This window comes from Ruegeria sp. AI3 (genome assembly GCF_056541245.1).
This window is the reverse complement of sequence record NZ_JBQFYA010000002.1, coordinates 57,206-113,600: the sequence shown is the minus strand read 5'-3', so window position 1 is coordinate 113,600 and position 56,395 is coordinate 57,206. Positions and strand designations below refer to the sequence as shown.

The following is a 56,395-nucleotide window of genomic DNA, read 5'->3' as shown; positions in this document are numbered from 1 at the left end:
CGGGTCTCGTCCGTCGGCAGCTCGGCTGCTTCGGCTTGACCGCTCAGGCTGGCGGCGGCGACAGCAGCGGGCGCTGCGGTTCCGGCCAGTTTGAGGAAGTCGCGGCGGGTTGCGCCTTCTTCCTTGGTCTTGCTCATGGGTGTCTCCTCTCCCATTTGCGATCTAGCGCCTTCTTGGCGCTGGTGAGTGGCGGGTTATGCCGCCGTCATTCGGAATGCCTCACGCTCGATCTCCATGAACACCCGACCGGCCGTCCCGACCGAGGCATAGAGAACCGAAGCTTCGGCAGCTTCCAAATCCGAATAGAAATGTGCGGCCCAAGGGCCGATATGTTTGTTCCAGAACGCTTTTTGATCGTCGAGCGACGCAGCGGTTCCGAACCGGCCCACGATCATGCCCGCCATAATCTCCATCAGCGAAGCGATGTTATCTTCGGGCTCGAACACATTCTTGGCACGGGTAATGCCGCGCACGGCCATATCATTGCGCAACTGAGCCAGAGGTTTTTCGTTCAGGAACCCGGTTAGGTAAAAGCTGGCATAGGGCAGCAGCTCACCACGGCCCAACCCGATGAACAATGCGTTGAACTCGCGTTCCGCGGCGGCGGGTTTGGTCACCTTGGCCACCCGTGCCATGGCTTGAATGGCCTGGCCCAGATCAGTGTCATCGCCGCTTAGCCCCGCCATCTGATCCAACAGCAATTGATCCGGCGGGCCAGCCAGCAGCAGGCCCAGAAAGTTGTAGAAATCCGCGCGCAGCCGATCCTCGGCTGAGATATCCATGTGTTGCGCGTTGCTTGCGGTCATCCGTTATCCTTCGAATTCAAATCTCATGCGGCGCGGGGCCGGGGTATATGGTTCGTCCTCGGGCTCTTCCGCATCAGCTAGAGCCATCGGTTCCGGCGCTGGTTCAGGTTCGGCGAGGGTGACAGGTTCTTCTTCCTCGACAGGCTCGGGGGTGTCGATTTCAGGCTCATCCTCTTCGGCTGCCAAAGCCTCAATATGCGCCAACATCCCTTTGCCGACCTGATAGGCGGTTTGGAGGTTTTCGATTACACAGGCGGCATCGGTATAGTCCTCGCCATAGTCAACCAGCCCATCCACGTTGGCCAGCACCGGGTTCAGCCGCCACAACCGACGCAGGGCGCGGCGGCGCAAGCGGTCGGGGACTGCCTTGGCCATGAAGCCCGACACATCATCGCCAACTTGCAACTGATCGGGGTCGGGCAAGTTGAACTCGGCCAGAATTTCGGCGTCGCTCTTTTCTTCCAACTCGGCCTGTTGCGCCGCAATGGTTTGTTGTTCCGCCGCGATTGCTTCGGCCTCGGTTTCGGCCTGAACTGCTGCCTTGCGGCGGGACCAGAAATCGCGGGGTTGGGTCATTGCAACACCTTCCTCGGTGCGCGGTACACGTCCGAGGTCTGCCGAATACGCGCATCCCCCTTGCCGTCCTCCACAAGGTCCGTGCGTTTCTTGTCACGACGGCGTTTGATGAAAACCTCATCCCGGTGGTGTTCGAAGGTGAAATCCCGAACCCAAGCGATCAGGCCTTCGGTCATGGGGATTTTCTCAACGATCTCTTCGCCGGTATCTGCATAATCCTGCCCCTCGAACGGAGAGGCGGTGATCAACGCCGCATCCATCGGGCGGTTGCCGTCCAGATCATTGCGAAGAACCAGATAGACGGAAGGCTGCCCATCGGAGAGATTGACCATGTAAGCTTCGGTCTCATCGGCCCAGAGGTTCAGGGGTAGAGTGGCGGCGTGGTATTCCACCGCATCGCCTTCGCGCCGAAGCTCGACCCAGTCGGCCGGGGCGGCACCGGGCAGCACGGCAACCGCGCGCCAGTTCCACTTCGCCCAGCGAGTCACCCCAGGTGTTTTGCGCACGATGACGCCAACAGGCATTTCAATACGGCTTGCGGCCTTGGCCACTGGCTCCTCCCCGTAAGGCTCTCCCCTGCCTTACCCTAAGTCTACTATGGTACACATAGGGCGGCTCTGCCAAGTCTCAATCGCGTGAAAAACCTCCTGTACGACTAAAGTTTAACAAGTGAAATTCCGAGCGTTTGTGTCAGGAAAAACAGGCGCTCCCAAAGAATTTAGTTTGCGATCCTTGGTGTTTGACAAAGACTGGATTGCCAGCCGAGCGATACCATCTAAGGTAACAAGTCAGGAAGCTGTCCGGGGGAGGGACATGGCCACCAAACTTATTCTTTGTAACTGCGAAGGCTCGCAGCAGGTGGATGCCGACCGTATCGGCGCGGCCACCGAGCTGGAGTGCAGCAAAACGCACACCGCCCTTTGCACGCGTGAACTGGGTGTTGTTGCTGACTTTATGAAGGGGGATGACCAACTGCTGATTGCCTGCGGGCAAGAGCAGGAGGTGTTTCGCGATCTGGCCGAGGATCTTGAGGTTGAGCCACCCGCCTTTGTTGATCTGAGGGACCGCGCAGGCTGGTCTGACCAATCTGGCGATGCGGCCCCGAAGATGGCAGCCCTGGCGGCTGAGGCGTTGGCGCCCATGCCCATCTCGCCCAGTGTTGATGTGATCAGCGAGGGGACCTGTTGCATCGTTGGCCCGGCCGAGGTCGCCTTTGATCTGGCCGAGCGTTTGGCAACCACGCTGGCGGTGACTGTTGTGACGGGAGATGAGACCTCGCCCATCAGCCGCACCTTTGATGTTGCACGTGGGCAAGTTCGCTTGGTTTCGGGCGCATTGGGCGGGTTTGCCCTGCGGATCGACGGGTTGCAGCAGATCGCGCCCGGTGGTCGTGGCGCATTTGGCTGGACCGATCCGCGCGACGGGGCGCAGTCGGCCTGTGACATCCTGATTGATGTGACCGGAGACACGCCACTGGTTCAAGCTCCGGCCAAGCGAGAGGGTTATCTGCGGGCTGACCCGCGCGACCCACTGGCCGTCTCCAAACTGGCGTTTGATGCAGCGCAGCTGGTTGGGACGTTCGAAAAACCCCTCTATGTACGGCTTGAGGAAACTCTGTGTGCCCATTCGCGGGCCGAGCAGGTGGCCTGTACCAATTGCCTCGATATCTGCCCGACCGGGGCCATCACGCCCGCCGGAGAGCATGTTGCCATAGATCCCATGATCTGTGCGGGCTGTGGGGCTTGCGCTGCACTGTGCCCCTCGACCGCGATCACCTATGAAGACCCGCCTGTGTCGGCGGTGCTGTCGCGCATGCATGTCCTGGCCCGGACTTATCGCCGGGCCGGAGGCTCTGCGCCGCGTCTGCTGGTGCATGACGCCCACGGCGCCGAGATGATCCGACTTGCCGCGCGGTTCGGACGTGGACTTCCCGCCGATGTCATTCCGATGGAGTTGAGTGTGATTTCCGGTTTCGGCCACGCCGAGATGCTGGCCGCTTTGGCCCACGGCTTTGCTAGGGTCGACATCCTGCTGGCCCCCACGACCGAGCGGGACGCGCTGGACCGCGAGCTGGAGCTTGCACAGGCGATCGCGCAGGATGCGGGTCTTGGTCTAATTGATGAGGCCGACCCGGATGCGATGAGTGATCTGCTTTATGCGCAAGACGTACCTGCGGCGCTGACCGATCCGGTTCTGCCGCTGGGCAACCGTCGACAAATCGCCCGGTTAGCGGCGCAGGCTTTGAACCCTAAGGCCGAGGAGCCTTTGGCTGTGCCACAGGGTGCACCCTATGGGGCCGTCGCGGTGGATACGGATGCGTGTACGCTTTGCCTCAGCTGTGTGTCGCTCTGCCCTTCGGGGGCCTTGATCGACAACCCGGATAAACCTCAGCTGAACTTCCAGCAGGACGCTTGTCTGCAATGCGGTCTGTGCCGAAACATCTGCCCCGAAGATGCCATCGCGCTGGTTCCCCAACTGGACCTGAGCGATGCCGCGTTGTCTCAGCAGGTGTTGAACGAGGAAGAGCCCTTTGAATGCGTCGAATGCGGTGCCCCGTTTGGCGTGAAGTCAACGGTGGAGCGGGTGATGGAGAAGCTGTCGGGGATACACCCGATGTTTGCCTCGTCCGAGCAGGCGCGGATGATCCAGATGTGCGACAATTGCCGGGTGGGCGCGCAGTTCAACATGCAGGACAATCCGTTCCAGTCCAAGCCGCGGCCCAAGGTTGTGACGACGGATGACTATTTCTCAAAAAGGAAGGATCATTGATGCTGCAGCGGCGCGCCCAGATCGGCTGCGCTGATGACCGAGACAAAAGCCAGAATGGCGTCCAGATCGTCCAGCGTCATCTCAACAGGGTGTATCGGCGACGGACGCGAGGGATCGAAGGGGGGCGTGAGGCCTTCGATCTGCGTAAAGGCCGGGTGAGGGTTCAAGGCGAAGAAGGCCTGAAACCTCTCATCCCAATCAGGCAGCGTTCGCAACACAGCGAAAGAGGGGGTCGAGCCCAGCCCATTCATGCGGTTCTTCGGGCCGACTACATGGCAGCGTCCGCAATGGGTCATCGAGAGCTCCTCACCCAATGCGGTATTGCCATCAATGACTTCGGAGGCCTCGGCGCTGGCAACCTCGAAACTGGCGCTAAAGGGCAGGCCTTGATCCGGAGCAAAGCTTTCGATCGTGCGTTTGCCGATATCCGAAAAAAGCCATTCGCGAAAGCGCTCCTGTTTCGGGTCGTCCTGAATGCGCAGGTGATAGACGATTTCGCCACGCGCAAAAACCGGATCGCCCTCGGCACCGGTATTCAACGACATAGCGCCCTCAGCATCGCTGATTACCCGTATCCCGGTCTTGAGTGAAAAGCGCGGAAGAATATGTTGCAAAAGGCCCGAGTTCGAAACTTCGGTCGGGCTGGCCAGGCCAATCGCGTCTTGCGCCCTGGAAGGGGTGGCGGAGAGCGTCAGGCTGAGGCACAAAAGGAAAAAGCGCATGCCCAAGCCTAATCGCCAAAAGGCAAATGCGTCAAATGAACGAAAAGAGACGGAGACACATGCAATGAAAAGCAACCATGCGATGGGGCAGGTTATAGGGATGATGGCATGAGTGTCCGTGACGCGGTTCTTGCAAACTTGAAAAAGATCACTGACCCGGTTTCCGGTCAGGATATCGTCAGCGCGGGCGTTGTGCGCGCCCTGAATGTCGAAGGCGATACCGTGCGCTTCGTACTTGAGATCGACCCCAAACAGGCCGAGCGGATGGAGCCGGTTCGCGCCGCCGCTGAGCAGGCCGCGCAGACGGTCGAGGGTGTTTCGAAAGTGTCGGCGATGATGACCGCGCATTCCGACAAGGCTCCACCGGATCTGAAGCCAAAACCAAAGCCCTCTCAGACTGGTCCGCAGGCTTTGCCTGGTGTGGATCGTATTATCGCCGTTGCCTCGGGCAAGGGTGGGGTCGGCAAGTCCACCGTATCCGCAAACCTCGCCTGTGCCTTGGCGGCGGAGGGGCGGCGTGTCGGGCTGTTGGACGCGGATGTCTACGGGCCGTCACAGCCTCGGATGCTCGGTGTCTCGGGGCGTCCGGCGAGCCCGGACGGCAAGACGATCCTGCCATTGCGCAATCACGGCGTGACCATGATGTCGATGGGTCTAATGACCAATGAAGGTCAGGCCGTCGTTTGGCGTGGCCCGATGCTGATGGGTGCGTTGCAGCAGATGATGAACCAGGTCCAATGGGGCGCGTTGGATGTGCTTATCGTTGACCTGCCGCCTGGCACTGGTGACGTGCAACTGACGCTCAGCCAGAAGTTCCAGGTGGATGGGGCAATCGTTGTCTCAACCCCGCAGGACGTGGCGCTGATCGATGCCCGCAAGGGGATCGACATGTTCAACCAGCTCAAGACGCCGATCTTCGGTATGATCGAAAACATGTCGACCCATATCTGTTCCAACTGCGGGCATGAGGAGCATATCTTTGGTCATGGCGGTGTCGCCTCCGAGGCCGAGGCTCTAGATGTGCCGCTCTTGGGTGAAATCCCGCTGCATCTGGATATCCGGTTGGCCGCGGACGGGGGTGCGCCCATCGTGGTCAGCAAGCCCGACAGCCCACAGGCCGACGCGTTCCGCAAGATCGCGCGCGACCTGATCGCCAAAGGCAACGCATGAGCGAACCGGTCTTTCCCCCTCTGTTGACAGGTCATCCCGCCAAGGGTGGGGAAGACCCGTTCGAAAAGGCCCAAGCCATGGCGGCGCTGGGCTGCGATTCCGGCTCGGTCGTGTACAATATTCAGGCCGATCGCCTGCGCGCGGCCATTGTTTTCGCGCCCGAGGTCGCCTTGCAGGACGCCATGGCGATGCTGCCGCTCTGCGCTGTCGGGTTTCAGAACGCGCTGGGCGCCTTGGCACCGCCAGAAGTGGCGGTGCATCTGGGCTGGGATGGCCTGATCTGCGTGAACGGTGCAAAATGCGGGCACTTCCATGTTGCCGCGTCGACCAGCGATCCCGATCAGATACCCGACTGGCTGGTCGTCGGGTGGGAATTGGTACTGCTGCAAACCAGCGACGCGCCCGGCCAAACGCCGGATGTCACCGCGCTCTATGATGAGGGCTGCGCCGACGTTTCGACAACCCAACTGGTGGAAAGCTGGTCACGGCATATGCTGACTTGGCTCAATCGCTGGTCAGAGGACGGCAACGCGCCGCTACACGGCGAATGGTTGGGTCTTCTGCGCGGCGTCGGAGAACCGATCGAGGGGCAGGGCGTGTTCCTTGGCACGGATGAGCGGTTCGGCATGTTGATCCGCGACGAGGATGAGACCCACCTGCGCCCACTCACAGACCTATTGGAGGCGACCTGATGAAACTGGCCCGCGCGATTCACTTCGACGAAAGCGACATGAACGTGTTCCACTCGCCTGCGCGCACGGGGGAATGGTGCATCTCGGGTGGGTTTGAGTTTTCGAACTGGGGGCAGGGCGATCTGGAAGGGAAAGCCCGACAGGCCTTCGCCAATGGCTGGCTAGGGTTGGAGACCTTTGGCCGTGTAACCTTTGTTGCCGTCACCCAGATCGAACCGGCGGAGAAGGACCAGATCGTTGAAAATCTGGCCGATCATTTCGTGAAATTCTACGGCGCACCATCGGTCGAAGCCGCGATGGGTGTGGCGCAATCGGAGATAGACCATATGTCCGAGCTATGCGACGAGCACGCCGCCAACACTATGCTAACCGTTGCGCGTGAATTGACCGAAAGCGGCGTGCATGAAGCATTCCGCGTGATCACGCCGCAAGAAACACAGCTTGACGCCCTAGCGGTTCACGGCTCGCTTGACGACTGAGGGCCGTCAGATCAGGTCGACAAATCCGCCGAACTGACCGCGCTTGAAGATTAGGCCTTGGCCTGTACGGTACATGACCTGATCCACATGGCCAACCATGATCAGGTGATCGCCCGCTTCGTGGCAGGCGTGCAAATGGCAGTCAAACCGTGCGAGGCAATCGGCGAGTTGAGGCCGGCCCATATTATCTGCGCTCCAGTCTGCATGAGAGAAGTCTTCTCCGTCGCGCGCGAACCGCAGGCTTTGGTCCTGCTGCTCTTGTGCCATGACATGGATGGAATAGTGCTGGCAGTCCGAAAACGCGCCGAACCGGTTGGAATCCTTGGCCAAACACCACAGAACCAGCGGTGGGTCCAGTGAAACCGAGGTGAAGGAGTTCACGGTGATCGCGCGCGGCCCAAGTGCCGTCTGCGTTGTGACGACCGTAACACCTGTCCCGAAACACCCAAGCGCTTCACGAAACGCGGTGCTTTGATCAGGGGTCGGGATAAAAGTCTTCTCGGTCATTGCGCATCTGTTCTCTGCCCGATCGTCAGGTGCCATGACCGTTCCGTATTGTCCATGGTAACTTTGGTTCATCACGTTGAAAAACTAGGTCAGTTCAGGTCCTCCAACAAGCGACCATGTTTGCGGGTCTCGGTGATGATTGCGCCGAAGGTGGTGATTTCCCGCGCTTTCAGCATGGGCAGCATCCGCACAAGCGCCTCAGCCGTGGCCACCGCATCCCCTAGCGCCGTGTGACGGAGCGCTTCGGGAATTTCTACGTCTAGACGGTCACATAGCGCGTCCAGTGTATGCGTCTCGCTGGCGCCAAACAGGACAGCAGACAGAAGCACAGTGTCCAGAATTGGGTGGTCCCATTCAACACCCATCCGCTTGGCGTGACGGCGCAGGAATGCCATGTCGAATGGCGCATTGTGGGCAACAATCACCGCGTCCCGAGCGAATTGGTGAAAGATGCGGCCAGCCTCGCCAATGTCGGGCGCGCCTTGTACCATCTGGTCGCTGACCTTGTGAACCTTGGTTGTGGCCGCTGGGATTGGGATACCGGGATTGACCAACATGTCGATCCGCTCGCCCTCGACGATGCGACCTTTCACGACCCGGACAGCGCCGATCTGGACGATCTCATCCTTGTGCGGCAACAGGCCGGTGGTTTCGGTGTCGAAGACCACAAAGCACAGATCTTCAATCGTTTGGTCCTCGAAGCTACCCGAGGCCGACATGTTCAACAGATCGAAATCATAGACTAGTGGGCGCGCCGCGTCCGGGGCGATCTGCGCCGCGCTGTCGTCGAAGATCAGCATGTATCCGGGCGCATCTCCCAGTGGTTTTACGCGCGCGGCGTAAGTCTGCGCTCCGTCGATGCTGGTCAACGTGCAGGTGACGTCCTGACCGGTTTTGACCAGTTTCGAATAGGCGGCATACAGCGCGTCTGGTTGTAGATAGTCCTCAAGCGCGGCGTTCAGGCGCGGATGTGCGATCTGGGCCAGAACCTCGGCCGCTTGCGCATCATAGAGGACGATCTTGTGGTTCGGGCTGGCAAGCAGCATCGCAACCGGGATTTCGGTCAACAGGGCAGTGAGCCTGTTCTTTTCGGCAGCTAGCTGGGCGGTCTCGGATGCGACAGCCTCGGCCACGCTGAGCGTCTTGTGCGATAGCTGATCCGCCAGCCCAGCCGCGGCCGGGGCAAGGTCGCCCAAGTATTTCGCCGTTTGGACATCCATGTTGCTGCTGACCCCGGCATGCGCGCGCGCGCGCAATTCGGCTGACAGACGCTCAATCGGTTTTGCCACGTTGTCGTCAAACAGCAACCAGACCCCGGCGATCAGGGCCAACAGCCCAAAGGCAATCGCGATCCCGGCAAAAAGGAACGGGTCGAAAAGGGCGGGGTTGCCCTCGCGGGCATAGCTGAACCAAAGCGCCAGAGCGCTGACCGCCAGCCCACCAGCCGCTAACAGGCAGAAGAACAGAAAGATTCTCAGACGCAGACTCAACTTGGTCAGCATGATCAGACTCCGCAGGTGGCCTCGATGATCGGATCGCCGGTCCCGGCTTTGATCCAGTCGGCATTCAGAACGCGGCCATCGTCGCCAAACTCGGCCCCGTCGGCCAGATTGGCCCGCAGGTTTTCGGCGCAGTTTACGACCACAGGGACTTTCGAGACCGGTGCCCAGCGGCCAAAGAAATAGAGCTCGACCAGCCGTTCATCCGGCACTTGTTCGTTCTTGCGCACCGAGTCGGTGTCGATGGCCGCGAATCTGTCCACGAAAGGCACGGCATAGGTCCAAGGGCGGTAAATCGCGCGGCTTTCGACCTCTTGGATGATGCTGACAGTGTCGGGCAGCGTTTCACGAGTGCGGTCGTACCACGAGTATTCGCTGGCGATCGTCATCCCGATCATACCCAGCCCTGCTGCAACCGGCGTGGCCCACCGGGGCAACCGTCCGCCGGTCAGCTTGTTTAGCACCAGCACGATCCCGGCAAAGGCAAAGCCCGCAAATATCGTACCGATCAATTCCAGAAACATTGGTCTTCTCCACCCTTCGGGCGTTCCTTGCCCAGTCTTTTCAATTCAAATACGGTCGCCGAGGGCGATCCTGTTCTCTCGTTTCTAACCCAGCATTCCCTTGCCATGACCAACAGCGGATTGCATGGTTTTCACAACCACAAACGCGTCCCTCAGGTGGCTGCGCTCAAAGTCCGACAGGTTTGTAGGTGGCAGGTAATTGTCGGGTTTTTCCCCGGATTTGACCAGTGCGACCTGATGTTCCAGCCGGGTTTCCGCAATCAGATCATAGGCATCCAGCAAATCACGCGCACCTGACGGGCTTAGGACTCCTGCGGCCTCGGCGGCTTTCAGGCGGGCGCGGGTATTGGCCTCGGGCAGTTTGCCCTGCAGGCTGTAAATTCGCGCCAGATCAACCACGGGTACTACGCCGTTGTGTTTCAGATCCAGCGTATTGCGATGCTCGCCCGAGCGGATGGTGGCAAACCCCCGCAACAGACCCAACGGCGGCGTGTGTTTCAGCGAGTTCGAAATCATGTGCGCGACAAAAATCGAATTCGCATTGGCGGCGTTCAGGGTGTCGGCCTGAAGATCGGCGAACAGCTCGAACGCGCCGCCGATAGGGCGTAGGTCAAACATGACCGAGGCCAGCATCTGCGCTTCGGGGTTCGGTTTTGCGATCCACCCGTTGAAATAGTCGCGCCAGACATGCAGCGGCTGACACCAGCGCGGATTGGTCGCCATCATGTCACCGGGGCAGTAGAAATAGCCGCAGGTATCCAGCCCGTCCGAGACATATTTGGCCAGTTGCGTGAAATAGGCCATGTCGTCTTCGGTCGCCGCATCGTCCAGTATTAGGCAGTTGTCCTGATCGGACACACCTGTCTGTTCCTGCCGTCCTTGCGAGCCGCACGCCAGCCACAGGTATGGCACCGGTGGCGGCCCCAGTTTGGCTTCGGCGAGGCTCAGCAGCCGACGTGTGGCCGTGTCTGCAATATCCGTTATCAGCCGTGTTACGATTTCATGCCGGTTGCCGCCGGCGACCAGCTGCACCAGCAGCTGAGGGATTTCTGCCGTGACCTTGGCCATTTCCTCGGCAGTGTCGGCATGGGCAATTCGGCGAACAAGTTCGGCCGAGTTCACGGCCTGATAATGGGTCAGGTCTGTCTGAGTGACGACCCCGACTAGACGGCCGCTCTCGCAAATCGGGATGTGGCCGATCCCGCGCTCCATCATGACGTGCAGCACATCGGACCCGATGTCAGATGGCGATAGGGTGGTTGGGTTCGGCGTCATAATCCGTGAGATTGGAGTATCCGTGGGCATCGCATCGGCAACAAACTTGCCTGAGATGTCACGCAAGGTGGCGATGCCTACCAGATCGTTGGCCTCTGTCACGCATAGCGATGAAATCCCTTTGTCGCGCATCAGGCGCGCGGCGTCGCGAACCGGCGTCGCGGGCGGGCAGGTGGCCGGATTGTGCGCCATTAGAACGTCAATGGCACTGGTCGCCAAACTCTGCGGACCGCTGCGGCCCCCGCGAGAGCGATCGAAGAACTTCGAGACCACATCATGGTTGTCGATCAACTCTCGCACCAGTTCAGGTGGCAGTACGATCAGCACAGATGGGGTATGGGCGCGTGCTTTGGTCGCGGCTTTGCCGTCTTTCAGAAGCCCGCGTTCACCAAAGGAATTGCGCAAGCCCAGATGCGAAACGACCTCGTCGTTCTCATCCGTGATTTCAACCTGTCCTTCATAGATCACGAATACGCCGGGCAGTTTATGGCCCAGATCGTAAACAGGGTAGTCCTCATCAACCTCCCAGACCTCGATCTGTTTGGCGACTTCATCCAGTACGTCGGCGGGCAGGGCGTCATAAGGATGTACGGATTCCAGAAACCGGGTGATCTGGTCATGGGACAGGGGCATCTAAATACTCCGTGGAACAAAAATCCCGCCCGGTGGTGTGCCGGACGGGAGTAGTGGATCGAAAGACGCGGCCAATGGCAAGAACCTCAGGCCGCATCAAGCTCATTTGTTCTGAGCTGCACCCGCACCACGGGGAATGCGTACGCTTTCGACCAGATCTTTGATCTCCTGCGGAGTCTCTTTGGTCATGCCGGCAACAACATACGCAACTGCGAAGTTGATCATTGCACCGATGGCGCCGAACGAGGTCGACTTGATCGGACCCAGAAGCGGATCAGCATCGGTGAACGAGTTGGTGCCAGGAATGAACAACCAGCCCTTGTGCAGGAAGATATAGACCAGAGTGACAACCAGACCAGCCAGCATACCAGCAACCGCGCCGGTGTTGTTGATGCGGGTCGAGAAGATCCCCATCATCAGCGCCGGGAAGATCGAGGCAGCTGCCAGACCGAAGGCCAAGGCCACAGTTTGTGCCGCAAAGCCCGGTGGGTTCAGACCCAGATAGGTTGCAACCAGGATGGCTACGGCCATTGCGATACGCGCAGCCAGCAGTTCACCTTTTTCCGAGATCTGCGGATTGATCGCACCTTTGACAAGGTCGTGGGACACCGCCGACGAGATCGCCAGCAACAGGCCCGCAGCGGTCGACAGAGCAGCCGCAAGACCACCGGCAGCGACCAGACCGATCACCCAACCCGGCAGGTTGGCGATTTCGGGGTTGGCCAGAACCAGGATGTCACGGTTGAACTTGGTCAGCTCGTTTCCGACCCAGCCTTTTTCTTCCGCGATTGCAGTCATCGCTTCGGACTTGTCGTTGTAGTACTGGATCTTGCCGTCGCCGTTCTTGTCTTCCCAATCCAGAAGACCAGTTTTCTGCCACGTCTGCATCCAGTCATAGCGCGGATCGTTGTCAATTTCCTCGACCGAAACTGCGCCACCTTCGATGCCACCATTGGGCCACATCATGTCGGTGATGTTCAGACGGGCCATTGCGCCAACCGCGGGGGCGGTCAGGTACAGCAGCGCGATGAAGACCAGCGTCCAACCAGCCGACCAACGTGCGTCAGACACTTTGGGAACGGTGAAGAAGCGCATGATGACGTGCGGCAGACCCGCAGTACCGATCATCAGCGACAGCGTGAACAGAACCATGTTCAGCGTGTTCGAGTGGTGGGCCGTGTATTCGTTGAAGCCCAGCTCGGTCACGATGGCGTCCAGTTTGGTCAGCAGAGGCTCACCGCTTGCGGTGTCACCGAACAGACCCAGTGCAGGGATCGGCGTGCCGGTCAGCTGCAGCGAGATGAAGATCGCCGGGATGGTGTAGGCTGTGATCAGCACGCAGTACTGAGCAACCTGGGTATAGGTCACACCCTTCATCCCGCCAAACACCGCGTATGCAAACACGACACAAGCACCGATCAGCAGACCGGATGTGTTCGAAACCTCAAGGAAGCGGCCAAAGGCCACGCCAACGCCGGTCATCTGACCGATCACGTAGGTCACCGACGCAACGATCAGACAGATCACGGCAACGACGCGTGCAGTCTGGCTGTAGAAACGGTCGCCGATGAATTCCGAGACGGTGTATTTGCCGAACTTACGCAGGTAAGGCGCAAGCAGCAGAGCCAGTAGCACGTAGCCACCGGTCCAACCCATCAGGAAGGTCGAGTTGTCATAGCCGGTAAAGGCGATGAGGCCCGCCATCGAGATGAACGAGGCCGCAGACATCCAGTCCGCGGCTGTCGCCATACCGTTGGTGACCGGGTGAACGCCGCGACCAGCAGCGTAGAATTCAGATGTGGAACCCGCACGGGCCCAGATCGCGATGCCGATGTATAGCGCGAAGGATGCGCCAACAAACAGCAGGTTGATGGTAAACTGATCCATTGTCCCCGCTCTCCCTTACTCTTCGTCTACGCCGTGTTCGGCGTCTAGCTTGTTCATGCGCCAGGCGTAGTTGAAGATCAGCACCAGAAAGACCAAGATTGATCCCTGCTGAGCGAACCAAAAGCCCAGATCGGTACCGCCAACAGAAATGCCGGACAGCAGCGGACGCAGCAGGATGCCGAATCCAAACGACACCAGCGCCCAGATCGCGAGGCTGATGTAGATGAGGCGCAGGTTGGCCTGCCAATAGCCCTTATCGGCTTCGGCAGTCTGCGCGGAGTTGGTAGATTGATCCGCCATTGCGGGTTCCTCCTTCGCTTCCTCGTTGGGCGGTCCTTTGCTTCGTTCCTCCAGCGCGCCGGACCGCTTCTCGAATGTGACAGATACCCCGTGGCATCTGACAAAACTCCTCTGTTCCGCCAAGGCGGTTCATCGAAGTATTCTGTTTAAGGATCAAGGCCTTACGGCCTGTCTCCCTCCCTTAGTTCACCGCGCTGGCGACGATGTCCTCCAGGTCGCGCGCGATGTCTTCAATCTTGCCCATGGCGTTCGTCCGCTTCAGAACGCTCTGACCGTCGTAGTAGGTGATCAGTGGGGCTGTCTGTGCGTGATAGGCGCTGAGGCGTGAGGCAACGGTTTCCGCGTTGTCATCGGCCCGGCGCTTGAATTCGGTCCCGCCGCAATTGTCGCAAGTGCCGTCGACCGACGGTTTCTTGAACGTGTCGTGGTAGCCTTCACCGCAACCGGCGCAGGTGTAACGGCCCGAGATCCGGATCACCATTTCGGCATCCTCCACCTCTAGGCTGATCGCGGCGCTGATCTTCTGGTCTTTTTCCGCCAGAAGACCATCCAGCGCCTCGGCCTGAACGGTGGTGCGGGGGAAGCCATCCAGAATGACCCCTTTGGCACAGTCGGGTTCCGCCATACGGTCACGCAGGATGTCGATGACGATCTGGTCGCTGACCAGTTCACCGGCCTCCATCACGGCTTTGGCCGCCTTTCCGGCATCGGTGCCTGCGGCAACAGCCGCACGCAGAAGGTCACCGGTGCTGAGTTGCACTAGACCGAACTTGTCTTCCAGCACGCGCGCCTGAGTGCCCTTCCCGGCGCCCGGAGGGCCGAGAAGGATGAGAACAGCAGGAGTTGTCATGGTCGCAGCGTCCATCATGCCCTCACTTATTCGCTCGGTTTGCGATCAGGTCGTCGACGACCGACGGATCGGCCAGAGTTGACGTATCGCCCAACGAGCCAAAGTCGTTTTCGGCGATCTTGCGCAGGATACGGCGCATGATCTTGCCCGAGCGTGTTTTGGGCAGACCTGGGGACCACTGAATGACGTCAGGCGAGGCGATCGGTCCGATCTCGGTCCGAACCCAGGTGCGCAGCTCTTTCAACAGCTCATCCGAAGGCTCACGGTCGTTCATCAGAGTGACATAGCAATAGATGCCTTGTCCTTTGATTTCATGGGGATAGCCCACCACGGCGGCCTCGGCCACTGCGGCATGCGCGACCAGCGCGCTTTCGACCTCGGCGGTGCCCATGCGGTGGCCCGAGACGTTGATCACGTCATCGACGCGGCCAGTGATCCAGTAGTCACCACCTTCGTCGCGACGGCAGCCGTCGCCGGTGAAGTAGTAGCCTTTGTAGTCCGAGAAATAGGTCTTCTCGAACCGCTCATGATCGCCCCAGACGGTGCGCATTTGACCGGGCCAGCTGTCCTTGATGCACAGAACACCTTCTACACCGTTTCCTTCAATCTCGACGCCGGATTGCGGGTCCAAAACCACCGGTTCGATGCCAAAGAACGGTTTCATCGCCGAGCCGGGCTTCATCGCATGCGCGCCGGGCAAGGGGGTCATCAAGTGACCACCGGTTTCTGTCTGCCACCACGTATCGACGATCGGGCATTTGCCCTTGCCGACAACCTCGTTGTACCAGTTCCAGGCTTCCGGGTTGATTGGCTCACCCACGGTACCCAAAACTTTGAGGTCGCTGAGATCGTGCTTTTCGACCCACTCACTTCCTTGTCCCATCAGGGCACGGATCGCGGTTGGGGCTGTATAGAACTGGTTGACCTTGTGCTTGGCACAAACTTCCCAGAAACGACCTGCATCCGGGTAGGTAGGCACGCCTTCGAACATCAGGGTTGTGGCACCATTGGCCAGCGGACCATAAACGATATAGCTGTGGCCAGTGACCCAACCCACGTCTGCCGTACACCAGTACACATCGCCTTCATGATAGTCGAAGGTGATCTCATGGGTCATTGCGGCATAGACCAGATAGCCGCCGGTAGTGTGAACCACACCTTTGGGCTGGCCGGTCGAACCCGATGTGTACAGAATGAACAGCGGGTCTTCCGCGCTCATCTCGGCTGGGGCGCAATAGTCATCGGCCTCAAGCGCCATTTCGTTGTAGTCGTAGTCACGACCATCGATCCAAGTGGTCTGACCACCCGTGCGTTTGACGACCAGGCATTTTACGCTGTCCTTGCAGTGCAGCAATGCCGCGTCAGCGTTCGATTTCAGCGGCGTTTTGCGGCCGCCGCGCGGGGCTTCATCTGCAGTGATGACGACTTTGGCGTCGCAACCGTTAACACGGGCCGCCAGAGCGTCAGGCGAGAAGCCTGCAAAAACGATCGAATGAATCGCACCGATGCGCGCGCAGGCCAACATGGCATAGGCGGCTTCGGGGATCATCGGAAGGTAGATGATGACGCGATCACCTTTACGAACGCCCATCGATTCCAGAATATTGGCCATGCGGCAGGTGCGGCGGTGCAACTCGGCATAGGTGATGTGCTGGGCCGCGTCATTTGGATCATCCGGTTCCCAGATGATTGCGGTCTGATCACCGCGAGTTTCCAGATGGCGATCCAGGCAGTTGGCCGAGACGTTCAGAGTGCCATCGGCGTACCAGTTGATCTTGACCGAGCCGAAATCGTAGTTGACATCCTTGACCTGCGTAAAGGGCTTGATCCAGTCGATCCGCTTGCCGTGTTCGCCCCAGAACGCGTCTGGGTCATTTACCGATGCAGAATACATCTCTTCATATTTCGCGGCATCGACATGCGCCCGCTCAACGGTCTCTGCGGTTGGCGGATAGGTCTTGGCATCTGCCTGGGCAGCGGTGGTCATGTTGAGGCTCCTCCCTCTAGGCTGGATAACTATGGGACGTGTCTTGCTCGTTATTTGGGCATTGTCGATCCCGTTCCTCCCCAATCGAAGTATGGCCGGGTTCAGAAAATAATGAAATAAATTGCCGTATTCCTTGGATTTGTTTGTAAAGAAATTTTTCCGAACGAAGTAAATTAGTCAAAAAATTTCGACTTTCTGAAAAATAACGTGAAAAAACAACAGTAAAGATGTAATTTTTTTGATCGGCCCAAGAGGGGCGTTTCCGTGGTGATCCGCAGCTATGTCGTCGAACAACAAGAGTCAAAAGATGTGCTTGAAAATCACCTATCAGGAAGCAGGGGTTGGCACATATACATGTTGGCGCTAGCATCTTTCCAAGCGCCTCGGGAGGGGGCGCATCAAAGGGAGAAGATATTATGAAAAAGATGCTGAGCGGTGCCGCCGTCGCCGCCCTTGGCGTTGCCTTCGTGTCCGAGGCCGCAGCCACCGAATGGAACGCCTCGGTCTGGGGCAAGCGCCGCGCCTTTACTGAACATGTCGAAAAACTGGCCGAGCTGGTCTCGGAAAAAACCGGTGGAGAGTTCACGATCAATGTCAGCTATGGCGGCCTGTCGAAGCCGCGCGAGAACCTGGATGGCATCGAGATCGGCGCATTCGAGATTGCGCAGTTCTGTGCGGGCTATCACCGCGACAAGAACCGCGCGATTACGGTGCTGGAGCTGCCGTTTCTGGGCGTGAACAATCTGGAAGAAGAGGTTGCCGTCAGCCATGCGGTCTATGATCACCCAGCGGTGGCTGATGAGATGGCGCAATGGAATGCGCGCATTCTGATGACCTCGCCCATGCCGCAGTACAATCTGGTCGGTACCGGCGATCCACGCGATAATCTGGCCGCGTTCGAAGGAATGCGCGTCCGCGCAACAGGTGGTCTGGGCAAAGCGTTTGAGGCCGTGGGCGGTGTCCCAACCTCTGTCCCTGCGACTGAGGCGTTTAACGCCATGGAATCCGGTGTGGTCGATACGGTCGCCTTCGCACAGCACGCGCACCTGTCCTTTGGCACGATCAATGAAGCGGATTGGTGGACGGCAAACCTCAACCCCGGCACCGTAAATTGCCCGGTGGTTGCGAATATCGACGCGTATGAAGCGCTGTCGCCTGAGCACCGCGAAGCGCTTGATAGCTCAATTGATGAGGCCATTGCGCACTATCTGGCCAACTATGCTGGACTTCTGGAGCAATGGGATAGCGTCCTGGAAGAAAAGGGTGTGCAGAAGGTAATGATCGACGACGCGGTCATTGAAGAGTTCCGCGCCAAGGCCGCCGATCCGATCCGCGAACAGTGGATTGCGGATATGAGCGCGCAAGGCCTGCCAGCGCAGGACCTCTACGATCTGGTTCAGACCACGCTGACGCAACAGCGCGGCGGCAACTGATCGCATTCGCCGGGCGCGTCCTAGCGCCCGGCCTTTCTTGACAAAGGGGATCACCGGAATGGCGGGACAGGCCACGGTGCTGGAAGATGGCAGTCGCCTCAGCCAGATAGATCAGCACTTGCTGAAGTTAGAGCGGGCTCTCGCCTTGATCAGCGGAATAGCCGTCTTTGGACTGATGGTCCTGGCCGTTGTCTCGGTCAGCGGCCGCAACGCAATGAACGCACCATTGCCGGGCTATGTGGACTGGATCGAACAGGCGATGCCACTGATCGCCTTTCTCGGCATCTCTTACGTGCAGCGCGATGGCGGCCATATCCGGATGGACATTGTGATCTCGCGTCTGCACGGACGGGCGCTGTGGTTGTTCGAGCTAATCTCGGTCATCCTGATCCTTGTCCTGATGCTGGCATTGGTCTGGGGCAGTTGGTCCCATTTTGACCGATCCTTTGATTTCGGCGCGCCGATGTGGAGCCGCGACAGCTCAATTGACATAGGCATTCCGCTTTGGCCCGCGAAACTGCTGGCCCCGGTGGCGTTCTCGGTCTTGTCACTTCGGCTGGTGTTGCAGATCTGGGGCTATGGCCGCGCGTTTGTTCTTGGGCTTGAGGCCCCCGTGGCTGTGCCCTTGATCCAAGACGCCGCCGCACAGGCTGCTGCAGAGGCAGAGCAGTTCGAAGGGCAGGACTAACAGATGGACACGATTGACATCGGCCTTTGGGTAACGGCTGGGCTGCTGGTCCTTGTGGTCACGGGCATGCGAGTGGCCTTTGCTGCAGGTCTGGCAGGGTTGTTCGGCTTGGTTTGGATTTTCTGGGCAAAGTTCGGGTACGATCCCGACCGGTTTGGCAAAGCGCTCACCGTCGCGGTCAAAACAGCAGGGCAGGTGCCCCATTCAAAGGTCGCCGCCCATACGCTTAGCCTGATCCCGACCTTCATTCTGATCGGCTACCTTGCCTACTACGCGGGCCTGACGCGCGCGCTATTCGAAGCGGCTAAACGATGGATCGCTTGGGTTCCCGGAGGCCTCGCGGTCTCCACCATATTCGCCACGGCAGGGTTTGCCGCCGTTTCTGGTGCCTCGGTCGCCACCTCGGCTGTGTTTGCCCGGATCGCGATTCCCGAGATGCTGAGCGTTGGCTACAACAAGCGCTTCGCCGCAGGCGTTGTCGCTGCTGGGGGGACGCTGGCCTCGCTGATCCCGCCGTCAGCCATCCTTGTGATCTATGCCATCATCGTTGAACAGGACGTCGGCAAGCTGCTGCTGGCGGGCTTCATTCCCGGAGCGTTTTCTGCCGTGATCTATGGCTTGCTCATTGTCGGTATCGCGGTTGTGTTCAAATCCGTTGGCCCTCCTGTCACCGGTTTCACTTGGAAACAGCGGTTCCAAGCGCTTCCTGGGGCGATCCCGATCGTTGCCGTCATCCTGATCATCATCTGTTTCGTCTACAACCCATTCGGCGAACAGGCTTGGGGCACCCCAACCGAAGGCGGGGCCATAGGCGCGTTCATCGTCTTCTGTTTCGCCCTGGTTCATGGCATGCGCTGGCCTGAATTCAAATCGGCTCTGTTAGAGACAGCGAAGCTGACGGCCATGATCTTCTCTATCATCTGGGGCGTACTGATCTACGTGCGGTTCCTGGGCTTTGCAGACCTTCCGGGTGCATTCTCGGATTGGATCACTTCGCTTGAGATGTCGCCGATGCTGATCCTGATCTGCATCCTTCTGGCCTATGCCGTGTTGGGGATGTTCATGGATGCCATCGGGATGTTGCTGCTGACATTACCCGTCGTCTATCCCGCTGTTATGGCCCTGAACGGAGGGGAAACCGTCAGCGCCGCAGACAGCGCTTTTGGCATGTCCGGCCCAATGTGCGCGATCTGGTTTGGGATATTGGTGGTGAAAATGGCTGAATTCTGCCTGATCACGCCACCCATTGGTCTGAACTGCTTTGTGGTCGCTGGGGTACGGCCAGACCTGAGCGTTCAGGATGTTTTCAAGGGGGTCACCCCGTTCTTCCTGGCAGACGCCGCCACGATCGCGCTTCTAGTGGCATTTCCGGGCATCGTTCTCTACTTGCCGTCTTTGGCTGGCTAGGAGTTTGCGAGGCTCTGCCTCGCGCTCCGGGATATTTTTAGCCAGATGAAGCAGGGATCCGCTCTCCAACGTCAACGTCAGAGAGCTTCACCTGGCGCGGTCATCGGCGTCCCCGCCTGTACCGCAAAAACAAGAGTACCGAGCCTAGGTTAACGATCCGTTTCTTCATCTGGCTATAAATATCCCGGGGGAGTCGCCCGGAACGGGCGGCGGGGGCAGAGCCCCCAATTCGACAGTGGCTCGGTGCGGGATCGGAAGGAAGTTAGCCCGCGCGCATGAGCATCCCAAACAGATCGCGGGGATCGTCAGGGTCGGCCAGCATGTCCAGCGGCTCGAAGAAGTCAGTCTCCGCGACTGCGCTCTTGATGACGCGCAGAGCCGAGAAGTCCTCAATAGCGAAGCCGACACTGTCGAACAGAGTAATCTGTTTGTCGTCTGTCCGACCGCGTGCCTGACCGGTCATCACTTGCCACAGTTCAGTGACGGGATGATCATCCTCCAAAGCCTGAATTTCGCCTTCGATCCGCGTCTGCTCGGGGTATTCCACGAATATCTCCGAGCGCAAAAGGATGTCGCGATGCAGTTCGGTTTTGCCGGGGCAATCGCCGCCAATCGCGTTGATGTGGACGCCCGGGCCGACCATGTTATCGGTCAGGATCGTGGCATATTTCTTGTCCGCGGTGCAGGTGGTGATGATCTGCGCGCCCTCAATCGCCTCTTCGGCGGTTTCGCAAGGCACTACGTTCAGGCCTTTGCCTTGCAGGTTGGCAGCGCATTTGGCGGTGGCGTTCGGGTCCGTATCGTAGAGCCGCACGGTGTCGATGCTGCACATGGCCTTGAAGGCCAGGCATTGGAATTCGGACTGCGCGCCATTGCCGATCATGGCCATGGTGGTGGCACCCTTGGGGGCCAGATACCGACCGACCAAAGCCGATGTCGCCGCCGTCCGCAGGGCGGTCAGGATGGTCATCTCGGTCAGAAGGGTCGGGTAGCCCGTGTAGACATCCGCGAGCAGTCCAAAGGCCGTTACTGTTTGCAGCCCTTCAGACGTGTTCTTTGGATGGCCATTGACGTATTTGAACCCGTAGGCCTCACCATCCGATGTCGGCATGAGTTCGATCACCCCATGCGGGGAATGCGCCGGAATCCGCGGGGTCTTGTCAAAGCTTTCCCAGCGTTTGAAATCGGCCTCGATCTGCTCAGCGATCCTTATGATCAATTTTTCAACGCCGACATGGTGAACCAGCCGCATCATGTTGTCGACGGAAACAAAGGGCACCAGGGCCTTGTCAGAAGGTGCAGTCATCAGAAACTCCGAGTGGGGCGGTCAAAGATCCGGCGTCCCATCAGGGATGCGGCCAAGTCGACCATGAGTTTTGCGGTGCGTCCGCGTTCATCCAGAAAGGGGTTCAACTCGACCAGATCGAGTGAGCAGACCAGCCCGCTTTCATGCAGAAGCTCCATGACCAGATGGGCTTCGCGTTCGGTGGCGCCTCCGGGCACGGTGGTTCCGACAGCGGGGGCGATCGCGGGGTCGAGGAAGTCGACATCTAGTGAGACATGAAGCATGCCGTTCTCAGCCCTCACGCGGTCCAGAAAGGCCATGAGAGGCGCCTTGATCCCGTGCTCGTCAATGCTGCGCATATCGGCCAGCATGGCGTGGTTCTTCTCAAGCGCGGCGCGTTCAGCGGGATCGACCGAACGCAATCCGATCATACCAACGCGATTGGTTGGAACCACCGCAGGCAAGGGTGGAAAATCCTCGAACCCGTGTTGACCGGTGAAATAGGCGACAGGTGTTCCATGCAGGTTGCCGCTGTCTGTACTGCCGGGGGTGTGAAAATCGCTATGGGCGTCCAGCCACAGAACGAACAGAGGCCGGTCGATGCGCTGTGCATGATCCGCCATTCCGGCCACGGTTCCCATCGACAAGGCATGATCGCCGCCCATGAAGATTGGCACACCTTGGGGCGAGACTTCGGCAGCGACTCGGGCCAAAGCCTGCGTCCACCCAATGCACTCGGGCAGGGCGAAAAGGTGGGAGTGGTCCGGGGTCTCCACCGCATCCGGGGCGGCATCTCCGTAGTCGATCACCTTATGACCAAGATCCGCAAGCGCGCGATCCAGCCCGGCCACACGGTAGGCATCCGGCCCCATTCGGCAACCCTGCCGACGCTTGCCCGCGTCCATGGGGGCGCCAACCAAAACTATGTTCTTCGTATCCATATGCTTCATGTAACGTGGCAGTCTGTCTTGCGTGAAGAGAGCAAATTGCTCAATAAGAAAGATGAGTATCCGAAAAGGAAGCTATTCATGGACGATTTGGATAACAGGCTGCTCAGCGCTCTACACCGGGATGCGAGGGCGTCGCTGTCTGAACTGGCCGAGACGCTTGGCGTCACGCGCACGACCGTTCGTAGTCGGCTGCAACGCCTCAAGCAATCGGGCGAGATCGTGGGCTTTACCGTTCAGACCAGGCGCGATGTGGCGCAAAGCCCGGTCCGGGGCCTGATGATGCTTGAGATCGAGGGGCGCGGGACCGAACGCACAATGGCCCGTATCGGAGCTCTACGGCAGGTGCGCGCCGTGCATTCGACAAATGGAAGCTGGGACCTGATCGCTGAAATCGGTACGGACACGCTGGCCGAACTCGACGAGGTCTTGTTCCAGATCCGCCGCATGGAAGGGATCACTCGGTCCGAGACAAACCTTCTGCTGTCCACGCGCAAGGGAAGGTTCTGAAAACGCTGCGTGAAACGGGCCGTTACGCTTTGTCGGCCAAGGAAATTGTGCCACAGTCGGCGGGGATACAGGCGGGATTTATCGAAGATGACCACTCAGCAGCACGAACCACGGGCCGTGCAATTGGCCGAAAAGATCACCGCATTCCTTGAGAAGCCATGGGTCCGCATCGCCATCCCGATCTTTGTGACTCTGATTGCATTGACGGTTCTGCATGAGCTGTCCTCGCATGTGAAATGGGCGGATGTGCAATCGGACATCTCGGATACGTCTTGGCGCGTGATGTTTTATGCTCTGTGTTGGACGGCGGTCAGTTTCTTTTCGCTGTCTCTATACGATGTCTTCGCCGTGCAAAGCGTGGCAGACGGAGAGGTCCCTCTGCCGGTTGCAGGAATGGCCGGAGCCAGTGGCTATGCGGTGTCCAACTGTTTGGGCTTTTCCTACATCACCGGAACGGCCATCCGATACCGGATATACGCGTCTCTGGGCCTTGATCTAAGCCGCGTTGCCGGGGTAATCGCCACGTCCTGGGTGGCATTCTGGACGGGGCTGGTTTTGGTCCTCGGCTTGCTTTTGACCTTTCATCCTGACGGTATCTCGAACGCGCTGCCTATCAGCGCGACGGTTGAGACCGCCATCGGGTTGGGTCTGCTAGGCGCGTTGATCGCGATTTTTGTCTGGCTCTCCACCGGTGGGCGTCGGTTAGAGGTTCTGGGGATCGGCTTCCAACTGCCGGGTGGCAAGCTGGCCTCATGCCTGACGCTGGCGGCGATTGGCGATCTGGTCGGGGCCTCCATGGTCCTTTACGTGCTGATGCCGGACGACCTTGGGGTTGGGTATCCGTATTTCTTTACCATCTTCATCGCCGCGATTGCCGTTGGGATTGTCAGCCATGCGCCGGGCGGTATCGGCGTGTTTGAAGCGACGCTGATCGCGGGGCTGGGGGCCTCGGGGCGATCAGATGTCATTGCGGCGCTGCTGCTTTATCGCGTCGTATACACGTTCCTTCCTTTCGCCATAGCCAGCCTGTCCATCGCCGTTGCCTCGGCGCTGACGCAGCGCCACAGGATCATCGGGGCGGGGACATGGGTGTATCGCGCCATTCGCCCTATCGTGCCGATGGTTGCGGCTGGGGTGACGGCTGTTGCCGGAATCATCCTGTTGGTCTCGGGCGCGTTGCCGACGGACAGCAAAAGCCTAGGTGCTTTGCGCGAGGTTTTGCCATTGTCCTTTGTCGAGGCCTCGCATCTGGCTGGCAGCGCCGTGGGTGTGCTGCTGCTGCTTGTGTCGCGCGGGTTGTTCCGCAAGCTCTACCGCGCGTGGGTGGTCGCGATGTTGCTGATGGTCGCGGGCTTTGCCGCGTCTCTGGCCAAGGGTTTGGATACGCATGAGGCGTTGGGCATGTTGGCCACGATCGCCGTTTTGGCGCTGTTCCGTGGTGCGTTCTACCGTGTTAGCGGCGCGTCGATCTTCCGGTTGAACATCCCTTGGCTGGTCAGCGTTATGGCGCTGCTCGCTGTCATCTTCTGGATTGGCCTGTTCGCCTATTCCCACGTACAATACCAGAACGCGCTGTGGTGGGAGTTCGCTTGGAATGGCGATGCCTCCCGTTTCCTGCGCTCCAGCCTTGTTGTAGCAGTCATCCTCGGGATTGTGGCCCTGACGTCGTTGTTCGGGCGCGAGATCCCGGCGCCTGTGCGGACGGAAATCCCAGAATGCGTCGAAAGACTGGTGATGGAAAGCGAAGATACCGAAGCCCAGATTTCCCTGACCGGTGACAAGCAATTCCTGATTGCACCCGATGAGTCCGCGTTCATCGCCTATGCCGACACCGGCAATGCCATCATCTCAAAGGGTGAGCCTGTGGGCGATGAAAAGGCCGGCAAGCAACTGGTCTGGCAACTGCGTGAAATGGCGGATCGAGAAGGAAAGCTGTGCGCCTTCTACAGCGTCTCGACCAAGTACCTGCCGACCTTTCTGGACCTTGGCTTGTCGATCCTAAAAATCGGAGAGGTTGCGCGCGTACCGTTGAAAGACTTCTCGCTGGACGGCAAATCCCGCAAGCGCTTCCGTCAGGCCAAGAACCGGGCCGAGCGGGAAGGTTATGTGTTCGAGATCATTCCAAAAGAAGACCTTGCGCCCAGTCTACCGGAGCTGAGGGCGATTTCCGATCACTGGCTGGAGCAAAAAGCAGGGGCCGAGAAAGGTTTCGCCTTAGGTGGTTTTGACGATGACTACTTGTCCTACTTCGACCACGCCGTGTTGCGGAACGAAGAAACCGGTCAGATCATGGCTTTCGCCAACCTGTTTCAAGGTGGCCAAAAGTCCGAGCTTTCTCTGGACCTGATGCGCTACGAACCGGACAGCCCCAGCTTCGTCATGGATGCCTTGTTTGCCGAGATGATGTCCTGGGGGGCCGAGCAAGGGTTCCATTGGTTCTCACTGGGTGCAGCGCCGTTTTCAGGGATTGAGAACCGTCAGCTTGCCTCCCTTTGGAACCGGATCGGCGGGTTCGTCTATGAACATGGTGAGCAATTCTATCACTTCGAAGGGCTGCGCGCGTTCAAACAGAAGTTCGATCCGGAATGGAGCCCGAACTATCTCGCCAGCCCCGGAGGGCTTGCTGCGCCGCGTATCCTGTATGAGGTGAACATCCTGATCTCGGGCGGTCTGCGGGGCCTAACTAAGTAGCGCGAGCGTTTCGGGTTTAGCTTGAGACGCCAATACCCTGCCATGCCTCCGGCATTCTCGGGACATTGGCGTCGCCCATTGATTAAAGTGAAACCCGAAACGCTCTAGTTCAGGCTAGCGCGGGTTGGCGTTTCCTGCAGCAGGTCGCCCCAATCGGTGCGATAAGCCATCTCGGCCAGAACGGTATCAGGCAGGAACTCTCTGTTCTCGCGAATCTGCCAACCGCCTCCGAGACCTTTGTAAACGGCGACGAGATTGCTGGAGACCTGTTGGCGCGCCTCGATCAGATTGGCCTGAGACCGCAGCAGGGCCGTCTGCGTGTTCAATATGCGGGAGTAGTCGGCGATCCCGTCGGTGTACTGATTGACGGCGATCTCTGCCGCCTTGCGCGAGGCATCGACGCTCTGCTGATAGAACCCGACCTGCTTTCGCGCCTGCGCATAGGCGACCATGGCGCTTTCGACCTCGGAATAGGCGGTCAGAACGGTGTTCTGGTAGTTGGCGATCAGCGCCTGATAGGCGGCATCCTGCGCCCGGACGTTGTTCTTGATGCGGCCATAGTTCAGGACGTTCCAAACGACGCCCGCGCTGGCAAGGCCCGTTGTGCTGTTCGAGCTGAACAGGTTCCGCCCGCCCGAGGCCTGCAACCCGACCGAGCCGGACAGAATGAACTGCGGATAGAGGTCCGCCATGGCAATGCCGACCTCGGCCGATTGCGTGGCTGCGGCCAGTTCCGCGGCCCTCACGTCCGGACGGCGGCGCAGCAACTCAGCCGGGACGCCAACGGCGACGTTGGACCGGGCCGAGGGGATGCGACCGGAATTGCCCAGAAGGCTGGACATGCGTGACGGGGTGGCCCCCAGCAACACGGCCAGAGCGTTCTTGGTTTGCTGAAGATCGCTCTCAAGCTCGGGCACGAGGGCCTTGGTGTTGTTCAGCAGAGCCGTCGATTCCTGCACGTCTAACTCGGTGGTGATCCCGTTGTTGAACCGCAATTGAGTCAGGTCTGCCGATTCCTGCTGTAACTTGATGTTCTCACGCGCGACGCCCAGCGACTCCTGCAAAGCGCGGATATTGACATAAAGCGCGGCGACATCACCCGTCAGCGTCACCAGCGCGTCGTCATAGTTCGCCACCTGCAACGCTAAATTCGATCGCGCCGCCTGAACACCACGCCGCTGCGCCCCCCAGACGTCCAATTCCCACTGCGCATCAAACCCGGCCTGAGAGGTCGAGAATTCGGTATCCAGCGGAATGATCCGGTTGATATCGGCAATGGGCCCGAGATTGTCGCTGATCTGTCGCCGATCTGTTGAGGCCCCGAGGACCTGCGATTGCGGATACAACTCGCCAAAGGCGATGCCCAACTGTGCCCGCGCTTGCAGGACCCGCGCGCCAGCGACCTGTAGTGACAGGTTCTGGGCATAGGCCTCGGCGATCAGTTTGTTGAGAGTGGGGTCATTGAACGTCTCCCACCATTTCACGACCGGCGCGCTGCGTGAGGTAAGGCCGCTTTGCCCGGTGCTGGGACTGTTCACCTCGATCCACTGTTTCACGACCGGAGAGTTCGGGCGCACGAAATCAGGACCAACTGGCGCGCAGGCTACCAGAAACGCGGCGCACAGGGCTGTTCCCATCAAGTGTCGAAAGGGGGTGGCCCGTGTCATGATGCGCGTCCTCAAATGTCTAGCGGTCGAATGAAATTGGCGAAGGAATACAGGCGGATATTGATGCGCCGCAGAAACTCGAAGCTTTTGCCCTGACCGGTGTAGATCGCCACGGCGGCGTGGCCGCCAGCGGGCAGGATGTGCTCTTCTGGCAGATCGACCGTGATCTGTACCGCAATTCGTCCGGGCAGCTTGGGCAGCTCAAAGCCGGGCAGGCGGCCTGAGGGCAGGTACTGACCCTGACGGGTGGCCCACCAGATCGCTTCGACCTTGCCGGTTAGGATTTCACCGGGATAGAGGTCCAAGGCGACTTCAACCTCTTGGCCTACTTCAACAAATTTCAGGTTCTGCTGGCGGAAGGTGGCCAAAAGATAGGGGCTGTCTTCGGTGACGAAACTGGCAATCGCACCCAGACGAATGTCACCCACCACCAAACCCGGACGGGCCTGTTGCGAGACGATCATGCCGTTTTCCGGCGCGTAGATCGTGGTGTTATCCAGAAAGTACTGGGCCTCGGACAGCTGCGCCTGTGCTTGCAGGATGCCCGTGTTTACGCCATCGATCTGCGAGGCCAGTGCCAGATTTGCCTTCTCAAGATTGGCTTCGGCCTGTTTGACCGAGGCGGTGTCCTCGGATACCTGTTCGTTCCAGCGATCCAGCTCATCCTGACGAGCACCGCCTGCGGGCACCAGATTTTCGTACCGCGCCTGTTCGGTCAACGCGTAGGCCAGTTGCGCATTGGCGCGCTCGACGGCTTCGGTTTTGGCAATGACATCCTGTTCCAGAATTTTGGCGTTCTGCTCGGCGGCAACCAGTTGTGCCTTGGCATTGTCGACGGCGAGCGAAAACACGGTATCGTCAAAGCGATAGAGCGGGTCACCTTTGGTGATTTGCGTGTTCGGCTCGACCAGAACCTCGGTGAGAATCGTCGGCTGGGTCAGTTTTGGCACGATCTGAATCGTAGATCGCACGACATGGCTGTCGACCGAGAAGGGCTGAAAGAAGCGCAGCGCGACGAGGAAGATCAGCAGCAAATGCGCACCGACCCAGAATGACACAATTCCCCAGGCGATGTTGAACTTGAGCCACTCCATCTTGAAGAAGATGAACCAGACGAAAATGATGTAAAACAGCGTAATGCCGAGGGCGACGAACATGTCTGAGTGTTTCCTTTGGCCTTAGCTTTTCTGCGTCTCGTCAGGCGCAGCCTGGTATTCTTCTTTGACCGTACCGCCAAGGCGTTCGATATCCTTGCGGATTGCGTCTTTCTCCTCGTCCGGACCGCGACGCATGTCGACCGTCACGCCGTCATGGAACGCCCACATGAAGGCATGAACCCACGGGACAACGGCCAAAAAACCCATCCATCCCATGATCTTGACGGCTTCGGCATGTGGATGATTGCGCTTGATCGCGATCCGTCCAGGCAGCCCCATAAGGAAGAGAAACAACGCCATAACCGCTGCCAGAAGCAGGATCAGTGCCACGAATGTCAGATAGTCGTAGTAGCCTAGCGGCTGCCCCAAAAGTCCCATGCTCGATGCCTCCTGTCGGGAAGGTTGTCTCATCCTCAGACGTAGGCCCCTGTCTCGTCAATGACTTTGTGATGGGACCTAGCGTTTCCGAACCCGAGGCAGTGCGGATCAGTCAGGACAGACGATCAGACCCGTGCCCCATTCTGCACATTTTGCCGAGAGGTCGAGCGTAAGCGGCTCATCGGTGTAGAAGCCATCAATCTCGGCCAGCGAGGTGATGCGGGCAGGGGCAAGCCGCTGGAATTTTGAGTGATCGGCCACCAGCAGCGTGCGCCGGGCCTGCGCGATGATCGTCTGGCTGACTTGGACTTCCTGAAAGTCGAAATCCAGCAGATCACCTTCGGGGTCCAGCGCCGAGCATCCGATCACCGCATAGTCGAACTTGAACTGAAGGATCGTTGAGACAGTAAGGTTGCCCACCAGCCCTCCGTCCGAGCGACGAAGGACACCACCCGCCAACACAATCTCGCAATCGGGGTTTTCGACGAGAATATTGGCGACGTTCGTATTGTTCGTAACCACCATCAGGTCCTTGTGGTTCAGCATCTGCCGCGCCACGGCCTCGGTCGAGGTGCCGATATTCATGAAGACCGACGCTCCGTCCGGAATGTCATTGGCACATGCCTTCGCCATTCGGGTCTTGGCGTCTGCATTCAGGGTGCGGCGATCCTCATACCCGATGTTGGAGACGCCGGAGCGCAAGACAGCCCCGCCATGTACGCGGTCCAGCTTCCCGACATCGGCCAGCTCGGACAGGTCCCGGCGGATTGTCTGGACCGTCACGCCAAACCGCTCGGCCAAACCGTCAACAGTAACGCGGCCCTCAGTGCTGGCGATCTCAAGAATGTCGGATTGGCGGAAAGAGAGCGACATGTGTGGACCCATTCAGATGATGTGCTTTCGTTTTTCTTCTTTTGGTCGAAATTAGCAAGCGGCCATGCGAAATTTTCATAGTTGTGTTGCAAAACGAAAATAAACGAACATAAACATTGATAACACGAATGCAGTGCTGATTAATGCGCGCAACCAGATTGGATAGGGAATCACAAGCCATGCAAGCGACAGACGATCAGATCAGCGACCTGTTCATCATCGGCGGTGGGATCAATGGATGTGGCATCGCACGGGATGCTGCGGGGCGGGGGCTGTCTGTTACCTTGGCCGAGATGAATGATCTTGCTTCAGCGACGTCATCAGCCTCGACCAAACTGTTTCATGGCGGTCTGCGCTATTTGGAGTATTTTGAGATCCGACTAGTGCGCGAGGCGCTGATCGAGCGTGAGACGCTGCTGCGCGCCATGCCTCATATCAGTTGGCCAATGCGCTTTGTGCTGCCCTATCACAAGGACATGCGCTTTGACTCCGAGACGCCTACATCGAAGCTGCTCAGCACTGTCATGCCTTGGATGCGCGGGCGTCGCCCCGCGTGGCTGATCCGTCTGGGTCTATTTATGTACGACAACCTTGGGGGGCGTAAAATTTTGCCGGGAACGAAGTCGCTGGATCTGCGAAGCGCTCCGGAAGGTGGTCCTTTGCAGGGCAAGTTCGAAACAGCCTATGAATACTCGGACTGCTGGATCGAAGATGCGCGGCTGGTGGTGCTCAACGCGCGCGACGCCGAATCTCGCGGTGCGCGGATCATGGTGCGGACCGAAGTTGTCTCGGCCGAGCGTGTTGATGACCTGTGGCATGTCACCATCCGCGATCGGGCGACCGGGGAAAGCCAAGTGGTCCGTGCGAGAATGCTGATCAATGCAGGCGGTCCGTGGGTAGGGGATATCATCCAAACCAAGATCCGGGTGAACTCGCGCGAGGGGGTTCGTCTGGTGCGCGGCAGTCATATCGTGACAAAGAAGCTGTACGATCACGACAAGTGTTACTTCTTCCAAGGCGAGGATGGCCGCATCATCTTTGCCATTCCCTATGAGCAGGATTTTACCCTGATCGGTACGACGGATCAGGACCATTCGGATCCCTCTGAGCCTCCGGTCTGCACCGAGGTCGAACAGACCTACTTGTGCGAGTTCGCAACCAAGTATTTCAAGAAACCGGTGACGCAGGACGATATCGTCTGGACCTATTCGGGCGTACGGCCGCTCTATGATGATGGGGCCAGCAGCGCGACGGCGGCGACGCGGGACTATACCTTGAAGGTCGATGCGCAGGGTGGGGCGCCTGTTTTGAACGTGTTCGGAGGCAAGATCACGACATACCGTCGTCTGGCGGAAAGCGCGCTTGAAAAAGTCGCCGAGCATTTCCCAAACCTGCCCGGACCCTGGACAGCAGGCGTGTCTTTGCCTGGTGGGAACTTTCCCGTCGATGGCGTGCAGGACCTCACGCAGACGTTGACCCAGGACTATCCGTTTCTTACTGAAAAATGGGCGGCTCGTTTGATCCGCGCATACGGGACAGAGGCGCGTGCCGTGTTGGGGGAGGCAAAAGACCTCGCTGATTTGGGTGAAGACTTCGGCGCAACCCTCACCGCGCGAGAACTCGAATGGCTGATGGACAAAGAATACGCCCGCAGCGCCGAGGACGTGGTCTGGCGTCGCAACAAGCTGGGGCTGCGGTTGAGTGCCGATCAGATCGCCCGCATTGACCAGTGGATGTCATAGCGGTTGAAAACGGACGACGAAGCCTGAAAACAAAAAGCCCCGCCGATTTGGCGGGGCTTTGTCTTAGGCGGTTTTCTCGGACGGGCCGGGATCATTCTTGCTGCCCTTGATCCATTCCCGCAGACCCTGCATCAAGGCGTAGAGGACTGGCACAAGGATCACGCCGACCAGCGTGGCGGCCAACATGCCGCCGAACACGGCGACCCCAATGGCCTTCTGGCTCGCCGCCCCCGCGCCATTGGCGGCCAGTAGCGGGACAACCCCCAAAAGGAAGGACAGCGCCGTCATCATCACGGCACGGAAACGCTGATAGGCGGCCTCGGCTGCGGCGTCCTTGATCGAAAGGCCTTTGGCGCGTTGCTCCATCGCGAACTCGACGATCAGAATGCCGTTCTTTGAGGCAAGCCCCACCAGCATGATCATCCCGATCTGCGTATAGAGGTTGATGTCACTGCCTACGATCGCGACGGCCGCGACCGCACCGAACAGGGCGACAATCACCGACAGTAGGATCGATACCGGCAAGGTCCAGCTTTCATATTGGCCTACCAAGAATAAGTAGCCAAACAGGATCGCCAGCCCAAGGATCACGATGACCAGACCGCCCGAGGCCAGCTGCTGCTGTGCCGTGCCGGTCCATTCGAACGCATAGCCGGGGGGCAGGGCGGTTGCGGATTCCTCGGTCATCACATTGATTGCGTCACCCGTGGACAGACCCGGAGCGGGCACCGCCGTCACCGTTGCCGACCGGAACAGGTTGTGCCGCTTCAGCAAGACCGGCCCCAACACGTTTTCCACGTCAATCAACGTGCCCAAAGGAACCATCTCACCCTGTTGCGAGCGGACATAAAGGTTCGAGATATCCTCGACATTATCGCGATAGGTACCATCAGCCTGAATCATCACGCGGTAGACACGACCGAACAGGTTGAAGTCGTTCACGTAGTAAGATCCCAGTTGCGCCTGCATCGTCTGGAAAATCTCGGCGACCGAGACCTGCAGGGTCTTGGCCTTTTCCCGATCCAGATCAACAAAAAGCTGCGGAACGTTGGCGCGGAAGGTTGTGTAGGACTGGCCGATCTCGGGCCGCTGGTTCGCCGCGTAAACGAACGAGCCAACAGCCGAAGCCAGATCCTGAGGTGTGCCGCCACCGGTCTGCTGCACCTCCATCTCGACACCGGCCGACATGCCGAGGCCCTGAATGGGCGGCGGGTTGAAGGCCACGATCGAAGCCGCGGATTCCCCGTTCGCAATTGCAAGCACCTTGGCGAGGATGGCGTCGGCGCTCAGGTCTTCTTCCTGACGGTCGGCCCAGTTTTCGAGGTTGACGAAGATCGCCGCGCCGTTGGTCGTGGTGCCGTTCAGCAGCGAGAAGCCGTTGATCAGAACGGTGCTGGCAACGCCCGGAATTTCGCGGATCTGGTCGTCCACACGGGCCGAGATCGTCTCGGTCCGTTCCAGCGTCGCCGCATCGGGCAGTTGGATATCCACAAACAGATAGCCATTGTCCTCAAGTGGGATAAACCCGCTGGAGGTGTTGGACATGATCGTCCCGGTTCCCATCCCCAAGGCGACTATAACACCCAGCGCGACAATCGGCAGGATCAGCAATTTGCGTACGATGGCGACATAGCCGTTTCGGACGGTTCCGATCAGACCTTCGAACAGCGCCAGCAGTCCTTTGGGCGGACCGGAGCGTGCGCGTAGAACCAGGCCACACAGGGCAGGCGACAAGGTCAGAGCGTTGATGGATGAGATCACAACAGCCGTCGAAATCGTCACGGCAAACTGCGAATACAGCCTGCCAGAGATGCCGGGCATGAAGGTCACCGGCACGAACACGGCCAGCAGAACCAACGTTGTCGCGATAACAGGGCCGGTGATCTGGCCCATTGCCTTACGGGTCGCTTCGGCGGGGGGCAGCCCCTCATCCGCGATGATCCGCTCGACGTTTTCGACGACCACGATGGCGTCATCTACTACGATCCCGATGGCCAGAACCAAAGCGAACAGCGAGATCGTGTTGAGCGACATTCCGAAGGCCAGCAAAAAAGCGAATGTCCCGATCAATGAGACCGGGATCGCCACCGCTGGAATGATTGTCGCTCGCCAACTGCCCAGGAACACGAACACCACCGAGATCACTAGAATGAAGGTCAGGATCAGCGTCGAGACCACATCGTTCAGCGAGGCTTCAACGAAGTCTGTGGTGTTGAAGGGGACACTGTATTCCACGTCTGTGGGGAAAGACCGGGACAGGCGGTCAAGCTCGGCCTGCACCCGCTCGGACACGGCAAGCGCGTTAGCGCCGGGGGCCTGGTAAATGCCGATCACGGTCGCCGGCACCGCATCGAAATAGCCGGAGGCCGCATAGTACTCGGCGCCCAATTCAACGCGTCCAATGTCACGTACGCGCACAATGGAACCGGCGTCACCCGTTCGAATTACGATGTCACCAAATTCTTCTGCCGATGTCAGGCGCCCTTTGGTTTTGATCGTGTATTGAAAGGTCTGTCCCTCGGGCACCGGAGGCGCACCGATTGAGCCTGCGGAGACTTCGATATTCTGTTCGCGAATGGCATTGATCACATCGCCGGGCGTGATCGACAGAGCGGCCATCTGGTCGGGATCCATCCAGATCCGCATGGCGTATTCCAGATTGGTCAGAACGTCCGCCTTACCTACACCCTGAACCCTCGCCAAAGCGTCTTTCAGGTTGATCGAGGCATAGTTGGACAGAAACACGCTGTCATATGTGCCATTGGGCGAGGTCAGCGTGACCAGCAGCAGCATGTTGGTTGATGCTTTCTGCGTCACCACGCCGGATGAGGTTACCTCGGACGGAAGTGACGACATAGCCTGCGCCACGCGGTTCTGCACGTTGACCGAGGCGATATCTGGGTCAGTGCCGACCTCAAAGGTAACGTTCAACGAATAGGAGCCGTTGTCGGATGAGGTCGACGTCATGTAGATCATGTCGTCCACACCATTGACCTGCGCCTCGATGGGCGCGGCGACGGTGTTTTCCACGGTCTCGGCATTGGCGCCGGTATAGGTGGTCGAGACGCTGACAACCGGAGGTGTGATGTCCGGGAACTGGGCGACCGGCAGAACCATATAGCCGATACTGCCCATGATCGTCAGGACGAGAGAAATGACAAGCGCCAGCTTGGGCCGGCTGATGAACAGGGCTGAGAACATGCCTTATTCTCCCGGCTGCTCGGACGCGACAACCGCGTCCACCGCCACGCCGGGGCGCACGCGTTGCAGGCCCTCGACAATCACGCTTTCACCTTCGCGCAGACCTTCCGAGACGATTATGGCCGTGCCCACGGAGTCGCCGGTCGTGATATAGCGCTGTTCGACCATCTGCTGGTCATTGACAACCAGTACGAACTCGCCGCGCTGGTCACGCTGTAATGCTGCCTGAGGGATCAGGACCTGAAGGGTCGGCTCCAGTGCCTCGATCTGCACATTCACGAACGCGCCGTCGATGATCAGGCGATCTGCGTTGTCAAACTCGGCCCGCACCGTAATGGCGCCGGTCAGCGGGTCGATACGGTTGTCTACAAAGACGATCTCACCGGTTTCATCCAGCTCGGTTCCGTTCGGCAGAATGACATGCACATTGGGGCTTTTGTTGCTTTCCGCCAGAGAGGCAGCACTTTCACCAACCTGTTGAAGAACCGAGGTAAACTGTTTCTCATTCAAGGAGAAATTCACGTAGATTGGCGCTTCGCTGACCAAGTTAACCAGCGGTGGGTTCGTGGGGCCAACCACATCGCCTACACTCGTGGTGACCCGGCCTAGGCGACCGGTAAAGGGCGCGTGGATCTCGGTATAGCTGAGGTCCAGCTCAGCTTGCTGAATAGCGGCGTTTGCGGCTTTGACCTCGGCCTCGGCGACCAGTTCGTTGGCACGCGCGATGTCACGTTCTGACTCTGGGGTTGCGTCGCGTCTAAAGAGTTCCTCTTTCCGCGCGAGATCGACCTTGGCCAGCTCCAAATTGGCTTCGGCGCGGTCAAGATCTGCTTTTCGCGCCTCAAGCGTCGCCTCATAGAGGTCCGGTTCGATCTTGAACAGCAGATCGCCCTCGGTCACCAGGGCGCCATCTTCGACCTCCTGACTATCAAGAAATCCGCTGACGCGCGCGACGATGTCGACCTTATTGATGGCTTCTGCACGGCCGATAAAGCTTGCCTCGTCGGTGATCTCTTCGGTGTAGGCTGCGGCGATCGACACTTTTGCGGCGGGCGCTTCACTTTCGTCTTGCGCAAGTGCCGGATAGCCAAAACCGATGCATGACAAAATGACTAGAGGGCGGCACAGAGCGGTGACAGCACCACGAGACCGGTTGCGGGGCTGCTTCAGAGCGACGGACATGTCAAAAGCCTCATACATTTCAAAAAACTGAGCCTATACGCAGCCTTAAAAAGCGACGAGTCGGCAGAACTTGAGGGCAGGATGGCCGTTTTGCAAACATATCTCAAGGTGATTGAAGGGTTGGGATGGTTGGTGGGTTGCGAAAATCCCGTGCAACCAGACCGGTTTACGGAGTGCGTGCTGTTTGAAGGGCCCAAAAGAAAGGGGGCCGTCGAGGCCCCCGTTTCAGAACTTCATGCAGCTTGTGTCAGTCGCGCGTACCCGCAAATTTCTCCTGCCACTCTTCACGGTCCTCGTCGGCGATCTTGGCGAACAGGACATCAGGTACCGAGAACGCATGACCTGCGGGCAGGGCGTTCAGCGCAGCCTCGACATCTTCGGGCCAGCTTGTATCCAGCGTATTCATTGCACTAAGCATCTTGGCTGAAGCGTCGGGAATAAAGGGCGCGCTCAGAACCGCGTAGAGGCGGATCAGGTTGAGGCCAAGGCGAACTTGCGCTGCCGCCTGTTCGGGGTCTTCCTTAAAGGTCGACCACGGGGCTGCGGATTGCAGATATTCGTTACCGGCCACCCAGATCGCCCGAAGCTCTTGCGCGGATTTGCGGACTTCCATGGCCTCCATGTGGCCTTCGTATGCGCGGACGCGGCGGGTGATGTCGGCGATCAGTTCTTGTTCACGCGCGCCAAAGGTGCCGCCTTCGGGCACGGCTTCGCCAAATTTCGAGCGGCAGAACTTGGTGATCCTGCTGACGAAGTTGCCCAGAACATCCGCAAGGTCTTTGTTCACCGATTGCTGGAAATTCTCCCAGGTGAACTCACTGTCGCTGCTTTCCGGCGCATGACTCAGCAGCCACCAGCGCCAATAGTCGGCGGGCAGAATGGCCAGAGCCTGATCCATGAACACGCCTCGGCCCTGAGAGGTCGAGAACTGACCACCGTCATAGTTCAGATAGTTGAAGGATTTCAGGTGGTCGACCATCTTCCACGGCTCGCCTGAACCCAAAATGGTGGCCGGGAAGCTAAGCGTGTGGAAGGGCACGTTGTCCTTGCCCATGAACTGCACGTAACGCACGTCGTCCGCACCTTTGTCGGTGCGCCACCAGCGTTCCCAATCCGCATCCGTCTTGCCATTCGCGTCGGCCCATTCCTTGGCGCATGCGATGTATTCGATTGGTGCATCGAACCAGACATAGAAGACTTTGCCCTCCATACCGGGCCAGTCCTGATCACCTTTCTTGACCGGAACACCCCAGTCCAGATCGCGGGTGATGCCGCGATCCTGCAGGCCGTCTCCGTCATGCAGCCATTTCTTGGCAATGGATGTGGTCAGGATCGGCCAGTCAGTCTTGCTGTCGATCCAGGCATCCAGCTGATCCTTCATCGCCGATTGGCGCAGATACAGGTGCTTGGTCTCGCGCACTTCAAGATCAGTCGAGCCGCTGATCGCGCTGCGAGGCTCGATCAGGTCTGTCGGGTCCAATTGCTTGGTGCAGTTCTCGCACTGGTCACCCCGCGCGCGGTCGTAGCCGCAATTGGGGCAGGTGCCTTCGATATAGCGGTCAGGCAGGAACCGGCCATCGGCATTCGAGTAGACCTGTTTTTCACTGACCTCACGGATCAGACCGGCCTCATCCAACTTGCCAGCGAAGTGCTGCGTCAGGTGGCGGTTCTGTTCGCTGGACGAGCGTCCAAAGTGATCGAAGCTCAGGCCAAAGCGTTTGGCGATATCGGCCTGCACGGCATACATATTGGCGCAATACTCGGCGACGGGCTTGCCCGCCTTGGCAGCGGCCAGCTCGGCCGGGGTGCCGTGTTCGTCAGTGGCGCACAGGAACATGACCTCGTTCCCACGGCCACGCTGGTAGCGTGCGTACAGGTCGGCAGGCAATTGCGAGCCGATCAGGTTGCCGAGGTGCTTGATCCCGTTGATGTAGGGGATCGCCGAGGTGATGAGAATTCGAGCCATTTTGCGTGTCCACGTAACTGTCTGCGCGCCCGTCTACCTTATGTGACCCGTTAGCAAAAGAGTGGGTTTGGCATGGAGGATACGAAAACCATGATTGCGGTCGAAAAAAACCGCGACTAAATTGTCGATTGTATTCCGGCACGGGCCGGCGCTACCGTTCAGGCGGCCAATTGATTTCCGGTCTTTTGATTTCACTGCACGACGTTCTGCGCTTGCTTCATGCAAAAGAACTGCGATTTCACGGTGTTTGTTTATGTTCGATTTTCTTCTCCAAAGCGCATTCACGCCCTTTACGATGGCGCTTGCGCTGCTGTTTGGCCTGTTGGCGGCCGAGGTCATCGCCGCGCTTTGTGGTGCAGTCTTCTGGCCAGCGAAGGTCTGACCGACCTGAAGGCCCCCGGTCTGAGTGTTGCGGATTTCGATCTTGATATCGAAGCAGGCATTGATCTGAGTGCGTTGGAACTGGCCGAGATCGAGTGCGAGGCTCCGGCGGCCTCTGCAACAGGAACTCTGACGCGGTTGGGGATTGACGATGTGCCGGTCATGATCTGGCTGGTGGTCTTGCTGGCCGGTTTTGCGATGTCTGGGGTTGGCGTTCAACTGATCGTCGAGGATCTGTTGGGCTCTGATTGGCCTGTTGGGTTGGCCACCATCCCGGCGGGTATTTTTAGCCTTTGGTTTGCGCGCGGTTTCGGCCCGGTTTTCACTCGTTTGTTGACAAAAACCAAAACGGACGGAATGCCTGAACGGGAGCTGGCACGGTGCAGGGGGGTAGTGACCCAAGGCTCTGCGTCGCGCGGACGACCGGCTGAGGTGCGTGTCATGGATCGGTTCGGCAATGCGCATTACGTGAAGGCAGAGCCGTTGCAGGACCGGGACACGCTTGAGCAAGGCACGGACGTTCCTGTTCTGCGGGACAGATTCCTTGACCGTTTCGTGCTGGTCGGACTGTCCGATAGAACAGATCTCCAATCCTTAGAACCATAGCACCAAGGGTGTCTCGTCGCTGCCTCTATTCCTCGCGCGAGCGTTTTAACAAGCGCCCAATCGTAAAGGATGTTCTGGGGGCATAGACATAGTTCGTCCGCTCCTCTGGGGTGGGGCGTGAACGCATACGGGCCAGACCAAAGACGATCAGACCCAAATGACCAACAGCGACAAAGGCAAACAGTGCGCCCGGGCCGAATTTTTCGATCAGTGTGGATGAGACGTAGGGTGAGGCAATCGCGCCCAGCGCGTACCAGAACATCAGCGCTGCAGACAGCTCGACCCGTTGTTCAGTGGTGGCAAAGTCGTTGGCATGGGCCGAGGAGACCGAGAAGATTGGGAAGGTGGTGAAGCCGAACACCCATGCCGCCAGCATCACCCCGAGCGTCCCTGTGTTGCTGGCCATCATGGTTATTCCACAACTCAAAACCGCAGCGGCAGACAACCAGATCAGCACCCAGCGCCGGTCATATTTATCCGCAAGCCATCCCATCGGGTACTGCGCCATCGCGCCACCCAAAACAAATGAGGCGAGGAAGAAGGCGATCTGATCTATGCCCAGCCCGACTTCTTGCCCGTAGACAGGGCCGACCATACGGAATGAGGCAGAGCTGAGCGCAGCAACGATGACTCCGGCAACCGCCAAAGGAGAGCTGCGCCAGGCCAGTTTGGGGCGCAGACGCGGTGCGTCAGGGGTTGCGGGTTGGCTGGCGCGTGTCAGGGTCAGCGGCAGCAAGGAGGCACAACACAGGATCGCCAGCAGATTGTACGAGACGTAAGAGGCAGGCGGCAGCACAGCGATGATCAACTGCGCACACAGTGATGCACCCATATCGGCGATGCGATAGGTGCCCATGGCGCGCCCCCGGGTCTCATTTGTGACTTTCGCGTTCAGCCATGCCTCGATCACCGTGTAACACCCGGCGACACAGGTGCCGGACGCTATCCTGAGGAAGGCCCAGACATAGGGGTTTTCGGTCAGGGTATGGCCAATCAGACCCATCGCGCCCAGCGCGGTGCAGACAGCAAAGGCACGGGAATGCCCGACGCTGCCCATCAGACGCGGAGCCCACCAACAGCCGACAAAGAAACCGATGAAATGCGCCGAGCCTAGCAGACCGATTTGTTCGGTCGTGAAATTCAGCGTGATGCCGGAAATGGCATCGAGCGGCCCAACGCCACCGGTCGACAGTTGCAGCAGAATGACAGAAAGGAATAGGGCGGCAAAGGAAATGATCGTGCGCATGATGGGTCCACCTTGGCGAGGCCTTCAAACAATGCGCGCAGCTATTCGACGTCAAGGAGTCGTTTTTGAACTTTCGCCTTTGGTCAGAGGCGGCTGATTTCGGCGCGAATGTCCAGTGTGACGGTGTCATTCACCAGATCGGGATAGCCCGAGGCGCCAAAGTCGTGCCGGTTCAGCGCGCCCTTCAGGCTGATCGACAGGCGATCCAGATCACCCGCCGCTGTGCCCTGCGGACGGTAGAGGCTGGCTTGCAATGTGATCGGACGCGTCACTCCCCGAACTGTCAGGTCCCCGGTGATACGGGCCCCGTCCGAGATGCGTCCATCCTGCCCAAGCTCGATCCCGGTTGAGACGAAGGTGATGGTCGGATGGCTTTCGGCGTCCAGTACACTGGGACTGAGCATGGGCGCGCGCGCAAAGGGCAGACGGGTTTTGGCTTTGCTCACGTCCAATGCCACCTGCACCCGGCTGTTTTGCAGGCGTGTCGTATCCACTTGAACATCCGCTGTCCGGATCGGCATGGTGCCGTTTTGCGAAACGCCGGACAGATCGAAGCTAAAGCCAACCTTCGTGCCACTATCCGACAGCGCATAGGGTCTGAGCGCTGCATGCAGCGCTTGGGCGAAGGGTAGGGTCGCCAGCCCCGTAAGAACGGCACGTCGGGTCAAATCTCTCATGACCGGACGCTAGGGCGCGCGGCCCCTTGGACCAACAAAAAAATGCGTGATTAGGTGTGTTCAGTCCACGGCGGCGATCTGGTCAAGCTGCAGCCCGGCGCGCGGTTTGATCTGCGTGGCGATCCAACTGACCGGAGGCAGGGCGCGGGCGCGGCGGCGGGTCAGGGTCCAGCGGCGCGCCTCGCCCTGATGTGCGGCGGCCATGTGCCAGCGGGTCTCGATCCCTTGCGCACCTCCATCACCGGGCGTCAGCAGCAGGCCTAGCGGGGCCCGCCCCATGGTGCCGCCCTGTTCGGCGGCCAGATGCATCCGGCGCACGGGCGTCAGCCCCGGCGCGCCGGGCAGATCCCCAACGATCAGCGGGATGGCCCCGCTGCGCAACGCTTCTTCCATGCACCACAGCAGGTCCTCGGCGCGGGTGGGGCGGACAAAGATGAACCGGGCGGGATCGGCAAAAGGCATCATCCCGTCGGGGTTCAACTGCCCGGACTCCCATGCGGGGGAAATCCATAGGACCGGCCCCTGCATCTGACCGGCCAGCCACATGGCAAAGCTGCGCCGCGCGGGGCCGCAGCCTTCATGCACGCGCCCCAGTTGCAGGGTGATCCCATCCTGTAGCGTAACCCCCGGCGCGGCGCGCGCGGGCTTTTGACCAAGAAGCTGAACAGACATGAGTAACTCATATCATGTTCTTATTTTGTTCTCAAGCGTCACACGTGCCTAGCGCGACAGGATCATACGCCCGTCGGTGAACTGGATGTTCGAAAAACGATGCAGGTAGTCCATGCCCAGCAGCGACTTGTGTAAATCACCTTCGTTGATCCAGGCCGAGACATTCTGGTCGGTGATTGGCCCCACCGTCAGCGTGTCCAGCCGTACCGGAGCGGTCCGAACCTCTCCATTGGCGGTAAGGGCACGGCCAAAGTAGTTCAGCTGGTTCGGGTCAATCCCCGCGCGCCTGGCGTCTTTGTCGCTGAGAACAATTTGGCTGGCTCCGGTATCGACCAGAAAGGTGATCGGCTCTCCGTTCACTTGAACCGACAGATAGTAATGCCCGTCGGCTGATCGGGGCACCTCGATCGACTCACCCGTCACCGTCATCTGCGGAGCAGGGCCCACCGTTGTGCGGATATCTTCCCACAGGCCAACCACGGCCACGACACCCACGAAGATGAACACCCAGGCCATAACCTGCTGCAGGGTTTTGTTCAGCGATTGGCGGTTCTGCGCCAGGAACCAGAACACAACGGCTGTGCCCAGCACGCTGAGGTAGACCAAACGCATTACATTGTCGGTGTCCATGCCCAATTCCTTACTCGCTACACAGCAGTATATGGGGGGTCAGGACGCGAATCCAAAGGCCTTGAGGCCATCCAGAATGAACTGAACCGACAAAGCCGCCAGCAACATACCCAACAGCCGGGTCAGGACGTTCAACCCGGTCTTGCCCAGAATGCGGCCGATCAACCCGCCAGCCAGAAAGAAGATCAGGACAACAGACATCACCGCAAGCATGACGATACAAGCCTCGACAATGCCCAGCACGCCGGGATGCTGGCCGGCCAGCAGGATGATCGTCGCGATTGAACCCGGCCCCGCGATCAGCGGAATGGCCAGAGGGAACACGGACGGGTCGGGATGTTCCTCTTCCTCGGCCCGGTCTTCGCGGCGTTTGGTGCGGCGGTCGAACAGCATGTCCAGCGCGGTGAGGAACAGCAACGCCCCGCCCGCAACGCGGAAGGCGGCCATCGAGATCCCGACAAAGCCCAACAGCGCCTCGCCAAAGGCGGCAAAGGCGATCAGGATGAAGACGGCGGTCAGGCAGCTGCGAATGGCTGTTTTGCGCCGGGTCCTGGCATCCATGTCCTGCGTCAGTGCTACGAAGATCGGCGTGGTGCCGAACGGGTCGATCACCACGAACAAGGTGGTGAAGGCGGTAATGAAAAAGGCCAGATCCATCATGCGGCATTCTCGGCTTGTTCAAGGCGTTCCGCTGCGGCCACCCATAGGGTCTCGGCTTTTTGCATGGCTTCCGAGACCTCGGCGAATTTGCGGTTCCAGGTCTCAAGATCGTTGATCCTGTCATCCTCATACAGCGCCGGATCCGCCAGCTTGGCCGAGAGTTTCTCGTGCATATCCGTCAGCTTTTCAATCCGGTCCTCGCATTTACGTAGATCGGCGCGCAGGGCGAGCATCGCCTCGCGAGACGGGCGTTTGGGCTTTGCAGCCTGCGGCTTTGTTTTGACTGGCTTGTCCCGGGCCAACAGCATCGCGCGATAGGCCTCGAGGTCGTCGTCGAACGGCTTGACCGTCCCGTCCGAGACCAGCCACAACCGATCCGCCACCAGCGACAGCAGGTGCATATCGTGGCTGACCAGCACAACCGCACCGGAATAGGCGGTCAGCGCCTCGACCAGAGCCTCTCGGCTTTCGATATCGAGGTGGTTGGTCGGCTCGTCGAGGATCAGCATATGCGGCGCGTCGATTGTGGCGAGCAGCAGAGACAGACGGGCTTTTTGCCCGCCGGACAGGCGCACAACCTCTGTCTCGGCTTGATCGGAGTTCAGGCCAAACCCGGCCAGACGCGAGCGCCATTTGCCCGGCGCCTCGTCCGGGCGCAGACGGCGCAGGTGGTCCAGAGGGGTTTCATCCACATACAGCTCATCTACCTGATGCTGCGCAAAGTAACCGATCCGCAGCTTGTTGCTGCGGGCCATTTTGCCAGCCATCAGGGGCAGCCGGTCCGACAGCAGCTTGGACAGGGTCGACTTACCCTGACCGTTCTTGCCCAGCAGCGCGATCCGGTCGTCCTGATCAATGCGAAGGTTCAGACGGCGCAGCACTTCGACCTCGCCATAGCCGGTTACACCACCTTCGATTTGAATAATCGGGGGCGACAGTTCCTCGGGCTCGGGGAAGGAAAACGCGCGCAGGGCGGCCTCTTGCGGTGTTGAGACCAGCTGGATGCGTTCAATCATTTTCAGGCGGGATTGGGCCTGAACAGCTTTGGACGCCTTGTAGCGGAAGCGGTCCACGAAGCTTTGAAGATGAGCGATGCGGGCCTTAGCCTTGGCGTTCTCCGACTCCGCTTGTGCCAGACGTTCGGCACGGCGCTCGGCGAACTTGTTGTAGGGGACTGCGTAGTAGGTGAGCTTGCGATCTTCCAGATGCAGGATCGAACCTACGGCCCGGTTCAAAAGACCGCGGTCGTGGCTGATGATGATGACCGTATGCGGATATTTCGCCAGATAGCTCTCCAGCCACAACGCGCCTTCGAGGTCGAGATAGTTGGTCGGTTCGTCCAGCAGCAGCAGGTCGGGCTGCGAGAACAGCACCGCCGCCAGCGCCACGCGCATCCGCCAACCGCCCGAGAAATCGGAACACGGGCGCAGCTGGTCGTCGTCATCAAAGCCCAGACCTTTGAGGATCGAGGCCGCGCGCGCCTCGGCCGACCAGGCGTCGATATCCGCCAGTCGGGTCTGGATCTCGGCGATGCGAGCGGGGTCTTCGGCGCTTTCAGCCTCAACCATCAGCGCGCTGCGTTCGGTGTCGGCGGCCAGAACTGTATTGATAAGCGACACGTCGGACGAGGGCACCTCTTGCGCCACGCCACCAATCCGGGCGCGTTTCGGGATCGAGATATTGCCTGATTCCAGTGCCAACTCCCCCCGGATCAGGCGGAAGAGGGTGGTCTTGCCGGTGCCATTGCGGCCCACAAGGCCAACCTTGTGGCCATCTGGGATGGTTGCGCTGGCCCCGTCGAAAAGAGGGCGGCCCTCAACGGCGTAGATGATGTCTTCGATCCGTAACATGACGCGCTCTTAGCAGAGCCGTGATGCCGCCGCCAGCGGCTAAGCATGTTCAACCGACCAGCGATGTGTTAGCGCTTTCTCGTTTGCCAATTTGAAACGGTTTTGACCATGCGCGCGGCCCAGACGCCTCCAACTTTGATCACGCTGATCTTTGCTACGGCGCTGTCGGTTCTTTCGCTGAATATGTTCCTACCTTCGCTGGCGCATATGAGTGAGGATTTCGCGGTCGACTATGGCCTCGTGAACCTGTCAGTCGCGGGGTATCTCGCGGTTTCAGCCATACTTCAGTTGATCTTGGGGCCGCTGTCGGATCGCTACGGACGCAGACCTGTCCTGTTGATCTGCATGACGATCTTTGTTTGCGCTTCAATCGGTTGCGCCCTCGCCGAGTCGATCTGGCTATTCCTTGGCTTCCGTCTGTTGCAAGCCGTTGTGGTGGCGGGCTCAGTCTTGTCCAGCGCGTCGATCCGGGATCAATACCCGCCGAATGAGGCCGCCAGCAGACTTGGCTATGTCGCTATGGCAATGGCCTTGGCGCCGATGCTCGGGCCGATGCTGGGCGGGGCGCTTGATATGCTCTTCGGTTGGCGGGCAGGCTTCGTTTTGTATTCGCTGTTGGGGGCGGGACTGTTGACCTTGCTTTGGTTCGATATGGGTGAGACCAATACCAACCGCTCCTCGACTTTCGCTGCACAGCTGAGAGAATACCCGCACCTGTTCCGTGCCCGCAGGTTCTGGGGCTATGCCCTTTGCGCTGCGTTTTCGATTGGGGGGTTCTACAGCTTTATCACTGGCGCGCCATTGGTGGCCGCAGCGTGGTTCGATCTAAGCCCCGCGATGCTGGGCCTAGGCATTGGCATCATCACCGGTGGCTTCATGGTGGGAAATTTCATCACCGGACGCATCGCTGCTCGGACCCGGCTGACCACGATGATCCTGATTGGGCGGATCGTAGCCTCGACCGGCCCCTTCCTTGGGTTGCTTTTGTTTCTGGGCCAGTTGGGCTCGGTTTGGGTATTCTTCGGCTCGGCTGTCTGCGTAGGGTTTGGCAACGGCTTGACCAACGCCAACGCCTCCGCTGGCGTCATGTCAGTGCGCCCGAAACTGGCGGGTAGCGCCGCTGGGCTTTCGGGAGCGATGATCGTGGCACTAGGGGCTGTGCTGACCTCTATCACCGGAGCATTCGTCAACGCCGAAAACGGCCCGTATCTGGTTCTGGGCATGATGAGTGGCAGCAGTTTCATTGGCCTGCTTGCGGTGCTCTACGTTCGCCGTGTCGACCGTCTAGAGCCTTTGCCTGACACAATCTGAACCGCAAAGCGCGGGGCAAGGCATCATAAGACTTTCCATGAGCCACAGACCATGTTAGGCGGCGCGCGATGGATTTCGGCGCACACCCCGCGCCACATTGTAAGGAGAGGCCGACATGGCACTGGAACGCACATTCTCGATCATCAAACCCGATGCAACCCGCCGCAACCTGACTGGCAAAATCAACGCCAAGTTCGAAGAGGCGGGCCTGCGCATCGTTGCGCAAAAGCGCATCCACATGACCAAAGAGCAAGCTGGCAAGTTCTACGAAGTTCACGCCGAGCGTCCGTTCTATGACGAACTGTGCGAATTCATGTCGTCGGCTCCGGTCGTTGTTCAGGTTCTGGAAGGCGAAGGCGCCATTGCAAAGAACCGTGAAGTCATGGGCGCGACTAACCCCGCAGACGCAGCAGCCGGCACCATCCGCGCCGAGTTCGCGGAATCGGTTGGCGAAAATTCGGTCCACGGTTCGGACGCACCTGAGACAGCAGCGGTTGAGATCGCCTATTTCTTCTCGGGCATCGAACTGGTCGGCTAAGCCGTCACTTTGGTGAACAGATTGGGCCGCTCCTGCTGGGGGCGGCCTTTTTCGTTTCAGATCTGCTTCAGATCGTGCGCTGCAACCCGCACCCCGATGGCATCCAGGTCTGAGACCATTTGGCTTTCCGGGGCCGCCTTGGTGCCGGATTTGATCGTGTCAAACCGTTGTCTTAACGCCTTTTTCTCCTCGCCCTTGCAGTCGTTCCAAGGGCGGCCTTGCAGCCCCATCACCAACACATAGTAGCCGATGAAATGCGGCTTTGTACCTGCTGCCAACAGCTTGGCATAGGCGGCGTCGGCACCCAGTTCTCGCAGCTCCTGCGCCGAATGAATACCCGCGCGGGTGCAAGCCTGTTCGAAGGCGGGGCCGAGGTTGCGGATGGAGGAGACCGGATCAGACATGCCTTGGTTTTAGCCGGACGGTTTTGACCTGTCACCCGCACAAAACCCCGGTTTGGTTGATCTTGTTCTTGATGCAGCGCGCGATTCACGGTCTCATGACGATATGTAGAAGGATCGGGCAGGGGTAAGGCGTGTCGCAGGGAACAAACGGATTCTTCATCCTCCCCGGCGGGCTTGATCAGGCCGCGTTCGAGCGCGGTTTGCCCAATCACACTGTCGATATCGAGATGGGCACCGCCGCGCCGGTCCTTATGCTCGATTGTCACGATCAGTCGTTGCGCAGCTCTGGCCGGGTATTGCTCGAGAACAGAGGGAGCTTGCGGCTTGTCTCGATGCAAGGGCAGGTCTCAGAGCAGCACGCCAACGGCAAGGGGCAATTCGTACAGAACCTCCCTGAAGGTCCGGTGAAGGCGGCGCTGAGCGGCTTTCCTACTTTGCGCGCCCTGACGCCGATTGGCGCGGGTGAGTTCGATGAAGGCACGCTCGCGATTCTCGACGATCTGCAAAAGACGCAGGTTCGGGGGCATACCCTGTCGCTGCGCACGGATCGCGGGCAGGTGGCGTTTGTCTGGCTGCAAAAACTGCGCGGTTATGATCGCGCTTTTGCTGCGGCCTGTGACAGTCTTGAGAGGATGTCTTCGGGCGGTATTGACGACTTGTTCGACGTTTTGTTCCCAGACATGATGCGTTACCGTGCCAAACCGGAGGTCGCGCTTGGCACGCAAGAACCCTCTTTGGAGGTTGCGACCGACCTGATCCGGACCTATCTGGGCGTCGCGCGTCAGAACGAAGCTGGCATAGTGGCGGATATCGATACCGAATTTCTGCATGACTACCGGGTGTCTTTGCGGCGCATTCGCTCAGTCTTGAGCTTGTTCAAAGGGGTGTTTTCAGACCAGCAGACGGCAGAATTGAAACGCGTCTTCTCGGACCTTATGGCTCCAACCGGGCGATTGCGGGATCTGGATGTTTATCTTCTGGAAAAAGATATGTATCTCAGTCTTGTACCGGAAAATCTTCATGCTGGTGTTCAGGGCATGTTCGACCGGTTCGAACAAGCGCGTGCCAAGGAACTGTCCCGTCTGACCCGTCATTTGCGCGGCGCGCCCTATGAAACTGCGATGACCGATCTGGCGCAGAAATTCTCAAGTCCTGAAAACCTGCTAACCGGGCCGAGCGCGGAACGAGGTGCCTATAGCTATGCCTGCGCGCTGATCTGGAAACGCTATCGCAAGACTTGCAAACTCGCCCGCAGTATTAGTGACGAGACGCCGGATCAAACCGTTCACGACCTTCGGATCGACTGCAAGAAACTGCGCTATCTGATGGAGTTCTTCGGGCCTCTGTTCGACGCGAAGGATTTCAAAACGATCCTCAAGCCTCTGAAAAAGCTGCAGGATAACTTGGGTCTGTTCAACGATTACTCCGTCCAGCAAGAGGCGCTTCTGGCGTTTGTTGCCGACCAAAGCACCGCTCAAGGCCGCGTGGACGCGCAGCTTGGTTTGGCCGCTGGCGGGCTGATCGCTGTTCTGGACCAACGCCAAAAGGCCGAGCGTGCCCGTGTGATTTCAAACTTTCAGCATTTCGACAGCCCGGAGACTCGGCATCTTTTCCGCAGCCTGTTTCACCACACAAAGGAGTGAGGAATGAAGATCATTGCCTGCTACAGTAACAAGGGCGGGGTCGGGAAGACCGCGACCTCGGTGAACCTTGCCTATGCCTACGCGCAGGCGGGTCAGCAGGTGCTTTTATGCGATCTTGACCCGCAGGGGGCCTCGGGGTTTTACTTCCGGGTTAAGCCTTCGAAAAAACTGACAGACGCGCGTTTTTTTGAGGATGTTGAACGGTTTACCAAGGCCATCCGGGCCAGTGACTTCGAAGGTTTGGATGTGTTGCCCGCCAATCTGACATACCGCGATTTCGACGTGTTCTTGTCCCGGATGCGTAACAAGCGCTCGCGTTTGAAGAAGGCTCTGGTCGCGGCAGGCAGCGATTATGACGTGATTATTCTGGATTGCCCGCCGAACTTCTCGACCCTGTCCGAGAACATCTTCCGCGCCGCTGATGAGATCGTTGTGCCGGTGATCCCGACGACACTTTCGGAACGCACATTCGATCAGCTGGTTAGCTTTTTCGAAGAACACAAGTTGCGGAAAAAAAAGCTGAGGGCGTTCTTCTCGATGGTGCAGAAGCGCAAGATTTTGCATCAGGACACAATGGAGAAGATGCGCGGGCTATACCGCAAACGGTTTCTGCAGACCTCGATTCCCTTCACCGCGGATATCGAGAAAATGGGTCAGCACCGCGCTCCGGTCAGCACTTATGCTGCACGTAGTGCGGCCAGTGAAGCCTATAAGGCGCTCTATGATGAATTGGAAAATGGGGTGATTGCATCCAAATGAGCATTGAAATCGAACGCAAATTTCTGGTCGCTGAACTGCCCGATTTGGCTGGAACCAAAAAGGCCGTGGTGCGGCAAGGTTATCTGACGGCCAGTGAGGACTCGGTGGAGATGCGACTGCGGCAGAAGAATGACAGCTTTTTTCTGACCCTCAAAGGAGCGGGCGGTCTGGTTCGTGTCGAGCGGGAGGCCGAGATTTCAGCCGATCAGTTCGAAACCTTCTGGCCCGAGACCGACGGACAGCGGGTTGAGAAAGTGCGATACACGGGCACGTTGCCGGATGGGCGTGTGTTTGAATTGGATGTGTTCGAAGGCGATCTGGCGCCGCTGTGTCTGGTAGAGGTCGAATTCACCTCGGAGCTAGATGCGAAAGGCTACACGCCGCCTGCGTGGTTCGGTGCGGATGTGACCGAGGATAAGCGCTATAAAAACAAGAACATGGCGATCAACGGACGCCCGAGTTAGCGCGCCAGTTTCAGCGTCGTTTCGAGGCCGGGATCGCAGTTGCGCGCCTCGAACGCGCCGCCATGCATCCGTGAGATTGCAGCCACCAAAGCAAGGCCCAGCCCGGCGTTACGCTCTGTCCGCGCGGGGTCGAGCGTTACGAAAGGCTGTTGCAAGCGAGGAAGGTCCTGTTCCGGAACGCCGGGCCCTTCATCGCGCACGCTGACGCGGGTGCAGGCGGTGTCCTCTGCAAGAGATACGGTGATGGTCGAGTTCTCTGGCGCATAGCGCAACGCGTTGTCCAGCAGGTTGGACAAGGCTTGCGACAGAAGAGGGCGGTGGCCCTGAATGGGCTTGGCCTGTCCTGTCACCTCAAGTCGGACATTCTGATCCGCCGCGACAGGCTCATAAAGGTCCACGACATCCGCAACCAGTTGGTGCAGATCGACATCCTCAAACTGTTCGCGCCCCAGCCCGGCCTCGGCGCGTGAGATTTCGGTCAGTTGCCCCAGCACGCGCAAGACATGATCGACCTCGGTGGTGGCCCGGGCGATGTCGATCTCGCGATCCAGATCGCTCTTGTCCGGGTCAGACAGCGCCTCGACCCTTTGTTTCAACCGAGAAAGGGGGGATCGCAGATCATGTGCGATCGAGTTGGAGGTCGTACGCAGGTTGCTGATCAGCTCTTCAATCCGGTCGAGCATGGTGTTCAGGGTTCCGGCAACCTGATCGAATTCATCTCCGGTGCCGCGTATAGGCATCCGGCGGGACAGATCACCCGAAACGATATTCTCCGCCGTGCTGGCGATGTCGGACAGGCGCGAAAACACCAGCCGCGTGAACAGCCACCCAGTCAACAGGCTGAGGAGAAGCGCAATTCCAAGCGCCAGCGCAACCGAGCGCAGCAGGACGCGGTCAAACTGCTGACGGGCAACAGCATCACGGCCAACAATAAGGCGCTCGCCACCGGGCAGGCGGATCGAAGCGGCAGAGACGGGCACCAGCTCGTCATTGTCGGCGCGACGCACCTCAAGATCGACCCAGCCACTGCCCGCCGTGATGTCCTCGGGCCAATGCTTGAGATTGCCCGCCAATTTGTTCCCAAACCGGTCGGTCAAAAGATAAAGCGCGTCGCGCTCCGAGGCACTGGGCAGGCGGCGTTCGATCGCGGTGATAAGACCAATGAGACCGCGCCGCTCATATTCATCGGCAAGTCCGGTCAGTTCCGCCGAGACGACCGAGCGTGTTTCGGATTCGATGCTGCGATTGGCCGTCACATAGACCAAAGCCAGCACCGTCGCCGTCAGAATGGTGCTGAGAACCATGCTGGCGACGACAAGTCTTGTTCTGGAATTATTTACCGAAAGCCGAAGGTTATCCATCAGACATCATGTAACCCGCGCCCCGGACGGTTTCAATCAGCGGTAAATCTCCGCCTTCGTCCAGTTGACGCCGCAGTTTCGAGATGTGGACGTCCACTACGTTTGTGTTCGGGTCGAAATGATAGTCCCAAACGCCCTCAAGCAACATGGTGCGCGACACAACTCGGTTCTTACGACGCAGGAAGAATTCAAGGATCTGGAACTCGCGCGGGGTCAATGAGATCTCGTGCCCGTCACGCGTGACCTTGCGGGTCAGCAAATCCATCTCAAGGTCCTTGCAGGTCAGGGTCGGAGTTTCTTCGGCGTCCTGCGGGCGGCGCAGCAGCGCCTCGATCCGTGCATGAAGTTCCTGGAACGAGAAGGGTTTGACCAGATAATCATCCGCGCCCGAGCGCAACCCTTTGACACGTTCATCAACGGCGCTCATGGCGGTCAGCATCAGAACCGGCGTTTTTAGCCCGGCCGCGCGCATGGATTTGATCAGGGACAAGCCATCCAATCCGGGCAGCATCCGGTCCAGAATAATGGCGTCAAAACCTCCGTCAGTGGCGTGGTACAGACCTTCGCGGCCATCTGCGGCAACCTCGACCACATAGCCTTCTTCGCTGAATCCCTTTGCGATGAAGTCCCGTGTATCCGCGTCATCTTCGACAATCAGCAGGCGTCTGCTCATGAGGGAGGTTCCTTTCTTTACGAATTTAAACACAATTTTTGGCCAAAGCACATGGTCTGAGGAAAACACGAGCCGGGTGCGTCCTTGCGCACCCGGCACGCCCGGCGAATTGCGGACAAACCAATCCGCCAGGAGGCGCGCACCATATCTCCCCATCATGTGGCGCGCGCGGGCCTGAGGTCAGACGATTTCAACCGCCACGAAGATCTGGTTGCCACCGCGGTTGATCAACACGAGGGCAGGGTCCGTCTTCTCGCTGTCCAAAGCCGCCTTGAGGGCATCCGGCGAAGCGGTTTCCTGGCTGCCCAGCTTGACGATCACATCGCCGCGCTGCAAACCGGCCTTGGCGGCAGGGCTTTCGGGCTTCAGATCGGTCACGACAACCCCATCGATCCCTTCGCCTACACCCATTTCGGCACGTGCGGCCTCGGTCAGAGGGGCAACGGTAACGCCGAGCGATGTGCCCGAGACCTCGGCCTCGACGGGCGCGTCGTTCTGCGCGGATGCAGTCTGGTGTTGGCCGATGGTCAGCTCCAGCTGCTGCTCGGTGCCATCCCGAAGGACGGTCAGAACGCTGTCGCTGCCCACTTTGGTGGTGCCCACAAGGATCGGCAGGTCGCTGCTGTTGTCCACGGGCTCATTGTTGAAGCTCAGGATCACATCGCCTTGCTGCAACACACCATCCGCCGGGCTGTCGGTCACGACATCGGACACCAGTGCGCCGGTTGAAGCGTCGATGCCCAGTGCGGCCGCCAACTCGGGGCTGACATTCTGGATCGAAACACCCAGCCAACCGCGGCTGATTTCCCCGTCATCGCGCAGATCAGCCGTGATGTGATCCACGATGTTGGAGGTGACGGCGAAACCCAACCCGACCGAACCGCCGCTTGGCGAGTAAATGGCTGAATTCACGCCGATAACCTCGCCCTCCATGTTGAAAAGTGGGCCACCCGAATTGCCTTTGTTGATGGCGGCATCGGTTTGGATGAATTCGGCGTATGGTCCTTGCGAAATATTGCGCCCTTTGGCGGACACGATGCCGGTGGTGACGGTGGAACTCAGACCGAAGGGATTGCCGATGGCCACGACGTCTTCACCGACACGGATCACGTCGCTGTCACCCAGAGTCACCGCTTGCAGCTCAGCCTCAGGCTCGATCTTCAGGACGGCGATATCGGTTAACGGGTCGGTGCCGACGACCTCGGCGTCATAAGTGCGGTCGTCGCTCAGACGGACTGTGATGGTCGAGGCATTGTCGACCACGTGATGATTGGTGACGATGTAGCCCTCGGCATCCAGTACAAAGCCGGAGCCCAAACCCTGGGACGGACCGCGCTTCGGCATGTCGAAGCCTTCGGGCGCGCCGAACCTTTTGAAGAACTCACCAAAGGGATGGTTTTCCAGATCAAAGTCCTGACCCCGAGCAGGCGTCGCGACCGCGTCCTGTTCGGCAATAATGGTCACGACCGAAGGCGAGACCGTCTCGACCAGATCGGCCAGCGCTTCATCAGCCATCGAGGGCAGGGCCGTTGTGGCCAGAAGGGCTGCGCCTAAGGCACTGGCGCCAACCCAGCTGGATTTGCGCGGAAAAAGTACTGAGGATTTACGGATGCTCATTTTTTGTCTCCTGTTCACGTCGCGCGAATTGAGGCGCGCGTTGAAACAGCAAATGAACCTTCAATCTGTGTCTTTCCTGACTGATGAATTAAGAAAACTTAATTTTGCCACAAAGCAATTGTTCCGTGTCGGCGGAGCGCTGTTGGGATTCGCGGATTCAGGCCTGCTGACGCACTGCGAATCGGAGGATTGTTGCTGAATTGGCTGTCAAACTTTGAATTTGGTTGAATTGAATATTGAGCATGAACAAACGGCGGATCGTTTGGCGGCGTTTTTAGTCACTCTACCTAAAGTAGAAGGTAGCCGAAAAATATTCTGGCGATGTAAACTATATTCTTGCAATTACATGGTTATTATTGAATAAAACCACGTTTAATCGGACCGTTTTCAATGCTTCTGCCAACGGAAATCCCCTTAAGGTTGATCTTGACGCGACGGGATGTTGCCCAAAAACCAAACTGAGACGTCCCTAGTTAACCGTTTCTTCTAATTTTACGTTGTTTCGAAGGATCGGATCAGCAAATATAAACATGCCCAAGTGAGGGGGAGCCAAAGGCACTAGGGGGTGCCCGTGGCTTGCTCAGTCTTAAAGCGCTGGTGGCATGTTAACGAGGGGGTCTTGTTTAGGTTTTAGCTGCTGTACGCCTAACCACCTGTATAGGTGATTTGGTTTAGCTTTATTGATTGCTGAAAGTGGTAGTCCTGTTTTGGGCACACGACCCGGTCTTTAACGACCGGGTCGTGTTCGTTTACGACCCTCGTTTTCTGAGCCAGTCTGCCCATGCCTCGGGTGTGTCGAGGTCAAGCAGGGCATTTTCACCGGGAAGACGTGTCAGGTGTGCCTTGTCCTTGTGCGCGCGAATGACGGATTGGGCACCTTGATCTCCGGTCAGTTTCCGAAGTTCTGGAAAAAGCTGACGATCAAAGATAACGGGATGGCCAGGCTTGTCAGCCGACGTGGCCCCGCGCCAGATCAGATTATCGGGATTGGCGCGTCTCGCGTTCTTCACGGCTCTTAGGTCATTCGCGGTCAGCTCAGGCAAATCCGCCAGCAGCACCATGACAGCCGGCGCAGCGGCATCCACCTGGGCCAACGCGCCGCGCAGGCTGACGTTCATGCCTTCTGCAGAATCCGCAATTGGGACCTTCCGCAAATCCAAACCACCCAGCGCGTCGTAACGCGCATGAGGGCGTGGAGGAAGCGCAACGATCACCGGTCCGACTTCCAAGGCTGTCATGGCAGATCGCCGCAAAAGGGGCATGTCGTCGACCGCTTGAAGCAGCTTATCTGCACCGCGCATGCGCCGAGATTGCCCTGCCGCAAGCAGTATGATGGGTATGTCTGTCATAGGGGCAACATGCCGTCCACTTGCTGCGTTGTCAGCCCCTCATTCGGTCGCCCTCAGGATCAAACAGTGGGGTGGAGATCACCCGCGCGGTCCGCATCTGACCGAGGATTTCGATCTGAACCTCCAGCCCGCCTTTGATACGGTCCGTCGGAAGGAACCCCATCGCGACCGAGGTTTGGGCATAGTGGGAATAGCCGCCTGAGGTGCAAAAACCAACGACTTTGCCGTCCAGCCAGATCGGCTCGTACGCGTTCACATCCGCATCTTCTGCCTCGACCTCGAAGGCGATCAGCTTGCGAGTCGTACCGTTATGCCGCTCTGCCTCGGCCGTTGCTCGACCAATGAAGTCGGTGTTTTTGGAGAACGAAATGAACCGATCTAACCCCGTTTCTGCGGCTGTGTAGTCTGGTGAGAACTCTCGCATCCACGAGCCAAAGAACTTGTCCAGACGCAAGGACATCATGGCGCGCATTCCGAAAGGCACTATCCCATGGGGCTGTCCGGCCTCCCACAAAGTCCACCAGAGCTGTCGTTGCGCCATTGGATCGCAATAGATCTCATAGCCCAGATCGCCGGTGTAGCTGACCCGCTGCACGAGGCAATCCGTCATGCCGATCGTCATCTGGCGCACGTCGAGGAACCGGAGGGTCGAGACATCCTCGCGCGTGCAGGCGGCCAGAACCTCAGTTGCACTAGGGCCAGCGATTTGGAAGCCATTCAGCTGGTCGCTGATATTACTGATTGAGACGCCCTCGGCGGCGTTCTGCTGAAACCAACGCATGTGATAGGCTTGGCTACCGTATGAGGCAGTCAGGCGGAATTCAGTCTGACTCAGGCAAGACACGGTAAAATCACCGATCAGCTTACCTTTGGACGACAGCATCGGGGTCAGGGAGACGCGACCCGGCTGAGGGATGCGCCCCGCCATGATCCGATCCAGCCACGCGCGGGCATTCGGGCCCGATATGCGATACTTACCGAAATTGTGGACCTCGTTGATTCCTACGCCTTCGCGGACAGCGCGGACTTCGCGCCCCGTGGCGTCAAACGCGTCCGAGCGCCGGAACGAGGGCGTCTCATAACCCGGCTCATCACCTTGCGCGAAATAATTCGGCACCTCCAGCCCATATTGCTGACCCCACACCGCGCCCAGATCGCTGAAGATGTCATACATTGGCGTGGTGCGATTGGGGCGCGCGGCGGGCAGTTCCTCGTTCGGGTAGGCGACGCTGAACCGTTTCTGATAGTTCTCGATCACCTTGGGGCGGGTATAGCCCGGGCTGATCCAGTCGCCGAACCGGGCCACGTCCATGGCGAAGACGTCGCGCTCCGGCTCGCCTTCGATCATCCATTGCGCCAGCGTCAGGCCAACGCCGCCACCCTGGCTGAACCCGGCCATGACACCGCAAGCAGACCAATAGTTGCGCATCCCGGGCACCGGCCCGACCAGAGGGTTCCCGTCCGGCGCAAATGTGAACGGGCCATGGATCACCGATTTCACCCCGGCCTCGGCCAGAACCGGGAAGCGGCGATAGGCAAACTCAATACTGTCGGTGATCTTGTCGTAGTCGTCGGGCAGCAGTTCATGACCGAACTCCCACGGCGTTCCGTCCACGGCCCAGGGCTTGCAGGGTTGTTCGTAGAACCCAATGCACAACCCGCGACCCTCCTGCCGCAGATAGCTTTCGCCAGCAGGGTCCATCACATGCGGATGCTCTCCGCCTGCGTCGATGATGGCCTCGATCTGAGGG

At 59.0% G+C, this 56,395-nt stretch carries 51 protein-coding genes (2 of these 51 cut by a window edge); 17 read left to right on the top strand and 34 right to left on the bottom strand.

Annotated elements, in window-relative coordinates; genetic code table 11:
• The 4 genes in view from ACRZ95_RS04330 to ACRZ95_RS04315 are tightly spaced (at most 57 nt apart) and all read right to left on the bottom strand, a layout consistent with a single transcriptional unit that may run on beyond the window.
• Nucleotides 1-137 carry the 5' portion of a ubiquinol-cytochrome c reductase iron-sulfur subunit N-terminal domain-containing protein gene (locus ACRZ95_RS04330; protein WP_170376587.1) on the bottom strand. Its footprint begins 52 nt before the window's first position, so 137 of the gene's 189 nt are visible here — the first part of the coding sequence; the start codon lies at nucleotides 135-137; its stop codon lies off the left edge, out of view.
• Nucleotides 138-194: 57 nt separating this feature from the next.
• Nucleotides 195-806: a molecular chaperone TorD family protein gene (locus ACRZ95_RS04325; protein ID WP_170376589.1), complete on the bottom strand. Its 612-nt coding sequence runs from the start codon at nucleotides 804-806 to the stop codon at nucleotides 195-197.
• A gap of 3 nt (nucleotides 807-809) precedes the next feature.
• Nucleotides 810-1,382 carry a DUF3306 domain-containing protein gene (locus ACRZ95_RS04320; protein ID WP_170677695.1) on the bottom strand — a complete coding sequence of 191 codons (573 nt, stop codon included), beginning with the start codon at nucleotides 1,380-1,382 and terminating at the stop codon, nucleotides 810-812.
• Entirely contained in the window at nucleotides 1,379-1,933 is a 555-nt protein-coding gene (locus ACRZ95_RS04315; protein ID WP_170677697.1) for a DUF3305 domain-containing protein, read from the bottom strand. Before ACRZ95_RS04315 ends, ACRZ95_RS04320 begins: the two co-directional genes overlap by 4 nt.
• A 262-nt stretch (nucleotides 1,934-2,195) precedes the next feature.
• Between ACRZ95_RS04315 and ACRZ95_RS04310 the strand changes: the two genes are divergently transcribed.
• A complete protein-coding gene (locus ACRZ95_RS04310) occupies nucleotides 2,196-4,151 on the top strand; it encodes a 4Fe-4S binding protein (protein WP_170677699.1) in 1,956 nt (651 codons plus the stop codon).
• Here ACRZ95_RS04310 and ACRZ95_RS04305 read toward each other — a convergent pair.
• Entirely contained in the window at nucleotides 4,145-4,873 is a 729-nt protein-coding gene (locus tag ACRZ95_RS04305) for a hypothetical protein (protein ID WP_170677701.1), read from the bottom strand. The genes ACRZ95_RS04310 and ACRZ95_RS04305 overlap by 7 nt on opposite strands.
• 108 nt (nucleotides 4,874-4,981) lie before the next feature.
• On the opposite strand from ACRZ95_RS04305, the gene ACRZ95_RS04300 reads away from it, so the two are divergent.
• The 3 genes from ACRZ95_RS04300 to ACRZ95_RS04290 are packed head-to-tail and all read left to right on the top strand — an operon-like array spanning nucleotide 4,982 to nucleotide 7,214.
• Complete coding sequence (locus ACRZ95_RS04300; protein WP_170677704.1) at nucleotides 4,982-6,043, top strand: Mrp/NBP35 family ATP-binding protein; 1,062 nt, start codon at nucleotides 4,982-4,984, stop codon at nucleotides 6,041-6,043.
• Entirely contained in the window at nucleotides 6,040-6,735 is a 696-nt protein-coding gene (locus tag ACRZ95_RS04295; protein ID WP_170677705.1) for a biotin/lipoate--protein ligase family protein, read from the top strand. Before ACRZ95_RS04300 ends, ACRZ95_RS04295 begins: the two co-directional genes overlap by 4 nt.
• Nucleotides 6,735-7,214 carry a DUF6505 family protein gene (locus ACRZ95_RS04290; RefSeq protein ID WP_170677707.1) on the top strand — a complete coding sequence of 160 codons (480 nt, stop codon included), beginning with the start codon at nucleotides 6,735-6,737 and terminating at the stop codon, nucleotides 7,212-7,214. Before ACRZ95_RS04295 ends, ACRZ95_RS04290 begins: the two co-directional genes overlap by 1 nt.
• A 6-nt stretch (nucleotides 7,215-7,220) precedes the next feature.
• Here ACRZ95_RS04290 and ACRZ95_RS04285 read toward each other — a convergent pair whose 3' ends face one another.
• From ACRZ95_RS04285 to acs, 8 genes are all read right to left on the bottom strand, one after another.
• On the bottom strand, nucleotides 7,221-7,721 hold the full coding sequence (locus ACRZ95_RS04285; protein ID WP_170677709.1) for a flavin reductase family protein: 501 nt from the start codon (nucleotides 7,719-7,721) through the stop codon (nucleotides 7,221-7,223).
• 89 nt (nucleotides 7,722-7,810) lie between these two features.
• Nucleotides 7,811-9,223, bottom strand: coding sequence for an exonuclease domain-containing protein (locus ACRZ95_RS04280; protein WP_170677711.1), 1,413 nt, complete (start codon nucleotides 9,221-9,223; stop codon nucleotides 7,811-7,813).
• Between the two features lie 2 nt (nucleotides 9,224-9,225).
• Nucleotides 9,226-9,744 carry a hypothetical protein gene (locus ACRZ95_RS04275; protein WP_170677713.1) on the bottom strand — a complete coding sequence of 173 codons (519 nt, stop codon included), beginning with the start codon at nucleotides 9,742-9,744 and terminating at the stop codon, nucleotides 9,226-9,228.
• Nucleotides 9,745-9,828: 84 nt separating this feature from the next.
• Entirely contained in the window at nucleotides 9,829-11,652 is a 1,824-nt protein-coding gene (locus ACRZ95_RS04270) for a DUF294 nucleotidyltransferase-like domain-containing protein (protein ID WP_170677715.1), read from the bottom strand.
• A 102-nt stretch (nucleotides 11,653-11,754) separates the two neighbouring features.
• Nucleotides 11,755-13,539: a sodium:solute symporter family protein gene (locus tag ACRZ95_RS04265; RefSeq protein WP_170551306.1), complete on the bottom strand. Its 1,785-nt coding sequence runs from the start codon at nucleotides 13,537-13,539 to the stop codon at nucleotides 11,755-11,757.
• A gap of 15 nt (nucleotides 13,540-13,554) precedes the next feature.
• On the bottom strand, nucleotides 13,555-13,839 hold the full coding sequence (locus tag ACRZ95_RS04260) for a DUF4212 domain-containing protein (protein WP_170376639.1): 285 nt from the start codon (nucleotides 13,837-13,839) through the stop codon (nucleotides 13,555-13,557).
• Between the two features lie 181 nt (nucleotides 13,840-14,020).
• Entirely contained in the window at nucleotides 14,021-14,704 is a 684-nt protein-coding gene (locus tag ACRZ95_RS04255) for an adenylate kinase (RefSeq protein ID WP_170677855.1), read from the bottom strand.
• A gap of 7 nt (nucleotides 14,705-14,711) precedes the next feature.
• Nucleotides 14,712-16,676 carry an acetate--CoA ligase gene (gene acs / locus ACRZ95_RS04250; RefSeq protein WP_170677716.1) on the bottom strand — a complete coding sequence of 655 codons (1,965 nt, stop codon included), beginning with the start codon at nucleotides 16,674-16,676 and terminating at the stop codon, nucleotides 14,712-14,714.
• A 416-nt stretch (nucleotides 16,677-17,092) separates the two neighbouring features.
• Here acs and dctP point away from each other — a divergent pair, with 416 nt between their 5' ends.
• Genes dctP through ACRZ95_RS04235 form a run of 3 tightly spaced genes read left to right on the top strand, consistent with a single transcriptional unit; the run spans nucleotide 17,093 to nucleotide 20,204 of the window.
• On the top strand, nucleotides 17,093-18,109 hold the full coding sequence (gene dctP / locus ACRZ95_RS04245; protein ID WP_170551300.1) for a TRAP transporter substrate-binding protein DctP: 1,017 nt from the start codon (nucleotides 17,093-17,095) through the stop codon (nucleotides 18,107-18,109).
• Nucleotides 18,110-18,167: 58 nt separating this feature from the next.
• A complete protein-coding gene (locus tag ACRZ95_RS04240; RefSeq protein WP_170469828.1) occupies nucleotides 18,168-18,797 on the top strand; it encodes a TRAP transporter small permease in 630 nt (209 codons plus the stop codon).
• A gap of 3 nt (nucleotides 18,798-18,800) precedes the next feature.
• Complete coding sequence (locus ACRZ95_RS04235; RefSeq protein WP_170376654.1) at nucleotides 18,801-20,204, top strand: TRAP transporter large permease; 1,404 nt, start codon at nucleotides 18,801-18,803, stop codon at nucleotides 20,202-20,204.
• Between the two features lie 262 nt (nucleotides 20,205-20,466).
• Here the strand turns inward: ACRZ95_RS04235 and ACRZ95_RS04230 are convergent, their stop codons facing one another.
• Together ACRZ95_RS04230 and rocF are read right to left on the bottom strand one after the other, a co-directional pair.
• Nucleotides 20,467-21,510: an ornithine cyclodeaminase gene (locus tag ACRZ95_RS04230; protein ID WP_170677718.1), complete on the bottom strand. Its 1,044-nt coding sequence runs from the start codon at nucleotides 21,508-21,510 to the stop codon at nucleotides 20,467-20,469.
• A complete protein-coding gene (gene rocF, locus ACRZ95_RS04225) occupies nucleotides 21,510-22,430 on the bottom strand; it encodes an arginase (protein ID WP_170677720.1) in 921 nt (306 codons plus the stop codon). Before rocF ends, ACRZ95_RS04230 begins: the two co-directional genes overlap by 1 nt.
• A gap of 87 nt (nucleotides 22,431-22,517) precedes the next feature.
• Between rocF and ACRZ95_RS04220 the strand changes: the two genes are divergently transcribed.
• Both ACRZ95_RS04220 and mprF read left to right on the top strand, forming a co-directional pair.
• Entirely contained in the window at nucleotides 22,518-22,946 is a 429-nt protein-coding gene (locus ACRZ95_RS04220; RefSeq protein ID WP_170376662.1) for an Lrp/AsnC family transcriptional regulator, read from the top strand.
• An 87-nt stretch (nucleotides 22,947-23,033) separates the two neighbouring features.
• Entirely contained in the window at nucleotides 23,034-25,637 is a 2,604-nt protein-coding gene (gene mprF, locus ACRZ95_RS04215) for a bifunctional lysylphosphatidylglycerol flippase/synthetase MprF (RefSeq protein WP_170677722.1), read from the top strand.
• A gap of 104 nt (nucleotides 25,638-25,741) precedes the next feature.
• On the opposite strand, the gene ACRZ95_RS04210 is transcribed toward mprF, so the two are convergent.
• The 4 genes from ACRZ95_RS04210 to ACRZ95_RS04195 form a co-directional block, all read right to left on the bottom strand.
• Nucleotides 25,742-27,304, bottom strand: a complete 1,563-nt coding sequence (locus tag ACRZ95_RS04210; RefSeq protein WP_170677724.1) for an efflux transporter outer membrane subunit — start codon at nucleotides 27,302-27,304, stop codon at nucleotides 25,742-25,744.
• 11 nt (nucleotides 27,305-27,315) lie between these two features.
• The gene (locus ACRZ95_RS04205; protein WP_170638894.1) at nucleotides 27,316-28,461 is read right to left on the bottom strand and encodes an HlyD family secretion protein; all 1,146 of its coding nucleotides are present in this window, start codon (nucleotides 28,459-28,461) and stop codon (nucleotides 27,316-27,318) included.
• Between the two features lie 21 nt (nucleotides 28,462-28,482).
• Complete coding sequence (locus ACRZ95_RS04200) at nucleotides 28,483-28,839, bottom strand: DUF3302 domain-containing protein (RefSeq protein ID WP_170376673.1); 357 nt, start codon at nucleotides 28,837-28,839, stop codon at nucleotides 28,483-28,485.
• A gap of 108 nt (nucleotides 28,840-28,947) precedes the next feature.
• Entirely contained in the window at nucleotides 28,948-29,712 is a 765-nt protein-coding gene (locus ACRZ95_RS04195; RefSeq protein WP_170677727.1) for a DeoR/GlpR family DNA-binding transcription regulator, read from the bottom strand.
• Nucleotides 29,713-29,891: 179 nt separating this feature from the next.
• Here ACRZ95_RS04195 and glpD point away from each other — a divergent pair, with 179 nt between their 5' ends.
• The gene (gene glpD / locus ACRZ95_RS04190) at nucleotides 29,892-31,454 is read left to right on the top strand and encodes a glycerol-3-phosphate dehydrogenase (protein WP_170677729.1); all 1,563 of its coding nucleotides are present in this window, start codon (nucleotides 29,892-29,894) and stop codon (nucleotides 31,452-31,454) included.
• Nucleotides 31,455-31,517: 63 nt separating this feature from the next.
• Here glpD and ACRZ95_RS04185 read toward each other — a convergent pair whose 3' ends face one another.
• From ACRZ95_RS04185 to metG, 3 genes are all read right to left on the bottom strand, one after another.
• Nucleotides 31,518-34,655 (bottom strand): efflux RND transporter permease subunit, encoded by a 3,138-nt coding sequence (locus ACRZ95_RS04185; RefSeq protein ID WP_170677731.1) that lies wholly within the window; start codon nucleotides 34,653-34,655, stop codon nucleotides 31,518-31,520.
• A gap of 3 nt (nucleotides 34,656-34,658) precedes the next feature.
• On the bottom strand, nucleotides 34,659-35,837 hold the full coding sequence (locus ACRZ95_RS04180; protein WP_170469796.1) for an efflux RND transporter periplasmic adaptor subunit: 1,179 nt from the start codon (nucleotides 35,835-35,837) through the stop codon (nucleotides 34,659-34,661).
• A 247-nt stretch (nucleotides 35,838-36,084) separates the two neighbouring features.
• Nucleotides 36,085-37,803 (bottom strand): methionine--tRNA ligase, encoded by a 1,719-nt coding sequence (gene metG, locus ACRZ95_RS04175; RefSeq protein ID WP_170677733.1) that lies wholly within the window; start codon nucleotides 37,801-37,803, stop codon nucleotides 36,085-36,087.
• Between the two features lie 253 nt (nucleotides 37,804-38,056).
• Here metG and ACRZ95_RS04170 point away from each other — a divergent pair, with 253 nt between their 5' ends.
• Nucleotides 38,057-38,185, top strand: coding sequence for a hypothetical protein (locus tag ACRZ95_RS04170; RefSeq protein WP_480554567.1), 129 nt, complete (start codon nucleotides 38,057-38,059; stop codon nucleotides 38,183-38,185).
• Nucleotides 38,152-38,790, top strand: a complete 639-nt coding sequence (locus ACRZ95_RS04165; protein ID WP_480554565.1) for an OB-fold-containig protein — start codon at nucleotides 38,152-38,154, stop codon at nucleotides 38,788-38,790. Before ACRZ95_RS04170 ends, ACRZ95_RS04165 begins: the two co-directional genes overlap by 34 nt.
• Before the next feature lie 25 nt (nucleotides 38,791-38,815).
• Here ACRZ95_RS04165 and ACRZ95_RS04160 read toward each other — a convergent pair whose 3' ends face one another.
• From ACRZ95_RS04160 to ACRZ95_RS04135, 6 genes are all read right to left on the bottom strand, one after another.
• The gene (locus ACRZ95_RS04160; RefSeq protein WP_170677735.1) at nucleotides 38,816-40,036 is read right to left on the bottom strand and encodes an MFS transporter; all 1,221 of its coding nucleotides are present in this window, start codon (nucleotides 40,034-40,036) and stop codon (nucleotides 38,816-38,818) included.
• A gap of 83 nt (nucleotides 40,037-40,119) precedes the next feature.
• Nucleotides 40,120-40,713, bottom strand: coding sequence for a YceI family protein (locus ACRZ95_RS04155; protein WP_170677737.1), 594 nt, complete (start codon nucleotides 40,711-40,713; stop codon nucleotides 40,120-40,122).
• Between the two features lie 60 nt (nucleotides 40,714-40,773).
• Complete coding sequence (locus ACRZ95_RS04150) at nucleotides 40,774-41,385, bottom strand: hypothetical protein (RefSeq protein ID WP_170677739.1); 612 nt, start codon at nucleotides 41,383-41,385, stop codon at nucleotides 40,774-40,776.
• A 48-nt stretch (nucleotides 41,386-41,433) separates the two neighbouring features.
• Nucleotides 41,434-42,015, bottom strand: coding sequence for a TIGR02281 family clan AA aspartic protease (locus ACRZ95_RS04145; RefSeq protein ID WP_170677741.1), 582 nt, complete (start codon nucleotides 42,013-42,015; stop codon nucleotides 41,434-41,436).
• 39 nt (nucleotides 42,016-42,054) lie between these two features.
• Nucleotides 42,055-42,675, bottom strand: a complete 621-nt coding sequence (locus ACRZ95_RS04140) for a MarC family protein (protein ID WP_170677742.1) — start codon at nucleotides 42,673-42,675, stop codon at nucleotides 42,055-42,057.
• Entirely contained in the window at nucleotides 42,672-44,525 is a 1,854-nt protein-coding gene (locus ACRZ95_RS04135; RefSeq protein WP_170677743.1) for an ABC-F family ATP-binding cassette domain-containing protein, read from the bottom strand. Before ACRZ95_RS04135 ends, ACRZ95_RS04140 begins: the two co-directional genes overlap by 4 nt.
• 108 nt (nucleotides 44,526-44,633) lie before the next feature.
• Here ACRZ95_RS04135 and ACRZ95_RS04130 point away from each other — a divergent pair, with 108 nt between their 5' ends.
• Together ACRZ95_RS04130 and ndk are read left to right on the top strand one after the other, a co-directional pair.
• Nucleotides 44,634-45,836, top strand: a complete 1,203-nt coding sequence (locus tag ACRZ95_RS04130; protein WP_170677745.1) for a multidrug effflux MFS transporter — start codon at nucleotides 44,634-44,636, stop codon at nucleotides 45,834-45,836.
• 115 nt (nucleotides 45,837-45,951) lie between these two features.
• Entirely contained in the window at nucleotides 45,952-46,374 is a 423-nt protein-coding gene (gene ndk, locus ACRZ95_RS04125; RefSeq protein WP_155143779.1) for a nucleoside-diphosphate kinase, read from the top strand.
• 56 nt (nucleotides 46,375-46,430) lie between these two features.
• Here the strand turns inward: ndk and ACRZ95_RS04120 are convergent, their stop codons facing one another.
• Entirely contained in the window at nucleotides 46,431-46,778 is a 348-nt protein-coding gene (locus ACRZ95_RS04120) for a TfoX/Sxy family protein (protein WP_170677747.1), read from the bottom strand.
• A gap of 131 nt (nucleotides 46,779-46,909) precedes the next feature.
• Between ACRZ95_RS04120 and ACRZ95_RS04115 the strand changes: the two genes are divergently transcribed.
• From ACRZ95_RS04115 to ACRZ95_RS04105, 3 genes are read left to right on the top strand one after another with little or no spacing between them, the layout of a single operon-like run.
• Nucleotides 46,910-48,421, top strand: coding sequence for a CHAD domain-containing protein (locus tag ACRZ95_RS04115; protein WP_170677748.1), 1,512 nt, complete (start codon nucleotides 46,910-46,912; stop codon nucleotides 48,419-48,421).
• Nucleotides 48,422-48,424: 3 nt separating this feature from the next.
• Nucleotides 48,425-49,180, top strand: coding sequence for an AAA family ATPase (locus ACRZ95_RS04110; protein WP_170677750.1), 756 nt, complete (start codon nucleotides 48,425-48,427; stop codon nucleotides 49,178-49,180).
• The gene (locus ACRZ95_RS04105) at nucleotides 49,177-49,644 is read left to right on the top strand and encodes a CYTH domain-containing protein (RefSeq protein WP_170677752.1); all 468 of its coding nucleotides are present in this window, start codon (nucleotides 49,177-49,179) and stop codon (nucleotides 49,642-49,644) included. Before ACRZ95_RS04110 ends, ACRZ95_RS04105 begins: the two co-directional genes overlap by 4 nt.
• Here ACRZ95_RS04105 and ACRZ95_RS04100 read toward each other — a convergent pair.
• The 5 genes from ACRZ95_RS04100 to ACRZ95_RS04080 form a co-directional block, all read right to left on the bottom strand.
• Entirely contained in the window at nucleotides 49,641-51,005 is a 1,365-nt protein-coding gene (locus tag ACRZ95_RS04100) for a sensor histidine kinase (RefSeq protein ID WP_170677754.1), read from the bottom strand. The two genes, ACRZ95_RS04105 and ACRZ95_RS04100, sit on opposite strands and share 4 nt — an antisense overlap.
• Nucleotides 50,998-51,678, bottom strand: a complete 681-nt coding sequence (locus tag ACRZ95_RS04095) for a response regulator transcription factor (RefSeq protein WP_170677756.1) — start codon at nucleotides 51,676-51,678, stop codon at nucleotides 50,998-51,000. Before ACRZ95_RS04095 ends, ACRZ95_RS04100 begins: the two co-directional genes overlap by 8 nt.
• Nucleotides 51,679-51,858: 180 nt before the next feature.
• Entirely contained in the window at nucleotides 51,859-53,295 is a 1,437-nt protein-coding gene (locus tag ACRZ95_RS04090; RefSeq protein WP_170677758.1) for a Do family serine endopeptidase, read from the bottom strand.
• 749 nt (nucleotides 53,296-54,044) lie between these two features.
• Nucleotides 54,045-54,644, bottom strand: coding sequence for a nucleotidyltransferase family protein (locus tag ACRZ95_RS04085; protein WP_170677760.1), 600 nt, complete (start codon nucleotides 54,642-54,644; stop codon nucleotides 54,045-54,047).
• 31 nt (nucleotides 54,645-54,675) lie between these two features.
• Nucleotides 54,676-56,395: the 3' portion of a GcvT family protein gene (locus ACRZ95_RS04080; protein WP_480554559.1), read on the bottom strand. It continues 698 nt past the right edge of the window; only the last 1,720 of its 2,418 coding nucleotides appear in the window; the start codon falls outside the window, past its right edge; its stop codon occupies nucleotides 54,676-54,678.

What these genes read in the sequence shown, in the direction of transcription:
- ACRZ95_RS04150 (WP_170677739.1), bottom strand. Translation starts at nt 41,385, where the DNA reads ATGTCTGTTCAGCTTCTTGGTCAAAAGCCCGCGCGCGCCGCGCCGGGG.
- glpD (WP_170677729.1), top strand. Translation starts at nt 29,892, where the DNA reads ATGCAAGCGACAGACGATCAGATCAGCGACCTGTTCATCATCGGCGGT.
- ACRZ95_RS04185 (WP_170677731.1), bottom strand. Translation starts at nt 34,655, where the DNA reads ATGTTCTCAGCCCTGTTCATCAGCCGGCCCAAGCTGGCGCTTGTCATT.
- ACRZ95_RS04090 (WP_170677758.1), bottom strand. Translation starts at nt 53,295, where the DNA reads ATGAGCATCCGTAAATCCTCAGTACTTTTTCCGCGCAAATCCAGCTGG.
- ACRZ95_RS04325 (WP_170376589.1), bottom strand. Translation starts at nt 806, where the DNA reads ATGACCGCAAGCAACGCGCAACACATGGATATCTCAGCCGAGGATCGG.
- ACRZ95_RS04100 (WP_170677754.1), bottom strand. Translation starts at nt 51,005, where the DNA reads ATGGATAACCTTCGGCTTTCGGTAAATAATTCCAGAACAAGACTTGTC.
- ACRZ95_RS04135 (WP_170677743.1), bottom strand. Translation starts at nt 44,525, where the DNA reads ATGTTACGGATCGAAGACATCATCTACGCCGTTGAGGGCCGCCCTCTT.
- ACRZ95_RS04205 (WP_170638894.1), bottom strand. Translation starts at nt 28,461, where the DNA reads ATGTTCGTCGCCCTCGGCATTACGCTGTTTTACATCATTTTCGTCTGG.
- ACRZ95_RS04305 (WP_170677701.1), bottom strand. Translation starts at nt 4,873, where the DNA reads ATGCGCTTTTTCCTTTTGTGCCTCAGCCTGACGCTCTCCGCCACCCCT.
- ACRZ95_RS04240 (WP_170469828.1), top strand. Translation starts at nt 18,168, where the DNA reads ATGGCGGGACAGGCCACGGTGCTGGAAGATGGCAGTCGCCTCAGCCAG.
- metG (WP_170677733.1), bottom strand. Translation starts at nt 37,803, where the DNA reads ATGGCTCGAATTCTCATCACCTCGGCGATCCCCTACATCAACGGGATC.
- ACRZ95_RS04085 (WP_170677760.1), bottom strand. Translation starts at nt 54,644, where the DNA reads ATGACAGACATACCCATCATACTGCTTGCGGCAGGGCAATCTCGGCGC.
- ACRZ95_RS04265 (WP_170551306.1), bottom strand. Translation starts at nt 13,539, where the DNA reads ATGGATCAGTTTACCATCAACCTGCTGTTTGTTGGCGCATCCTTCGCG.
- ACRZ95_RS04095 (WP_170677756.1), bottom strand. Translation starts at nt 51,678, where the DNA reads ATGAGCAGACGCCTGCTGATTGTCGAAGATGACGCGGATACACGGGAC.
- ACRZ95_RS04110 (WP_170677750.1), top strand. Translation starts at nt 48,425, where the DNA reads ATGAAGATCATTGCCTGCTACAGTAACAAGGGCGGGGTCGGGAAGACC.
- ACRZ95_RS04180 (WP_170469796.1), bottom strand. Translation starts at nt 35,837, where the DNA reads ATGTCCGTCGCTCTGAAGCAGCCCCGCAACCGGTCTCGTGGTGCTGTC.
- ACRZ95_RS04220 (WP_170376662.1), top strand. Translation starts at nt 22,518, where the DNA reads ATGGACGATTTGGATAACAGGCTGCTCAGCGCTCTACACCGGGATGCG.
- ACRZ95_RS04285 (WP_170677709.1), bottom strand. Translation starts at nt 7,721, where the DNA reads ATGACCGAGAAGACTTTTATCCCGACCCCTGATCAAAGCACCGCGTTT.
- ACRZ95_RS04195 (WP_170677727.1), bottom strand. Translation starts at nt 29,712, where the DNA reads ATGTCGCTCTCTTTCCGCCAATCCGACATTCTTGAGATCGCCAGCACT.
- ACRZ95_RS04155 (WP_170677737.1), bottom strand. Translation starts at nt 40,713, where the DNA reads ATGAGAGATTTGACCCGACGTGCCGTTCTTACGGGGCTGGCGACCCTA.
- ACRZ95_RS04320 (WP_170677695.1), bottom strand. Translation starts at nt 1,382, where the DNA reads ATGACCCAACCCCGCGATTTCTGGTCCCGCCGCAAGGCAGCAGTTCAG.
- ACRZ95_RS04120 (WP_170677747.1), bottom strand. Translation starts at nt 46,778, where the DNA reads ATGTCTGATCCGGTCTCCTCCATCCGCAACCTCGGCCCCGCCTTCGAA.
- ACRZ95_RS04310 (WP_170677699.1), top strand. Translation starts at nt 2,196, where the DNA reads ATGGCCACCAAACTTATTCTTTGTAACTGCGAAGGCTCGCAGCAGGTG.
- ACRZ95_RS04290 (WP_170677707.1), top strand. Translation starts at nt 6,735, where the DNA reads ATGAAACTGGCCCGCGCGATTCACTTCGACGAAAGCGACATGAACGTG.
- ACRZ95_RS04295 (WP_170677705.1), top strand. Translation starts at nt 6,040, where the DNA reads ATGAGCGAACCGGTCTTTCCCCCTCTGTTGACAGGTCATCCCGCCAAG.
- ACRZ95_RS04140 (WP_170677742.1), bottom strand. Translation starts at nt 42,675, where the DNA reads ATGATGGATCTGGCCTTTTTCATTACCGCCTTCACCACCTTGTTCGTG.
- ACRZ95_RS04235 (WP_170376654.1), top strand. Translation starts at nt 18,801, where the DNA reads ATGGACACGATTGACATCGGCCTTTGGGTAACGGCTGGGCTGCTGGTC.
- ACRZ95_RS04255 (WP_170677855.1), bottom strand. Translation starts at nt 14,704, where the DNA reads ATGGACGCTGCGACCATGACAACTCCTGCTGTTCTCATCCTTCTCGGC.
- ACRZ95_RS04105 (WP_170677752.1), top strand. Translation starts at nt 49,177, where the DNA reads ATGAGCATTGAAATCGAACGCAAATTTCTGGTCGCTGAACTGCCCGAT.
- ACRZ95_RS04170 (WP_480554567.1), top strand. Translation starts at nt 38,057, where the DNA reads ATGTTCGATTTTCTTCTCCAAAGCGCATTCACGCCCTTTACGATGGCG.
- ACRZ95_RS04130 (WP_170677745.1), top strand. Translation starts at nt 44,634, where the DNA reads ATGCGCGCGGCCCAGACGCCTCCAACTTTGATCACGCTGATCTTTGCT.
- ndk (WP_155143779.1), top strand. Translation starts at nt 45,952, where the DNA reads ATGGCACTGGAACGCACATTCTCGATCATCAAACCCGATGCAACCCGC.
- ACRZ95_RS04275 (WP_170677713.1), bottom strand. Translation starts at nt 9,744, where the DNA reads ATGTTTCTGGAATTGATCGGTACGATATTTGCGGGCTTTGCCTTTGCC.
- rocF (WP_170677720.1), bottom strand. Translation starts at nt 22,430, where the DNA reads ATGGATACGAAGAACATAGTTTTGGTTGGCGCCCCCATGGACGCGGGC.
- acs (WP_170677716.1), bottom strand. Translation starts at nt 16,676, where the DNA reads ATGACCACCGCTGCCCAGGCAGATGCCAAGACCTATCCGCCAACCGCA.
- ACRZ95_RS04145 (WP_170677741.1), bottom strand. Translation starts at nt 42,015, where the DNA reads ATGGACACCGACAATGTAATGCGTTTGGTCTACCTCAGCGTGCTGGGC.
- ACRZ95_RS04270 (WP_170677715.1), bottom strand. Translation starts at nt 11,652, where the DNA reads ATGCCCCTGTCCCATGACCAGATCACCCGGTTTCTGGAATCCGTACAT.
- mprF (WP_170677722.1), top strand. Translation starts at nt 23,034, where the DNA reads ATGACCACTCAGCAGCACGAACCACGGGCCGTGCAATTGGCCGAAAAG.
- ACRZ95_RS04160 (WP_170677735.1), bottom strand. Translation starts at nt 40,036, where the DNA reads ATGCGCACGATCATTTCCTTTGCCGCCCTATTCCTTTCTGTCATTCTG.
- ACRZ95_RS04210 (WP_170677724.1), bottom strand. Translation starts at nt 27,304, where the DNA reads ATGACACGGGCCACCCCCTTTCGACACTTGATGGGAACAGCCCTGTGC.
- dctP (WP_170551300.1), top strand. Translation starts at nt 17,093, where the DNA reads ATGAAAAAGATGCTGAGCGGTGCCGCCGTCGCCGCCCTTGGCGTTGCC.
- ACRZ95_RS04200 (WP_170376673.1), bottom strand. Translation starts at nt 28,839, where the DNA reads ATGGGACTTTTGGGGCAGCCGCTAGGCTACTACGACTATCTGACATTC.
- ACRZ95_RS04260 (WP_170376639.1), bottom strand. Translation starts at nt 13,839, where the DNA reads ATGGCGGATCAATCTACCAACTCCGCGCAGACTGCCGAAGCCGATAAG.
- ACRZ95_RS04230 (WP_170677718.1), bottom strand. Translation starts at nt 21,510, where the DNA reads ATGACTGCACCTTCTGACAAGGCCCTGGTGCCCTTTGTTTCCGTCGAC.
- ACRZ95_RS04300 (WP_170677704.1), top strand. Translation starts at nt 4,982, where the DNA reads ATGAGTGTCCGTGACGCGGTTCTTGCAAACTTGAAAAAGATCACTGAC.
- ACRZ95_RS04280 (WP_170677711.1), bottom strand. Translation starts at nt 9,223, where the DNA reads ATGCTGACCAAGTTGAGTCTGCGTCTGAGAATCTTTCTGTTCTTCTGC.